The organism is Microbulbifer sp. MCCC 1A16149, assembly GCF_050368945.1.
In the GTDB taxonomy this organism is placed as follows: Bacteria; Pseudomonadota; Gammaproteobacteria; order Pseudomonadales; family Cellvibrionaceae; genus Microbulbifer.
The window spans coordinates 403,016-460,686 of record NZ_CP185959.1; the positions used below are offsets into that span (position 1 = coordinate 403,016).

The window sequence follows — 57,671 nt, forward strand, 5'->3', positions numbered from 1 at the left end:
ATCGATAGCACTAGGAATTAGCCAATCGAGAACATTCAAAAAAAGGGGATGCACATGGAAACGTTGTCTGGAGGTATGGGGTTGCTGCGACCGGAAGGGCGTCAGCAGTCTAAACAAATCATCTGGCGCAGTGCCTGCGCCGCGGCGCTCGTCATCGGAAGTACCGCTCCGCTGCCGGCGCTGGCCAAAAAGTTCGAATCCGAAGACGGGCAGACATTCAGTATCGGTGCAGGCTTCCGTTCCCAGTTCCAATCCGTGGAAGGCGACAGTGACTTCACCCTACCGGATATTCGCGTCTACGCCTCCGGTCAGCTGAACGACACGGTGAAGTTCACCTTCAATCTGCAACAGCGCGACAACGACACCGCCGACGTGCTGGATGCGATTGCACAGTTCGAATTCAGCCCGCAGTTCAACATCTGGGCCGGGCGCATGTTGACCCCGGCGGACCGGATCGAAATGAGCGGCCCCTACTATGCCCTCAGCTGGAATCAGTACCGCCAGCCCCTGTACGCATCGGATCAGGGCGGCCAGGCGGGTCTGATTGGCCGTGACGAAGGGATCACCTTCTGGGGTACCGCCGGTAAATTCCAGTACGCCGCGGGCAGCTTTTTCGGCCTCGATGGCTACAGTAACCAGGACGATAACCCCCTGTACGCGGCCCGCTTCGCCTACAACTTCCTGAACATGGAAGCCAACCCGGGGTACTACACCAGCTCCACCTACTACGGTGGCCTCGGCAATATCTTTACCCTGGCGCTGTCCCTGCAGAGCCAGGAGGACGGCGTCGGTAGCGAAATGTCTGCCGGTGACTTCTCCGGCTGGACCATCGACATGCTGTCGGAAACCGTGCTCGACGCCGGTGGCGTGGTCACCATCGAGGGGGAGTACAAGAGTTTCAATGCGGATTACACCCTCGCTTCCCAGCCGGTAGCCGGCGACTGCTTCTGCCTGTTTGACGGCGAGTCGGTATTCGCCACCGCAGCCTACCTGTTCCCGGCCAATGTGGGCCCGGGCAAGTTCCAGCCTTATTTACGCCTTGTGGAGAACAGCCCTTCCGATGCGGGCAGCAGCAGTTCCACCGAGCTTGGTCTCAATTATGTGGTCAACGGCCACAACACCCGCCTGAATCTCAGCTTCGTCTCCGGTGATGCCAATGCATCCGGTTATGCCGGCGCCGACGTGGACGTGCTGAGTCTCGGTATGCAAGTACAGCTGTAAATCCAGTGTGAGTGCCCCGCGGCACTCGCCTGACGCGACTTCCAAAATAGTGAAAAGGAGCAATTCCATGCAACTGAAGAAATTTGTCGCCGGCCTGGCTTTCGCCGCCGGTACCAGCGTAATCAGCACCGTGGCCCTGGCCGCGGAAACCATCAAGGTGGGGGTGTTGCACTCCCTCTCCGGCACCATGGCCATCAGTGAAACCACCCTCAAAGACACCGTGCTGATGATGGTGGATGAGCAGAACCGCAAGGGCGGCCTGCTGGGCAAGAAACTTGAGGCCGTGGTGGTGGATCCGGCTTCCGACTGGCCGCTGTTTGCGGAAAAGGCCCGCGAACTGCTCACCAAGGAAAAAGTGGATGTGATTTTTGGCTGCTGGACTTCCGTATCCCGCAAGTCCGTGCTGCCGGTCGTGGAAGAGCTCAATGGCCTGATGTTCTATCCGGTGCAGTACGAGGGTGAAGAGTCCTCGAAAAATGTGTTCTACACCGGCGCTTCGCCCAACCAGCAGGCCATTCCCGCAGTGGATTACCTGATGTCCGATCTGGAAGTGGATCGCTGGGTCCTCGCTGGTACCGACTACGTTTACCCGCGCACCACCAACAAGATTCTGGAAGCCTATCTCGAATCCAAGGGCGTGGCGAAAGAAGACATCATGATCAACTACACGCCGTTCGGCCATTCCGACTGGCAGAGCATTGTGTCCGACATCAAGAAGTTTGGCAGTACCGGCAAGAAAACCGCAGTGGTCTCCACCATCAACGGCGATGCCAACGTGCCGTTCTACAAGGAACTCGCCAATCAGGGCATTAGCTCCGAGGATATCCCGGTGGTGGCTTTCTCCGTGGGTGAGGAAGAACTCTCCGGTATCGATACCGGTCCACTGGTCGGACACCTGGCCGCGTGGAATTACTTCCAGGGTATCGACAGTGAATCCAATGATTACTTTGTCCAGCAGTGGAAAAAATTCATTGGCGATGAAAAGCGCGTGACCAATGACCCGATGGAGGCGACCTATATCGGCTTCAACATGTGGGCCAAGGCGGTAGAGAAGGCTGGCACTACGGAAGTAGACGCCGTGGAGCAGGCAATGATCGGTATCGAGTTCCCGAACCTCACCGGCGGTATCGCCAAGATGAACAAAAACCACCATCTGTCGAAGCCGGTATTTATTGGTGAAATCCAGGACGATGGCCAGTTCGAAGTGGTCTGGGCAACCGACGATGTCGTCGCCGGTGATGCCTGGTCCGATTTTCTGCCCGGTTCCAAAGACCTGATCGCGGACTGGACTGCGCCGATCAAGTGCGGCAACTACAACACCAAATCCAAGGCGTGTAGCGGACAGACGGACTAAGTCACAGTCAGTGACCGGCTGAACACACCCCGGACCAGACAAACACCCTCACAATACGCTCCGCTAACCGCGGGCGTATTGCTTGTTTGGGGGCGTTTTTCATTTTCCGATAAAGCATATAACTATGAGCGCGGAGTTACCGGTGAAGCAATTTTTACGATGCGTCGGCCTGATGCTGACCAGTTTGCTTGTCGTACTTTCGGCCGGCAGCGCACTGGCGCAGTCACAGCCTCTTCCACCGGCGGTGGAACAAGTACTGCAACAATTACCGGATGCCAGCCTGCGGGAAACCGGCGAGCTGGTGAAGCAACTGGAGCAGGTTGGTGGTGAGGAGATGCGCCCGCTGTTTGAAACCATGCTCGCGGGAGACCTCTACTTTCACAAGGCCAGTGGCAAAGTGATGGCGGTGCAAAAAAATCCCGCCGGCGAGCGTATCGGTCTGGACGTTTTTACCGGTGCGGAACTGGGCGTGCAGGGGACGCGCGATATTAAAAAGATCCGCGTCAACAACCGCCTGCGCGGACAGTTGCGCGAGGCCATTGGACGTATCGATCTGCTGCATGGCAGTGAAGCGGAAAAGCGCACCGCGGTACTCGCGATACTGGATGACCTCAGCACAAACAACCTGAGTCTGCTGCAAAGTGCGGCGGATGCCGGTGTGAGCGAAGGGGTGCGTGACCTGATCGAACTCGCCAATGCCATGGTGCGTTTGCGTGACGGCAGCGCGACCGATGATCGCCTCGCAGCCATCGAACGGATGAATGATCGCCTGGAAGCGCCGGTGCGCAATCAGCTGCGGCGGCTGCTGGAGGATGAGAACGAACAGGATGCCGCGGTAAAAGCCGCGGCGCAGAAAGCGCTGGAAAATATTACCGAACGCATCGAATTTTACGGGCAGATGGAACAGCTGTTCTTCGGTCTCAGCCTTGGGTCGGTATTGCTGCTTGCCGCTATCGGTCTCGCCATCACCTTCGGTGTGATGGGGGTGATCAATATGGCCCACGGCGAAATGATCATGCTCGGCGCCTACACTACCTATGTGATCCAGCAATTAATGCCGGCGTCCATCGAGTATTCCCTGCTGCTGGCGGTGCCGGCGGCTTTTCTGGTTTCCGGTAGCGTGGGGGTACTGATCGAGCGCGGGGTAATCCGTCATCTACAGGGACGGCCGCTGGAAACATTGTTGGCCACCTTCGGTATCAGCCTGATCCTGCAGCAGGCAGTGCGCAGTATTTTCTCCCCCCTGAACATGCAGGTAGTGACGCCGGAATGGATGAGCGGCTCCCTGGCCATCAACCCGGTTTTCTCTGTCACCTATAACCGTCTGTATATCCTGCTGTTTGCGCTGGCGGTGTTCATCACGCTGCTGGCAATCCTCAAGAAATCGTCCCTCGGTCTGAATGTGCGCGCGGTATCCCAGAACCGGGATATGGCCAAGGCTATGGGCGTGCGCACAGAAATGGTCGATGCAATGACGTTTGGCCTCGGTTCCGGCATTGCCGGTGTTGCCGGGGTGGCATTGTCCCAGCTCACCAACGTGGGGCCGAACCTGGGCCAATCCTACATTATCGATTCCTTTATGGTGGTGGTATTTGGCGGTGTGGGTAATCTGCTCGGCACACTGGTGGGCGGTTTTTCACTGGGCGTGGCGAACAAATTCCTCGAGCCCACGACCGGCGCGGTACTGGCCAACATCATTGTGCTGGTGTGCCTGATCCTGTTTATCCAGAAACGGCCCAAAGGCCTGTTCCCGCAGCGCGGGAGGGCAGCCGAATGAGTGCAATGAACAATCTGGTGGAAAAAATAACGCGGGTGCTTACCGAGTTGCGCCAGCCGGGTAAGGGTTCCTCCGTGCTGGTGGGGGTACTGCTGGTAACAACCCTGGCCATGTCGGCGGCCAACCTGTTACTACCGGCGGACTCGCCGCTTTATGTGAGTACCTACACCATTACCCTGATGGGCAAATACCTGTGTTTTGCCATGCTCGCCATGGCGGTGGATATCATCTGGGGGTATTGCGGCATTCTCAGTCTCGGGCACGGCGCCTTCTTTGCCCTCGGCGGTTATGGTATGGGCATGTACCTGATGCGCCAGATCGGTGATCGCGGCGTTTACGGCAATCCCGGGCTGCCGGACTTTATGGTGTTTCTCAACTGGCAGGAGCTGCCCTGGTACTGGTTTGGCATGGATCAGTTCTGGTTTGCGGTACTGATGGCGCTGGCGATTCCCGGCTTGCTCGCATTTGTGTTTGGCTGGCTCGCGTTTCGCTCGCGAGTGACCGGTGTTTACCTGTCGATCATGACCCAGGCGCTCACTTATGCCCTGATGTTGGCCTTTTTCCGCAATGAGATGGGTTTCGGCGGCAACAACGGGCTCACCGATTTCAAGGATATTCTCGGTTTTGACCTGCAGGCAGACGCGACCCGCGTAGCCCTGTTACTTGTGACGACGCTGCTGCTGGTGCTTGCGTTTATTACCAGTCGCGCCATTGTGCAATCGCGTCTCGGTCGGGTGATTGTTGCGGTAAGGGATGCCGAGGCGCGAGCGCGCTTTCTCGGTTATCGCACCGAGCGCTATAAAGTCTGGCTGTTTGTCTACTCCGCGCTGATCGCTGCGGTGGCGGGCATGCTGTATGTGCCGCAGGTGGGCATCATCAATCCCGGTGAGTTTTCTCCCCTCAATTCCATCGAAGTGGTGGTATGGGTTGCGGTGGGTGGTCGCGGCACGCTATACGGGGCAATCGTCGGTGCGCTGCTGGTCAATTACGCCAAGACCCGCTTTACCGCCATCATGCCTGACGGCTGGTTGTTTGCCCTCGGGGCATTGTTTGTGATCGTCACCGTGTACCTGCCGCAGGGGCTGGCAGGCCTCTTGCAGCGTTTTGGTCGTAGTGATGAAACCGCGCAAGCAACGCGCCACAAAGAGGACGCCGGCACAGACCGCAGTGTGGGTAACCGGGAGGTCAATGCATGAGTAACCTGAATCAATTTGCCGGACAGGCACGAGAGCTGTTGCGCCGGGATACCACCTGGCCGTTTCTGGTGCCGCGCAAGCGTTCACCGGATGTATCCAAGCAGGTGATTCTGTACTTGGAGGGTTTGAATGTCAGTTTCGATGGCTTCAAGGCGCTGAACGATCTCAATTTATACGTGAATGACGGCGAGCTGCGTTGCCTGATCGGCGCCAATGGCGCCGGTAAAACCACGCTGATGGATGTGATTACCGGCAAGACCCAGTGCGACAGTGGCAGTGCCTGGTTTGGCCAGAATATCGATCTGCTGGCCCACGATGAGGCGGAAATCGCGCAGCTGGGTATCGGGCGCAAGTTCCAGAAACCAACGGTGTTCGAAGCGCATACGGTGTTTCACAACCTGGAGCTGTCGCTTCAGGGCAGCAAGGGCGTGTGGAGTGCGCTGACCGCAAACCTGACGAGTAGTGAGAGCGACCGGATTGATGAGGTGCTGAAAATCATCGGCCTGCAAAACGCGCGCTTTCAGCTGGCCGGAGCGCTTTCCCACGGACAGAAGCAGTGGCTGGAGATCGGCATGTTGCTGGCCGCCGAGCCGCGCCTGTTGTTGATCGACGAGCCGGTTGCCGGGATGACCGCGGAGGAAGCAGAGCGCACCGCGGAGCTGCTGACCTCTCTCGCCGGCAAGCACACGGTGATTGTGGTGGAGCACGATATGGAGTTTGTTCGCAGTATTGCGCGCACGGTGACGGTGCTGCACCAGGGATCGGTCCTGGCGGAGGGGACCATGGATCAGGTGCAGAGTAATCCGGATGTGATCGAGGTATATCTGGGGGAGGAAGCATGATCCGGATCGAGAAGTTGAACCAGAAATACGGCGGCACCCAGATTCTGTGGGATCTGGATCTGGAGGTGGCACAAGGGTCCTGTACCTGCATCATGGGGCGTAACGGTGCGGGCAAGACCACGTTGCTCAAATGCCTGATGGGATTACTGCCGTCCAGTGATGGACGTATTCTTTATCAGGGCAAACCCATTGAGGGAAGCCCGGCCCAGGCGCGGGCGAAAATGGGGATTGGTTATGTCCCCCAGGGGCGGGATATTTTTCCGTTGCTGACGGTGGAGGAAAACCTGCAGATCGGGCTGCCAGCACGGGGCGACGGGCTGAAGAAAATCCCCGAGCGGATTTTCGAGTTGTTTCCGGTGTTGAAGGACATGTTGCATCGTCGCGGCGGGGACCTGTCCGGGGGGCAGCAACAGCAGCTGGCCATCGGGCGCGCACTGGTGATCGATCCGAAGGTACTGATTCTGGATGAGCCCAATGAAGGTATTCAGCCGAATATCGTGCGCCAGATCGGCGATGTGGTAACACAGCTCAATGAGGAAGACGGGCTGACGGTTATTCTGGTGGAGCAGAAACTCGGATTTGCGCGCAGGGTAGGCAAGGAGTTTCGGCTGATGCAGAAAGGATCCGTAGTGGCCGCGGATAAAATGGCGAACCTGGATGACGGGCTGATCCGACAGTATCTGGCGGTTTAACTGAAAACTTCCAGGTAATCCTTGTTGCCGTAATAGTGAAATTCTTCCAGCGCGCTGTAGGCAAGCTTGATCACATGATCGTCGTCGCTATGCAGCGCCTTTTGCATGATTTCCGTCTGGCGCTGCGGAATATCTTCCAACTCTTCCGCTTCGAATGGCCGGATAACCTTGGGCCCGGTACTCAGGTAGGCAATCACCAGCCCCTGCCAGAAATAGCGCAGGGCGGCTTCCCTGTCCGTGCAATACGGCAGGATCAGTCGCAGGGCGTGACAGCCGGTGACGCCGTGTAGCAGGGTGAAATCGCGGGTTCCCAGATAGGCGTGGATCGCCACTTCCGCAATATTTTCCAGTCCCAGTAGCTCCGGCTGGATCGGGGTATCCATCCAGCCCGGTTGGCCGGTCACCGAGTGCATGTGGTCGGCGATATTGCCGGGCGCGAGGGGGATATCCGGGTATTTCTCCGCGACCAGGGAAATAATCTCTGTGGCGGACCGGGGAATCTGTTTGTTGCTACTGGCCAGCTCGTGGTAATCGAGGTTCCAGTAGGCGAGGCCCATGGCTATTTCTTCCAGGTGGCGGGCGTCAATACCGTAAGCCGTGCGAATCAAGCCGTGGAAAGCGGCGGTGGCGATGGAGGGGAGAAGCCTGGGTAATTCCTGTTGCAGACACCGGGCGATGCCCAGTTGCCTTAGCTGTTGCTCATAGTAGTGCAGGGCGCTGGCAAACAGGTCCTCGCGATTGCGGCAGTGTGTGATGTCTTCCACTTCTTGCACCGGGCTTCCGGGGCGCGGTTGCAGGTGTGGTGTACTTCGGTCGGAGGCGTGCGCCAGTTGCGCTGGTGTAGCGCGCATGCTGTCGAGGGCAATCAGTACCATGGGCAGATGGTTGGCAAGCCGGTCACCGTAGTGCACGTGATAAATGCTGCCTGCTTCCAGCAACTGTGCGCAGTCGCGGGTAATGCTCATGGTAGTTTCCTTCCGTCGATTCAGCTGATTTCTACCCGATCTCCCAAGTGTATGGTGACCGGATTGTTGTCTCCAATGGTGCCAGCAGTGGCCGGGGCCAGATTCATGCCAAAGTAGATCTGGCCGTCTTCCCAGCGACGGTAGCTGGCGAGGGTGCGCAGCGGCTCTTTTTGCGCGCGCCCGGTAAACGGGTGCAGTCCGGGAATTCCGCAGCGTGCACAGGGGTGAGTGCAGTCGAAGACCACGGAGCCATCGTGGGTGTGGATGGTCAGGGTTTTCCAGCGATCTTCCGCAAAGGGCTCGCAGCCGCTCACCACCAGGTTGGGGCGAAAGCGCAGCATGGATACGGGCTCGGCAAGGCGACTGTTAAGGTCATCGAGGGAGGCCTGGCTGATGACCAGCAGCGGCGCCGCATCGGCAAAGCCCACCTGGCGATCGGCGCGCGGTGCTTCCAATGGTCGGCTGAATTCCTCGCCCATGGCCACAAGGCGCAACGGGGTCTGCAATTGCTCACTCAGCCAGTGCGCGGCGCTGTCGCCGGCGTCGCGGGCGCTGACATCATCGTGCCACACGCGCACTATCCTGAGTGCAGCTTCCGGGCCGGGCTGGTGGATTTCGATGCGCTCTCCCTCGGCATTTTCCAGGCGCACCCCTTGCGGGATTGCGGTGGCTTTGAGTTGCGCCATTGCGCGCAGGCGGCGCTGGGTCACGAACTGGTTGTCATCATCCACCAGCATCCAGCGACGATCATTGGACGCGCCGAAACGGTCCAGGGGGAGGGATTTACACTTGTGTCCCTGCAGGGATTTGACCGGAAAATGGTAGAGCGCGGAGATTTCCACTGACAGCTCCTGGGCTGGGATGTGAAGGCAAATTCAAAGTCAAAGCCTACTGCTATCGGCAATCGTAAAACAAGGCTTGCGAAATAGCGGTTGCCGGGGAAGTGAGAGCAGGGATGTGGTTTTTGCTGCCGGGGCCACGGGAATGACTCTGCCGGTAAACCTGCCAAAGTTTTCACCCAGAAAAAAGGCGGCCCGAAGGCCGCCAATCATCATGCTGTGAGACGATAATGCGGGCAAACTGTTTTCAGGGCTCGGACGATTTGCCGAATTCCGGGAAGCCTTCTTCATTCCAGCGAATGACTTTCACGAAGGTGTGACGGTTGGGGTCCCACAGGGGGTCGCCAACGATCTCGGTGTAAGTGCGCGCGTGGAAAACCAGGATATCTTCACTGCCGTCCTCGGACACGGTGAAGCTGTTGTGTCCCGGACCGTAGATACCGCGCTCGTAGCAGCTTTCCAGTACCGGCTTGGGAGATTTTTCCCAGCTCGCCGGATCCAGTACATCGGCGTTTTCGTCTGCCCACAACAGACCCATGCAGTAGTTGTGGTTGGTGGCGCTGGCGGAGTAGCCGATAAAGATTCGGCCGTTTTTCTTGATTACGGCTGGGCCTTCGTTCACCAGAAAGCCGATCACTTCCCAGTCGTATTCCGGCTTGGTCAGCAGCACCGGCTCGCCGACGATGGACGTCGGGGTGTCCATTTCTGCGATGTACAGGTTGGAGTTGCCGGCAATGCCCGGGCCCTTTTGTGCCCACAGGTAGTAGTGCTTGCCCTTGTGCTCGAATACGGTGGCGTCGAGGCAGAAGGTGTCGATGCCGGAATCCACCTGTGACAGTGTCCACTCTGCCTGCATTGGGTCGCTGTCGGTGGTGGTCAGGGCGTACATGCGGTGCTGGAACAGGTCGTGTTTGATTTCACGGGACGGCGCTGCGGCAAAATAAATTGCCCAGGTCGGTTCCTGACCTTCGATATGTACGTGGTGAATCTCGGGGGCCCAGATCAGGTCCGAGTAAGCGCCGGTATCCGGCTTGGTCCACACGGTGACTTTTTCCGCATCTTTGAGGCCGGCGATGGTCTCTGCGCGACGCAGTTCGAGACGGTCGTACTCGGGGACCGAAGCGATAAAGTAGTAAAAGCCATCGCTGTGCTTGTAGATAAACGGGTCGGCACGCTGTTCGATCAGCGGCTTTACCAGGGGTTCTGCGGTTTTTTCTGGAATCACGGTTAACTCCGGTTACAGCTCGAGTTTAAAAGTGGCAATCAGGTGGCGGACGGATTCAGGGCGGTGCCCTCGGTCTCGTCGGGATCCTGAGAAACGTCGCCGCGCTTCAGCTGGTGATAATAGTCATCGGTGATGATGTACTTTTTCATCAGCAGGCCCAGCAGGAAGTGGAACAGGCCCGGGATCACGGTCAGCATCAGTGCGATACCGGTGAGGGTGAATTCGCTCTGGGTTTCACCCGCCTGGTAGTTGAAGTAGGTCAGCAGCAGGCCAGTGAGGAAGCCGGCGATACCGGAACCCGCCTTCTGGCAAAAGGAGATGCCGCCGAATGCCAGGCCGGAAACGCGCTTGCCGGTCTTGGTGTGGCCGTAGTCCACCGCCTCGGCGATGGCGGACCAGAATACCGGCGCGTGCAGGTCGACGACGAACGAGAGAATGATATAGAGCACAAAGGCGACGGCGATATCCCCGGGGGAGACCGCAAAGAACATGAGCACGCTGATGACACCCACCAGCATCTGCGACCAGCTGAACAGCTTGATTTTACAGAAGCGCTTGGTGATCCAGGTGGACGCCACCATGGAGACGATGGAAGCGGCGATGCCGGCACTGGTGAACTGGGCCGCCAGCGCTTCGTTGCCGCCGAGGTAGTAGATCGCGTAGTAGAAGGCCACACCGCCGCGCAGTGCGTAGCCGATGGTACCGAGCATGCAGGCACCGGCCAGTACCAGCCACTGGTCGTTCTTCATCAGCAGTTTGAACTGATCACCCAGGGGCTTGCGGTCCACTACGTGCTCGACGCGCTCGCGGGTGGTGAAGAAGCACAGCATCAGCAGGCCGACACCCACCAGGGACATAAAGCCCATGGCCAGCTGGTAGCCCTTGGCCGAGCTGCCATCGCCCCACCACTGTGCCAGCACCGGTACCGAAGCGACGATCACCACATTGGCAATCTTGGCGAAGAACATGCGATAGCCGTTCGCCGACAGGCGCTCCTGCGGGTCATTGGTGAGCACGCCGATGTAGGAGATATACGGAATGGCGACGCCGGTGAACATCAGGGTGGCAAACAGGTAGGTAACGTATGCCCACACCAGCTTGGCGTTGTAGCTGAAATCCGGGGTGGTAAACAGCAGAAAGACCGCGAAACCGTAGGGGATCGACAGGTACAGGAAATAGGGGCGGAAGCGACCGTAGCGGCCTTTGAATTTGTCGGTGAGCAATCCCATCAGCGGGTCACTGAAGGCGTCGACAAAACGCGCTGCGAGAAACAGTGTACCTACATGGACCGGTTTCAGGCCGAAAATATCCGTGTAGAAGTACTGCATGAAGTAAAACATGGCTGCGATCATTACGTTGACCGCCATGTCGCCGGCACCAAAGCCGACTTTCTCGAATACCGACAGCTTGTTCGAGTTCTGCATTTTATTTCTCTCTTATCGCTTTTATAACCGCACCGCTTATTATTGTTTGGTGCAGAAGCGATATATATATTATTGTAGTATCAATGTCAAAGCGGCCTATGTGCACGGATCGCTTTTATCTGTGGCGAATTAGGCGTAAATTGCACGGGTTGAGCGTCGATTTCTGTACAGTGTGTTCAGCACCCGATCGCAGGGGCTCAAGACCGGTACCGACGTCCCTTCACAGTATTTGTGGCATTTTTAGCACTTTTGTACAGGGAAGTGTATAAAAAAACATCACCGCTGCCGTATTGCGGGTGTTTCCCGGCGGTAGTGAAGCCGCAGCCGCTATTTGTCATAATGTAAGTCAAATTGTGCGATAGACGCGGGATACCGCCGTCCTGCCCCTATATTTCGGATGCGTTCCGTTTATTTGGGGGAAAGCGGGCGTGCAGGTCATATAACAGGTGCTGAAGGCAGCTGAAGCTAGGTAGTCAATTATGGTTAAACAAGTCAGGGAGAACAGGCCGCGCAGTGTGCACGCCTGGGTCGCCTACGAGCTGGGTACCCGCATTGTCAGCGGTTACTACGAGCCGGGTGAGTATATTCCCAATGAGGCCACTATCGGCGAAGAGCTGAATGTGTCCCGGACCGCCCTGCGTGAGGCGTTCAAGATCCTGAGTGCCAAGGGCCTGATCGAGTCGCGCCCGAAACTCGGCACCCGTGTGCGTCCCCGTGAATTCTGGAACATGTTCGACTCCGATGTGCTGCGCTGGTGCTTTGATTCCACGCCGTCTGCGGAGTTCCTGCGCGCGCTGTTCGAAGTGCGCGAGATGATTGAGCCTACCTCTGCGGCATTGGCGGCCAAACGTGCCAGCGATGAGCAGATTGCGGCGATCGAAGAGGCCTACCGCGGCATGGAGGGCGCTGAGCCCGGTACCGAGCAGGTGATTCTCACCGATATCGAGTTCCATATGGCGATCCTGCGCGGCACCAACAATGAGTTCATGGTGTCCCTGGGTGAATCCATCAAGACCGCGCTGATGGGCCTGTTCCGTATCAGTAGTTCCAAGGAGTCTGCGTATCAGGCATCCCTGCCTGGACACTACGCGGTATATCTGGGCATTCGCGATCGCGATCCGGAGCGCGCGCGCTTCGAGATGAAGTCCCTGCTTTCCAAGTCTTCCCGCAAGGCGATTGATCACCTGGCGGAAGGTGAGGGCATTAATGTGGATATGGCGATCTGAGTACTCTCCCGATCCCGGTGTGCGTCTCCCTGTTGTGTCTCGTTGAATCGGGGCGCCAATAAAAAAGGCAGTCATTTGACTGCCTTTTTTATTGGCTGGCGCTCCGTATCGATGGGGCGCCGTGCGCTGTGCGCAATTACAGCACTTTTACCGCGGGAATCTTGCGCTCAACGATTTTCAGTGGATTGCGCAGGGCCCGGCCGAAGGTGGCGGATTCGATTTCAAAGCGGTCTCCGGCTTCCGGCTTGATGCCGTCGCCAAAACTCAGGGTGGCGGTGCCGAAGAAGTGTACCTGCAGGGTGCCTGGACGGCAGAAATTGCTGTACTTGAAGTGGTGGTCTTCCAGGTTCTTGATGGTGTGGGACATGTTGTCTTCGCCGCTCAGGAAGCTTTTTTCCCAGATCACTTCGCCATTGCGCACGATGCGGGAGGTGCCCTCAATGTTTGCCGGCAGTTCGCCCAGCAGCAGTTCGGGGCCAAAGGAGCAGTGGCGCAGCTTGGAGTGGGCCAGGTACAGGTAGTTCTGGCGCTCGGTTACGTGGTCGGACAGCTCGTTACCGATGGAGAAACCGATACGGCAGGGATTGCCCTCGGCGTCATTGATATAGATGCCGGCAATTTCCGGTTCCTCGCCGGCGTCCAGGGCGAACGAGGGGCTGGGAATGGCCTGTTCCGGGGCGACAACGCAGTTGCCGTCACCCTTGTAGAACCACTCGGGCTGTACGCCGATCTTGTCTCCGCTGGGCTTGCCGCCCTCGACGCCCATTTTGAACATCTTCATGGTGTCGGTCATCTGTTCTTCTTTGCCCGCAGAGTTCTGTGCGTGCATCGCGGCGCGGGTGTCAGCACTGCCCAGGTGGGTCAGGCCTGTGCCTGCCACCATCAGCTGGGAGGCTTCGGGATGGTCGATCGGCGCCAACAGGCGGCCTTCGTCGACGATTTTCTGGTAATCCAGCTGCTGGTCGGAAAGCAGTGAGCTGGCCAGGGCTTCGAGCGCCGTGCCGGATTCCAGGGCGCGCTGTGCCAGCTGGTAAACGGTCTCCACGTCTTTCAGTTGTTCGATGGTGTTGCTGTCAGCCACTGCGCCCACTGCGCGTTGGCCGGATTCGGTGGTGAACTGGATCAGTCTCATCGCTTTTTCTTCTCTATATAGCCTGCTGTTCGAAATCACCGATTCGCCTGTTTATAGGGCTCGGTGGCACGTGTATATTTTCTGAGCAGCGTCGAGCGAAAAATGTTCTCTCAGGCGCTGGCCATTATTAATATCATACAATATGATGTATCTCAATGAGTGCACACGGACGGTGCCCTCTCGGGAACCGCTGCCAGATTATGGGGCGAAAACCCTCGCTGAGGTTGTCCCGAAAAATAAAAAGTCATACAATAATAGTTATGAGAGAATAAATAGGTAGGTTGTATCAAAATGGCCAGTGATAAAAAGAAAACTGCTCTTCGGTCCGCCAATTGGTTCGGCACTCGCGATAAAAACGGCTTCATGTACCGCAGCTGGATGAAGAACCAGGGGATCCCCGAGCATCATTTCGAAGGCAAGCCGGTTATTGGTATCTGTAATACCTGGTCCGAATTGACCCCGTGTAACGCCCACTTCCGCAAGATTGCCGAGCACGTCAAGAAAGGCGTGATTGAGGCGGGCGGCGTACCTGTAGAATTTCCCGTATTTTCCAACGGTGAGTCCAATCTGCGTCCCACCGCGATGTTCACCCGCAACCTCGCAGCGATGGATACCGAAGAGGCCATCCGCGGCAACCCACTCGACGCCGTTGTGCTGCTGGTAGGCTGCGACAAAACTACTCCGGCCCTGCTGATGGGCGCCGCCAGCTGTAACCTGCCCACCATCGTGGTTACCGGTGGCCCGATGCTGAACGGCAAACACAAAGGTAAAGATGTTGGTTCCGGCACCCTCGTGTGGCAAGCCCACGAGGAGTACAAGGCCGGCAATATCTCCCTGCACGAATTCCTCAGTGCGGAGGCAAGCATGTCCCGCTCTGCCGGTACCTGTAACACCATGGGTACCGCTTCCACCATGGCGTGTATGGCGGAGTCCCTGGGTACCAGCCTGCCGCACAATGCTGCGATCCCGGCAGTGGATTCCCGCCGCTACGTGCTGGCGCACCTGTCCGGTATGCGCATCGTCGATATGGTGCACGAAGACCTGACCCTGTCCAAGGTGCTGACCAAAGAAGCCTTTATCAATGCGATCCGCACCAATGCGGCGATCGGTGGCTCCACCAATGCAGTTATTCACCTCAAGGCCATCGCCGGCCGTATGGGAGTGGACCTGGACCTGGACGACTGGAAAGAAGGGCGTGAAGTTCCCACCCTGGTCAACCTGCAGCCGTCCGGCAAATACCTGATGGAAGAGTTCTACTATGCCGGTGGCCTGCCCGCGGTATTGCGCCGCCTGGGTGAATCCGGTGCGCTGAATAAAGACTGCCTCACCGTTAACGGTAAGAGCATCGGCGAGAACGTCGAAGACGCGCCATGCTACGACGATGATGTGATCCGTCCGCTGGACAACCCGCTGGTGGAAAACGGTGGCATTTGCGTGCTGCGCGGCAACCTGGCTCCGCGCGGTGCGGTGCTTAAACCGTCCGCCGCCAGCCCCGAGCTGATGAACCACCGCGGCCGCGCTGTGGTGTTCGAAAACTTCGAGCACTACAAGTCCCGCGTGGTAGATCCGGATCTGGATATTGATGAAACCTGTGTGATGGTTCTCAAGAATTGTGGTCCAAAGGGTTACCCTGGGATGGCGGAAGTGGGCAACATGGGGCTGCCACCGAAAGTGCTCAAGAAAGGTATCAAGGACATGGTGCGTATTTCCGATGCGCGCATGAGCGGCACCGCGTTCGGTACCGTGGTGCTGCACACCGCACCGGAAGCGATGGAGTTCGGTCCGCTGGCCGCGGTTCAGGATGGCGACATGATTCACCTGGATGCGCACAACGGCGTACTGCACCTGGAAGTGTCCGATGAGGAAATCACAGCGCGGCTTGAGAAACTGAAGGCCAACCAGATTATCGCCAGCACCAGCGGTTACGAAGCCATGTACCGCAATCATGTGATGCAGGCGGACGAGGGTTGTGACTTTGATTTTCTGGTGGGCTGCCGTGGCGCGGAAGTGCCGCCGCATTCGCACTGATTCGCATCGATTTAATATCGGGCAGCAAGTTTTTTACAGGCGACTATCCGGTTTTGCACGTTTGACTCCCAAGCGCCCCTCGGGGCGCCTTTTTTCCGCAAAATTTTCCGGCTGACCTGTAGACTGGATTCCTGGCGGATCCATGCAATTCCCCGCAGAGGGTGAATGTAATAACGAATAAAGTGAGCGAATGATGACGCTGACCAATCAATATCCGAGCCTCAAGGGCAAAACAGTATTTATTTCCGGCGGTGGCTCCGGTATCGGCGCCAGCCTGGTGGAATCCTTTTTCCAGCAGGGGGCAAAGGTCGCCTTTGTCGATATCCAGGAAGACGTATCCAGCGCCCTGGTCGATCGCCTGGGGAGTGACGATGTGCGCTTCTATCCCTGTGACCTCACCGATGTGGCGCGTCTGCAGGCTGTGATCGCACAGGGGGCGGAAGATCTCGGCCCTATTTCCGTGCTGGTCAACAACGCCGCCAACGATACCCGCCACGATTTCCGTGAAGTAACGCCCGAGCAATGGGACAAGTGCCTGGCGGTCAATATGCGTCACCACTTCTTCGCCGCCCAGGCGGTGTACCCGTACATGAAACAACTGGGTGCCGGCTCCATTATTAACCTCGGTTCCATGAGCTGGCACGCGGGCCAGGGCGGTATGCCTGGCTACACCAGCTCCAAAGCCTCCATCGAAGGCCTGACCCGCGGTCTGGCCCGCGATATGGGGCCGGATCGCATCCGCGTGAACTGCCTGGTGCCCGGCTGGGTGATGACCGAGAAGCAGTTGAACGAGCGCGTGGATGAAGCGGCGCGCGAGGCCATCGACAAGGGCCAGAGCGTGAAAGATCCGCTGATGCCCGAGAGCATCAGTGCCATGGCGCTGTTCCTGGCATCCGACGACGCGGCAATGTGCACCTCGCAGAACTTTATCGTCGACGGCGGCTGGATCTGATCCACGATGGTAGGAGTCTGCCCTGCAGGCGAACCTTCCGGGCCTGGTGCCAGCGGTTTTTCGCCTGCAGGGCAGGCTCCTACAGAATGTTCAGCATAAAAGCAGCACGCCCGAAAATTTGAGAAAAATTCAGGAGAAATTGAATGACCATTTCCGGAAAGCAATTGATCGCAGGTAACTGGACCGACGGCCGCGCTGGGTCTTTTCACGGCGTAAACCCCGCCACCGGTGAGAACCTCGAGCCCGCCATTACCGCCGCCGATGAATTTCAGGTAACTGAAGCGGTCAATGCGGCGAGCGCCTGTGCCACCGAATTTGCCAACCTGGCCCCGGCCAAGCGCGCAGAATTCCTCAACGCCTGCGCCGACGAAATCATGAACCTGGGCGACGAACTGCTGGAGCGCGTATCCGCTGAGACCGGCTACCCGCTGGCGCGCGCCCAGGGCGAACGCGGCCGCACCTGCGGCCAGCTGCGCCTGTTCGCAGACTGGATCGTACAGGGCGAATATCTGGATGCGCGTATCGATACCGCCATGCCGGACCGCGAGCCGCTGCCGCGTCCGGACCTGCGTTCATTCAATCAGGCGCTGGGACCGGTCGCGGTCTTCGGCGCGAGCAATTTCCCGCTGGCGTTCTCCGTCGCTGGTGGGGACACCGCGGCGGCGTTTGCCGCCGGTTGTCCGGTGATTGTAAAGGGACATAACTCCCACCCCGGTACCAGCGAGCTGGTGGCCCAGGCCATCGACAAGGCTGTTAAAAGTACCGGCATGCCCGCCGGCGTATTCTCCCTGATTCTGGGCTCCGGCCGCCGTGTCGGCGCCGAGCTGGTGAAAGCGCCGGGCGTTAAAGCCGTGGGCTTTACCGGCTCCCTGCAGGGCGGCATGGCACTGTTCAACCTGGCCAATGCGCGTCCGGAGCCGATTCCGGTATTCGCGGAAATGGGCAGCATCAACCCGGTGGTTCTGTTGCCGGAAGCGCTGAAAGAAAAGGCCGAGACTATCGCCGAAGGTTTTGTCGGCTCCCTGACACTGGGCACCGGTCAGTTCTGTGTAAACCCCGGCCTGGTGCTGGCGGTTGAAGGTGAAGGCCTGGATCGTTTCATCAGCGCCACCTGTGAAGCGCTGTCGAAAGTCGGCGCCGGCGTTATGCTGAACGAAAATACCCTGGCCGGTTACCAGAGTGGCGTTGCCCGCCTGCGCGATCAGCAAGGTGTGGAGCAAGTTGGCTGCGGCGAGCCCGCTGGCGACGACGCCGGCTTTACCTGTCAGGCTGGCCTGTTGACTGTCGATGGCAAGAGCTTCCTGGCGAATAAAGAGCTGCAGGAAGAGGTCTTCGGCCCCATGTCCCTGGTAGTGAAGTGCCGCGACCACGCCGAGCTGCTGCAAGCGGTTTCTGCACTGCAGGGCCAACTGACCGGAACCTTGCAGTGCACCGAATCCGAGCTGGCAAATTACGGCGACCTGGTAGAAGTCTTGCGCCAGAAAGTGGGCCGTGTTGTGTGCAACAACTTCCCCACCGGTGTGGAAGTTTGCCACTCCATGATGCACGGCGGTCCTTTCCCGGCGGCTACCGACGCACGTTTTACCTCTGTAGGCACCATGTCCATCGCGCGTTTCGTACGTCCGATCTGCTTCCAGAATTACCCGGAAGCACTGCTGCCTGACGCTCTTAAAAACAGCAACCCGCTGAACATTGCGCGTCTCGTTAACGGTGAAAAGACCAGTGATGCAATCTGAATTGATCATGCCCAGCGGGATTGAAACATCCGAGCTGGCGGTCGGTGGACCAGAAGGCAGCGGCAGCCAGCCGCTGCAGCTGGTCACCCTGGAAAACAGTCGCGGCACCCGCGTTACCCTGTGTGATCTGGGTGCCAGCCTGTATGCAATTCACACCAAGGATCGCTACGGGCACAGTGACAATATTCTGCTGACCTACGCGGATCCCCAGCACTGGCTGGATAACGAGTACTACCTGGGCGTAACTGCCGGGCGCGTCGCCAACCGTATTGGCGGCGCCAGCTTCCAGCTGGGTGATAAGGTCTATCAGCTTCCGGCAAACGATGGTGCAAACCATCTGCATGGCGGTCCGCAGGGATTGCACACGAAGCGCTGGCAGATTGTGCAGAGCGAATCCAGTGCGCGCTTTCAATCGGTCACTTTCCGCTGTGTCAGTGAAGACGGCGATGCGGGGTATCCCGGTAACCTGGATATTGAACTGACGTACTGTCTGGACGAAGACGATGCGTTGACCCTGGAATACCGCGCGGTGACCGATGCGGATACACCGGTTGCGTTGACCAATCACTGTTACTGGAACCTGGCGGGTCGCGATGGAATTCTCGAGCACGAGCTGGAGATCTACGCGGACCAGCTGCTGCGCCTGAACGAACAGCTGATCCCGACCGGTGAGTTGCTCAAGGTTGCGGATACGCCGGTGGATTTCCGCAAGCGCAAGCAGATTGGCCGCGATATCGAGTGGTGGCCGGGTGGTTACGATAACTTCTGGGTTGTCGACGAGACCGCGGACAAGGCACTGAAGCCAATCGCATCTCTGGTGCATCCTGCCTCCGGGCGTTCGGTCAAAATTGTTTCCAGTGAGGCTGGCGTCCAGTTTTACAGCGGAAACTTCCTGGATGGCAGCCGCAATCGCGATGGCGGCTCCCCCATGAATCAGTATGCGGGGCTGTGTTTGGAAACCCACGGTTTCCCGGATGCGCCCAATCATAGCAATTTCCCTTCTGTAATTTTGAAGGAGGGTGAGCAGTACAGGCAGACAACGGTTTACCAGTTTTCTGCGGAATAATTTAACGAATCGTTCGCAGTGCAAAATTTACTGCGAAGGCTCTGCTCCGGGACAGGTTCCCAGGACTGTCGAAAAGAGGGACCTTTTCGACAAGCCCCCAGGGATGGGTTATCGGGGGGGCGCCTAGCCCGTGTCCTGGGAACCTGTCCCGGAGCAGAGCCGCCACTCAACTGGATTCGTGCCAGCAAATAGCTACGGGGTGCGTACTCTCAAAGTTGTGTGGCGCCCCCGCTACCGGTAAGCGGTTCACGAGACACGCCGTGAACCCATCCGTGGGGGCTCGGATGCGGCCATCCGGGCCGCATACGGTCTCGTGAACCGCTTCCCGGTATCGGGGGCTTCGCGTCGAAGTATTTAGTGTCCGTTCTGGAAATAACAACGGACCTTAAAAAGGGAGCAAAGCTCCCAACAATAAATATAAACAATCCAAAGTGATGAGGAGTCCGATAATGAAGATCTCTCGAATCCTGTCCGGCGCTTTTGCCCTGGCCCTGTGTGCCAGCCAAAGTGTTCTCGCAACAACCATTGGTTTCTCCCAGGTCGGCTCGGAAAGTGGCTGGCGTACCAGCTTTAGTGAGTCTGTCAAAGCCGAAGCCGAAAAACGCGGTATCAACCTCAAGTTTTCCGATGCGCAGCAAAAGCAGGAAAACCAGATCAAGGCCGTGCGCAGCTTTATCGCCCAGGGCGTCGACGCCATCATGATCGCACCGGTCGTGGAAACCGGATGGAAGCCTGTACTGCGTGAAGCCAAGCGCGCACGTATTCCTGTGGTCATTCTCGACCGCAACATTGACGTGAAAAACAAATCCCTCTTCCTTACCCGTATCGCCTCCGACTTTGTAGAAGAAGGTCGTCGCGCGGCGCAGTGGCTGATGGACGAGACCGAGGGCAACTGCAAAATCCTCGAGCTGCAGGGCACAGTCGGCGCGACAGCTGCCATCGATCGCATGAAAGGCTTCAATGAAGTCATCGCCAACTACCCCAATGCAGAAATCGTGCGCAGCCAGACCGGCGAATTTACCCGCACCAAGGGTAAAGAAGTCATGGAAGCCATGCTCAAGGCCGAGAACAGCGGCAAGGAAATCTGTGCGCTCTGGTCTCACAACGACGAAATGGCCATTGGTGCTATCCAGGCCATCAAGGAAGCCGGCCTGAAGCCCGGTGAGGACATGCTGGTGGTTTCCGTAGACGGTGTGCCGGACTACTTCAAGGCCATGGCCGACGGCGAAGCCAATGCAACCGTTGAACTCAATCCGCACCTGGGCGCACCGGCGTTTGACGTGATCGAAGCGTACCTGAAGGGCGACCGCAAGGTGGAGAAACTGATCACCACCACCGGTGACCTGTTCACTCAAGAAACTGCCGCCGAAGAATACGCCAAGCGCGCCGGCAGCTAAGTCGCGGTCAAGAGAATAAACGGGTTTGAGCCATGACGTTGTTAAGTCTGAGCAAAGTCGAAAAGCGCTATCCGGGTGTGAAGGCCCTGGACGGCGTCGACTTCCAGCTGCGCGAGGGCGAAGTCCACGCGCTGCTGGGTGAAAACGGAGCGGGCAAGTCCACCCTGGTAAAAGTCATGACCGGTGCGCTGGAAGGCGACGGCGGCAGTATGACCTACCTGGGTGAGCCGCTGAAACTGAAAAGCACCACCCACGCACAAACCGTGGGTATCAGTACCGTCTATCAGGAAGTGAATCTGCTGCCCAACCTTACCGTGGCGCAGAATCTTTACCTGGGCCGCGAGCCGAAAAAATTCGGGCTGATTGACTGGAAGCGAATCAATCGCGAGTCCAGGGACGTGCTGAAACGCTTCGACCTCTATATCGACGTGACTCGCCCCCTGTCCTCCTTTTCTGTTGCCGTGCAGCAGTTGATCGCCATTGCTCGCGGTGTGGATATGTCCGCGAAGGTGCTGGTGCTGGACGAGCCCACTGCGAGTCTTGATGCCGACGAGTGCGAGCAGCTGTTCGGCGTGATGCGTGAGCTGAAAGCCAAGGGTATCGGCATCGTGTTTATCACCCACTTCCTCGACCAGGTATACGCGGTTTGCGATCGCATTACGATTCTTCGCAACGGTCAGCTGGTTGGTGAATTCGAAGCGGCGAAGTTGCCGCGCAGTGAACTGGTCGGGCATATGCTCGGCAAGGAACTGCAGGCCGAAACCAAGGCGCAGGAAGGCGAAGCGCGGAATGAAAAAGTGCTGAGCGAAACCCTGCTGGAAATGGATGATGTGGCGGTGCGCGGCTCCCTGCATCCCACTTCGCTCACCGTGCGTCGCGGCGAAGCCGTGGGGCTGGCGGGGCTGCTGGGCTCCGGCCGCAGTGAGGTCTGCCGAGCGGTCTTCGGTGTGGATAAGAAGACCGACGGCACGCTCACGTTTAAAAACAGTGAACGAAACTTCCGGCAGCCGGCCGAGGCCATTGCCGAAGGGCTGGCGCTGTGTCCGGAAGATCGCAAGACCAGCGGTATCGTCGGGCCGCTGTCTATTCGCGAAAACATCGCGCTGGCGCTGCAGGCCCGTCGCGGCTGGTGGCGTCCCATGAGCCGCGCGGAGCAGCAACAACTGGCCGACAAGTTTATTGCCGAGCTGCAGATTGCCACGCCGGATGCGGAAAAGCCGATCGAGCAGTTGAGCGGCGGCAACCAGCAGAAAGTGATTCTCGCCCGCTGGCTGGCTACCAACCCGCAACTGCTGGTGCTGGATGAACCCACCCGCGGTGTGGATATCGGCGCGCACGCCGAAATCCTGAAGCTGATCAAAAAATTCTGCAGTGAAGGTATGTCCCTGCTGGTGACCTCCTCTGAACTGGATGAGCTGGTGGCTTTTTCCGATCGTGTCGCCGTGATGCGCGACCGCCGCAAGGTGGCGGAGATCGAAGGTGACGATATTACCGAAGGCAACATCATGCAGGCGATTGCGGAGGCGTAACGTGAGTAATCTTCAATCCGCTGCGGTAGGGCAGCCTGTCCCGGCAGAAAAAGCGAAAAAATTCCCCCAGATTTCCGGGCGTTACCTGTGGCCGCTGCTGGGCTTCTTCAGCCTGCTGGCGATCAATCTGGTCATGGCCCCGGAGTTTTTCCATATCGAAATCCAGGACGGCCGTCTTTACGGCAGCCTGATTGACGTGCTGAACCGCAGCGCCCCGGTGGCATTGCTGGCCATAGGCATGACCCTGGTGATTGCCACCGGCGGTATCGACCTGTCCGTGGGGGCCACCATGGCCATCGCCGGTGCGGTCTGCGCCAACCTGATCGTGGGCGGTGTGGATAACATTTTCCTGCTGATCGCCGCGGGCCTCGCTGCCGGCCTGGTGGCCGGGGCGGTCAACGGCGGGCTGGTAAGCTACATGGGCATTCAGCCGATTGTGGCGACGCTGATCCTGATGGTGGCGGGCCGCGGAATCGCGCAGCTGATCAACTCCGGACAGATCGTTACCTTCCAGAACGATGCGTTCGCGTTTCTCGGTACCGGTTCTTTCCTCGGCCTGCCGTTCCCCATCGTGCTTGTGCTGATCATGTTTGCGGTTGTGCAGCTGCTGATGCGCAAAACCGCGCTGGGCCTGTTTGTGGAAAGTGTCGGCTGTAACGCGGGTGCCAGCTATTACCTGGGGATCAACCAGCGTGCGGTGAAAATGATGGTCTACTGCATTGCCGGCGTTTGCGCGGCACTGGCGGGCATGATCGCCGCGGCGGATATCCAGGGTGCCGATGCCAACAACGCCGGTCTGTGGCTGGAGCTGGATGCCATTCTGGCGGTGGTCATCGGCGGTGCCTCGTTGATGGGTGGGCGTTTCTCCATACTGTTGTCGATCATCGGTGTGCTGGTAATCCAGTGCCTGAGCACCACCATCATCATGAGTGGCCTGCCGGCGAAATTTAACCTGCTGATCAAAGCGGTGGTGGTGATCTTTGTGCTGTTGTTGCAATCCCCACTGTTCCAGAAGCAGATGTCTGCCCTGTTTGCAGCGTTCAACAAGAAAGACAATGAAGGAGCGCAGGCGTGATGCATTCCTTGGCAAATTCCCGGTTCACCTCCCTGTATGTGACGAGCGCGCTGTTTGTGCTGCTATTCCTGGTAGGCGCATTGCAGTTTGACGGCTTTGGCAGCACCCGTGTGGTGGCCAATCTGTTCTCCGATAATGCCTTCCTGGTGATTACTGCAATTGGCATGACCTTTGTGATCATTTCCGGTGGTATCGATCTTTCCGTAGGCGCTGTGATTGCGCTGACCGGCGTGGTCTGTGGTTTGCTGATCGGTGAGATGCAGATGCACCCGCTGATCGTGTTCCCGCTGGTGCTGATCGGCGGTGGCCTGTTTGGTGCCTCCATGGGTGCCCTGATTCACTTCTACAAGCTGCAGCCGTTTATCGTCACCCTTGCGGGCATGTTTCTCGCCCGCGGTCTGGCAACCACACTGAGTGAAGAGTCGATTCCCATCGATCACCCGTTTTACGATGCGGTTGCCGATTTTGGTGTATTACTCCCTGGCGGTGCCTGGGTGGGCGCTTCCACGCTGATCCTGTTCGCGGTGCTGATCGGTGCAATCCTGCTGGCGCATTTCAGCCGTCTCGGTGGTTTTATCTATGCCCTCGGTGGCAGTGCCCAGTCCGCGCAGCTGATGGGGGTTCCGGTCGCCCGCACCACTATCAGTATTTACGCAATCAGTGGATTCCTGTCTGCGCTTGGTGGAATCGTCTACTCCTTCTATACATTCTCAGGATATTCTCTGGCAGCGGTGGGAATGGAACTGGATGCCATTGCAGCCGTGGTGATCGGTGGTACCCTGTTGACTGGCGGTTCTGGCTATGTGGTGGGCACCCTCATTGGTGTGCTGATCATGGGCGTCATCCAGACTTACATCTCCTTTGATGGCACCCTCAACAGCTGGTGGACCAAAATCGTGATCGGCCTGCTGCTGTTTGTGTTTATCGGTATGCAGCGATTGCTGACCCGGCGCCAGGCCAGCGCCACAGCACACTAATTAAGAAATACGATAATAAAAGAGGGCACTCATGCTCGAAGTACAGCGCATAGATGCAATCGAAGTGGGCAATACCCTTGGCGAGGGGGTGTTGTGGAACCACAAGGACCAGAGTGTCTGGTGGACTGATATCCACGAGTGCAAGCTATACCGGCTCACCTGGCCAGGGCGCGAACTGGAAGTGTTCGACACGCCTGAGCGACTGTGCGCATTTGGCTTTACCGATCGCGACGATTGTATTGTGGCCGCGTTTGAAACCGGCTTTGCGCTGTTTGATTACCGACGCGGCAAGGTCCTGTGGCAGAAAACCCTGCTGGAGAAAGGCTCAGGCCTGCGTTTTAACGATGGCAAGATCGATCGCCAGGGCCGCTTCTGGGCGGGTACCATGGCGGAAGACGGCCGCGAAGACGCCGCCGGTATCCTCTACTGTTTGGAACCCAACGGCGTGGTCAGTGAGCAGCAGAAGGATGTGTTCATCTCCAATGGTTGCTGCTGGGATGTGAACTCCAGCCACTTCTACTTTGCCGACTCCCCCCGTCGCAGTATCTACCGCTACAAATTCGACGCGCGCCGCGGAGATATCGGTGAACGTGAACTCTTCGCACGTACCATGTTCGGTATCTACCCGGACGGTGCCACCGTCGATGCCGACGGCTACCTGTGGTCCGCGCAATGGCGCGGCGCCCGGGTTCAGCGTTACGCACCGGATGGTAAACTCGCCGGTGCGGTGCCGGTGCCTGTCAGCCAGCCTACTTGCGTGACTTTCGGCGGCCCGAATATGGATATGATGTTTGTTACCACCGCCAAGGAATCCCTAAATGAGTGGACCCTGGATCGGGAGTGGCAGGCGGGTAACATGTTCGTATTCCAGACACCGTTCAAGGGCATAATGGGCTTCCGCTTCAGCACCACCCAGCTGCTGGACAAGATCGCAGAGCCGGCCTGAAAGTAATTGGCAATAGCTGGCTGTAGTTGCTTGTAGTTGGAAGGCACCATATTAAAAAAATCCCCGCCCGGCCTGGCCGCGCGGGGATTTTTTATGTCTTTTAACCGCTCCGCCAGTATGCGAAAAAGTGCCAAAAAAAGCCCGGCGACGAACGGGGTTCGCGCCGGGCAACAAGGGTGTTCTTGTTGATGTCTACAGGTGTGGCCGTCAGCCGCCGCTTGCGCTGCTGTCGTCGCGCAGCAGGCGCACGCCGTAGATACCGCCAGCCACGGAGTTTTCCGCCGCTTCAAAACGCAGTTCGATCACGCCGTCTGCCGCTTTTTGCTGCACGCTGGCGGGAATCGGGTAATCCACACTGAAGAATTGATCACCGCGGCTGCCGTCCAGCATGACCTGGGCCAGTTCGACTTCGTTGGCGAGGATGCGGAAACTGCGCCCGTTATCCAGGCCGAAGTAGGTGATGCGCAGGGTTTGCGCTTCCTGCTCCGGATCCTTCAGCTGATAGCTGAACCAGTCGCTGGCGTGGCGCCAGTGACGACCGCGGTGAACCCCAGCCTCGGTGCCGGCGCCGGCAAAGAAATGGTCCGCTTCCGGCTGCTGCTCCCCGGGAGCCACCTTGTCGATGGTCTGACGGACCAGTGCCAGCCGTGCACGATCCTCGGCTTCCCGCTGCTGTTGCTTGGCCGCCAGGCCTTGCGGTGTACTGTAGGGCCAGTAAATGCTGTAGCGCGACTCATGGACGCGGAAAAATGGAATCAACACCAGCTCGCTGCCGGCCTTGGGGTTCAGCGCGGGCAACCCCGAGGCCGCGGTATCCACCTTCAGGGTCTGGATATCGGCGCTCTGCAGACTGTCCGGCGCCGCGAAGCGCAGTTCCTCTCCGGGCAGGCGTTTCAGGCCGCTGACAAAGTCCCGATCCCCGCTGACAAACATCGGCGTCAACTCCTGGGGACACATGGGGCCCTGGGCGATATGCCCCATACGACTGTCATCGGCGAGGAAGTTAAGCTTTTCCTCTGCAAACGGCTGCGTCTTGGCCGCCAGTACCACCGGCCCGTAGGTGAGGGCGTAATAGTCCGATTTGTCCGGCAGCTGTTCCGCCTCCGGATGCATGGGCAGGTTGACCTCTATGCGGTCGCCGTTTTTCCAATTGCGCTCAATGGTGATGTAACTGCCGGGCTTTTCCGCGACGGCGATATTTTCGCCGTTGATAGCAAGGCTGAGGGCGCCGTCGTTGACCCAGGCGGGGTAGCGCAGTTTTAGTTGGAACTGACCGCTGCCGCTGATCGTCAGCGCGGTGCTCTCGGTATCCGGAATATGATTTTCCTGCTTGATCTGAATGCCTTTCGCTTCCCAGTCCAGGGTGGAGGGGATAAACAGGTTCACAAACAGCTCGTCGCCGCGGTGGGCGTAAATCATCTCGCCGTACTTACTGTGGTTTTCGATCCCCGAGCCCGCACAGCACCACATGGCATCTTCCGGCTGCGAGTACATGCGGTAGTGGTTGGGGCGCATCGGGGTGAAGTACACCAGGCCGCCGTTGTCCGGGTTCTGTGACGAGAGAATGTGGTTGTAGAGCGCCCGCTCGTAGTAGCGGATATAGCGGGTTTCCGGCTCGGTCAGGTACAACATCCGGGTGAGTTTCAGCATGTTGTAGGTATTGCAGGTCTCCGGCCCTTCGACATCCTCGACCATGGGTGCAAAGTCATCGGTGGGGTGGAAGTGTTCGCGCACGCTGTTGCCGCCGATGGCGACGGTGCGATGCTCCACTACCTCATTCCAGAAATATTCTGCCGCGTCCTGCCACTGTTCATCCCCCGCCAGGTCGCCCACGCGCTTGTAGCCGATCACCTTGGGGATCTGGGTGTTGGCGTGCAGGCCGGTCAGTTTGTCCTGGTGTTGTTCCAGTGGCTCGAGGATTTCCCGGTGGGAGAGGCGCTTGGCGATCTCGAGGTATTTCTGCTCGCCGGTGATCTCGGCAACGTCTGCGTAGACTTCGTTCAGGCCGCCGTGTTCGCTTTTCAGGATCAGCTGCACCTGCGCATCTGACAGGTTGCCAATCAGTTGTGCGCCCCAGTCTGACAGGGCGACCAGCATATCCAGCGCCTGCTGGCTGTCTGCATAGACATAGGCATCGCGCAGGCCGGCATAGACTTTGTGAATATTGTAGAGCGGGACCCATTTGTCGTTGAGGGTGAACAGGTCCGAGCGGATATTGCCCTCGGCCAGTTCATTCCACATGGCCTTGCCGCCGGGCACGCCGCTCAGATAGCCATCGCCGCTTTTGTCCTGCGCGCGCTTTAGCTCGTTGAGCATGTAGTCGAGGCGTTGTTTGACTTCCTTGTTGCCGGTGGCAGCCCAGGCGAGGCTGAGGGCAGTGAGGTAGTGTCCACCGATATGTCCGTCGAGCCCGGTGTTTTCCCAGTTGCCGTAGTTATCCGCCTTGGGTTCGAGGCCCGCTTCTTTTAAATAGGGCGCGAGCAGGCGATCCGGATCCATGGCCAGTACGTACTGGATATTGGTGTCCTGAGCATGTTTGAACGGGCTCTCTAACAGGCGCACCTGGTCGAGAGGGAAAGTCTCCATCTCGTATGGCGGGATGGGTTCTTTCTGTGAGCAGCCGGAAAATATGATGGAGCTAAGGGTTAGGCTCAGGATTGTTTGTTTCATCGCCTTCTCGTTGTTTGAATTTATTGTTTTGGTGCGTCTGGTTTTGTGGCCTTTGGTGCTTTGTAGGGGATCTTGTGGCGGTGCTACTGCCGGTAACTGTTTGCGAGACACGCCGTAAACCCATCCCTGGGGGCTCGGATGCGGCCGTCCAGGCCGCATACGGTCTCGCAAACAGTTACCGGCAGTAGCTCCTTCGATTCGGGGTTCAGTACTCTGAAAGCAACGCGGCCAACGAAGTAAGAAAACTAAAAGTTAAGGTCGAGTGCTGGGTATTCGTTTTCGGAAGCGTCGGCGACGGGGACGTCGCCGACGCAGCGTACAGGGATGTATTCCCAGGGGGGCGCCTAGCCCGGTATCAAAAACTTCCACCCAGTGCTTTTCCGCCCCAAGGTCAAATAGAATGGTCCTGATAACCTTCCGGCACTACTTAACCTTGAATCCTTGGTAAGCATCCAGCTCAGCCGGATCAACGACGGGCCACAAATCTTTATCCCACCCGATATTCATGATCTTCAATTTTTGTAGTCCGTTATCCGCAGACTCGTAAGCGTGAAGAACCAGATAATCTTTGCCGTCAAAGCTATAAGCGCTGTTGTGCCCAAGCCCCGGCCAGGCGTCGTTACCGGAAATCAGCGGTGTACCGCCGCCATTGGCCATATCCACACCGTCTTTATCGAGATACGGGCCGGTGACAGACTTGGAGCGACCCACCGCCAGTCGGTAAGTACTGTCATCGCCCTTGCAGCAGAGTCCGCGGGAGATGAACAGATAGTAGTAACCGTTCTTTTCGAAAATAAACGGTGCTTCCAGCTCCTCAGAGCCCGCCTTATCCACAGGCTGATATTTCTGGCGATCACCGCGCGCGATGGTGTGCCACTCCTGCGGCTCCGCCAGCCTGGTCAGGGAAGGATCCAGCTTCACCAGCTTCAGCCCCTCCCAGAAAGAACCGAAACTCATCCACGGCGTCCCGTCCTTATCGAAAATCACCGCCGGATCAATCGCATTCCAGTGATCCCGGTGCGGGATTGAACGCACCACGATGCCCTGATCCTCCCAGTCGTAGTCCGGAGCGTTCGGGTCCAGGGTAGGGGATACGGTTACGCCAATCGCCGAAGTGTTCTTGCCGAACGCGGAAACCGAGTAGTACAGGTAGAAACGGCCATCGTGCTCAACGATGTCCGGCGCCCACAAATGACCATTGAAGCTCGGAGAGACAGACTTGGCCCAGTCCGGCTGGCCGTCAAAGCCACGACCGGAATAGGTCCAGTGCTTCATGTCCGGGGAACTGTAAATGGTGATACCGGGGCCAGTACTGAACAGGTAGTAGGTATCCCCCTCCTTGGCCATTACCGGATCGTGTACATCGATCTGGCGCTGTGGCTTGGCATCACTGTCCGCACAAGCGACAAGGGGCAGGGCGAGGCAGGCGGCGAGAACGGCGGCCATAGGGCGGAAGCCCGGCCTCAGTGCAGCGGGAAGTCGGAACATATCGGCTTCTCTATTTATAAGTGTTGTATTGCTCTCATCAGACCAACCCCGACCGGACCCAATGGGTTGATGCGGGGTTGTTCAGTTATTAGTAGTATAATAATATTGTTCGTGACGCAGCAACTGCCACGGGAAGTTACCCCGGCAGCCGCGCATAAAAACAAGATTACAACGATAACGATATTAGCGATGAAACTCCGAAGCCTGCTTTCCCGGGCGCTCGGCTGTGCCTGCATCTGGCTCTCCGCCTGTGCGCTAGCCGCGCCGACCGCGCAACCCACTTCAGATACCCTTAATGGAGTAATAGACGAAGTTGGGGCTTACCCCTCGCCACTGGTGGCGCAACGGGCGGATCCCTGGGTGCTGCGCCACGACGGTTTCTATTACTTCATTGCTACCGTCCCGGAATATGACCGTATCGAGCTGCGCCGTTCAGCCACCATCGCCGGGCTCCCTCAGGCCGACGCGGAAGTAGTGTGGCGCAAGCATGCCTCCGGTCCCATGAGTGCCCACATCTGGGCCCCGGAACTCCACCGTATCGACGGTGCCTGGTATATCTACTTTGCCGCCGGTGAGGCGGAAAACCCCTGGAACATCCGCATGTATGTGCTGCGCAATGGCGCGGACAACCCGTTGCAGGGCGAATGGCAGGAGCTGGGCCGGATCGCCACCCCGGTGGACAGTTTCTCCCTCGACGCTACCACCTTTACCCACAAGGGCAAACGCTACCTGGCCTGGGCGCAGTACGACGTCGAGGATGATCTGGGGTCGCTGCTGCTGATGGCAGAAATGAAATCACCCACCGAGATCCGTTTGCCGGTAATCACCCTCTCTCAGCCGGACCTTGCTTGGGAGACGCGCGGCCACAAGGTCAATGAAGGGCCGGCGGTACTGAAAAGGAACGGACGCATCTTCATCAGTTATTCAGCCAGCGCCACCGATGCTAACTATGCGATGGGATTGTTGTGGGCCGACGCGGACGCAGATCTGATGGATCCGCAGAGCTGGCACAAAGCTCAGCAGCCTGTGTTCCATACCAATGCCGAGACAAAGCGCTTTGGCCCGGGGCACAACAGCTTCACCGTGGCGGAAGATGGTGAGACCGATCTGCTGATTTACCACGCCCGGGACTATCGCGAAATCAAGGGCAACCCTTTGTCTGATGGCAACCGCGCAACGCGCGTGCGCCCGCTGTACTGGGATGAAAACGGGATGCCGGACTTTCGCCAGCACGCCGGTGACTGACGGCTGGCCCGTGAATAACGAATAAAAACCGATTACAAAGAAGTGAGTGAGAGTATGAAGAATAAAATTTTGACTGCGATTGCCGCTGTGGGAATGGCAGCCACTGCTGCCACCAGTCACGCTGCCAACCCGGCCATTACCGAAGTGCTCACTGCGGATCCTGCGGCCATGGTGTACGACGATACCGTCTACCTGTACACCGGCCATGATGAAGCCAAGGACAACAAGGGCTTCTACGAAATGCACAAGTGGCTGGTGTTTTCCTCCACAGATATGGTCAATTGGAAAAACGAAGGCTCGCCGCTGGCGGTAAAAGATTTCAAATGGGCCAGGGGCGACGCCTGGGCCAGCCATGTGGTGGAGAAGGACGGCAAGTTCTATTTCTACACCACAGTGCGCCACGATGAGACCAAGCCCGGTTTTGCCATCGGCGTTGCCGTATCCGATAGCCCCACTGGCCCGTTCAAGGATGCCCTGGGCAAGGCACTGATCAGCAACGACATGACCACGGATACCGAAATCGACTGGGATGACCTGGATCCGGCCGCCTTTATCGATGACGACGGTCAGGCGTATCTCTTCTGGGGCAACACCAAACCGCGCTGGGCCAAACTGAAAGACAACATGATCGAGCTGGATGGCCCGATTCACAGTCTGGACCTGCCGAATTTCACGGAAGCCCTGTACGCGCACAAGCACGGGGATTACTACTACCTGACCTATGCCATGGGTTTCCCGGAGAAAATCGGCTACGCCATGAGCAAGTCCATCGAGGGCCCCTGGGAATACAAGGGGATTCTCAACGAGCTGGCGGGTAACTCGAACACCAACCACCAGTCCATCATCGATTACAAAGACCGTTCATTCTTTATTTATCACAATGGCGGCACCGAGAAGGGCGGCAGCTTCCGCCGCTCTGTGTGTATCGACGACCTGCACTACAACGAAGACGGCACCATCAAGCGGGTGGTGATGACGTCCGAGGGCGTGGCGCCCGTTAAATAACTGGCGCTACTTTTCAGGAGCCTGCTTGCCGCGGGCTCCTGAACGAAAAAACTGTGGTACTAGAAAATAAACGATAAATCGATATTACCGCGATGAAAAAGATCCTGATCCCGGCGCTGATGCTGACCTACTTGCTGGTCATCACCGCCTGTGAGCACAACACGCGTTATACGCTGCAGAGCCCCGATGGCACTCTGTCGGTTGTGTTTTCCCTGACCGAAACCGGGGAGGCCCGCTATGCGCTAAGTCGCAATCAGGTCACGGTGCTGAATACTTCCGAACTCGGCATCGTACTGGATGACCGTGACCTGAGTACGGATCTGGAACTGCTTTCTGCAAGCAACCCGACACTGGTGCACACGGAGTACGAATTGCGCCAGGGCAAGCGTCGTCGCAATACCTACACCGCTGTGGAACAGGTTTTCCATCTGCAAAATAATGCGGGTAACAAACTGGATATCGCCTTCCGCGTTTCCAACGACGGCGTCGCGTTTCAGTACCGCCTGCCAGAACAGACTACTGTGGCCAGGGCCTTCCAGGCAGAAACCACAAGTTTCTCTTTCACCCACGGTGCGCGCGCCTGGCTGCAGCCGGTTGCTGTGGCCCAGACCGGCTGGATGAATACCAACCCATCTTATGAAGAGCACTATCATATGGATGTTCCGGTCACCGATATTCCGGGCAGTGAAGCGGGTTGGGTTTTCCCCGCGCTGTTCAACACCGAGGGTGGCTGGGCGCTGATTACCGAAGCGGGGATGGATGGTCGCTATCACGCATCGCGCCTGCAGGGTAAAGCGACTTCCGGTGAATTCCGCATCGGTTATCCAATGGATGCTGAGCGCTATATCGACGGCGCGTTGCTGGCCGAATCACCGCTACCGCTGAAGTCTCCCTGGCGGATTATCGCGGTGGGTGGATTGGATACCATTGTGGAATCCACGCTGGGTACTGACCTGGCCGAGCCCGCCATCGCGCCGATGGACTGGGTCAAGCCGGGAATCGCCAGCTGGAGCTGGGCACTGCTGAAAGATGACTCGGTCAATTACGCGACCCAGGTGCGCTTTATCGATTACGCATCCAGTATGGGTTGGCCGTACGTGCTTGTAGACGTGAACTGGGATCAGAATATCGGCTACGAAAAAATGTCCGCGCTGGCCGACTACGCCGCGCAGAAAAATGTGGGCCTGCTGCTGTGGTACAACTCGTCCGGCTCCTGGAATAAAACCGAATATACGCCCAAGGGAAAACTGCTGACCCGCGCCCAGCGCTGCGCAGAATTCGCCCGCCTGCAGGAGATGGGCATTGCCGGTATCAAGGTGGATTTCTTTGCAGGCGACGGGGTCTCGGTAATCGACTACTACCGCCAGATCCTCAGTGATGCTGCGGACTACCAGCTGCTGGTGAATTTCCACGGGGCTACCTTGCCGCGCGGCCTGCATCGCACTTTCCCCAACTTTATGACGGCGGAAGCGGTGCACGGTTTCGAGATGATCACCTTTATGCAGGACTCCGCGGATAAGGCTGCCGCACATATGGCGATGCTGCCGTTTATCCGCAACGCCTTTGACCCGATGGATTTTACCCCCACGGTATTTTCTGAAATCCCCAATATAAATCGGCACACCAGTAACGGATTCGAACTGGCCCTGCCGGTGCTGTTCCTCTCCGGCCTGCAGCATATAGCCGAAACCGATCAGGGCATGGCAGGTGTCCCACAGTTTGTGCGCGACTACCTGCAGGATATTCCCGCAGTGTGGGATGAGAGCCGTCTGCTGAGTGGCTACCCGGGAAAATACGCGGTTATCGCCCGTCGCAGTGGAGGTGACTGGTATGTGTCCGGTATCAATGCAACATCGGAGCAAAGAAATATACAGCTGGACCTTTCCTTTATCGGTGCCCGTCTGGGCAGCGTGATTAGCGATAGTGACGACGCCCGCACACTGGTGCGCAACGAGCTCGAAAGCGGTGCCAGTGTCAAAGTTTCCATGAATGCCAATGGTGGATTTGCGATGGTCTTCCCCGCGGATTCCCTGGTCAAAAATTGATAACGAGGTAGAACAATGCCCAGTAAGTTACTTTTCAGCCTGACCCGTTTTACCCCCGATGGCCTTATCCCAAAAAGTATTGCTGCCGGTGTAGCCCTGGCAGCGCTCACCGCCTGTCAGCCATCTGTAGATGACTCGGACAAATCTGCAGCAAAGACTGAAGGCAAATCCGCCAGTACCGCGCCGGTCACCCAGCCTGCCCAGGTCGATACCCAGGCGGGTGCCCCGGAAGGTATGTTCGCCAACCCGCTGTTTGCCAATGGCGCCGATCCCTGGCTGGAGTACTGGGACGGCAATTATTACCTCACTACCACCACCTGGACCTCCCAGCTGGTCATGCGTAAATCCCCGACCCTGGATGGTCTTGCAACTGCGGCACCGGTAAATATCTGGTCCGATACCGATCCGGCGCGCTGTTGTAATTTCTGGGCGTTTGAATTTCACCGCCTGAACGGTCCCAACGGCTGGCGCTGGTACCTGATGTACACCTCCGGCCAGCACGGCACCCTGGATCACCAGCACCTGTCGGTGCTGGAAAGTGTTGGCGACGACCCCATGGGCCCCTATGTGTACAAGGGCTCGCCGATGCCGGATAGCTGGAACATCGACGGCACGTATCTCGAGCACAACGGCGAGCTCTACCTGTTGTGGTCCGAATGGGTGGGCGACGAACAGCTGAACTGGATTTCCAAGATGACCAATCCCTGGTCTATCGAGGGGCCGCGTGTGGTCATTACCCGTCCGGAAGCGGAGTGGGAGAAGAGTGGGCGCAAGGTAAACGAAGGTGCCGAAATCCTGAAGAAGGACGGTCGCACTTTCATGATCTACTCCGCGAGCTTCTGCGATACGCCGGATTACAAGCTGGCCATGAAAGAACTGACCGGTGACGATCCGATGAATCCGGATCACTGGACCAAGTATCCGGAGCCCGTATTCCAGCGCGGCAACGGGGTATTTGGCCCGGGCCACAACGGCTTCTTCAAGTCGCCGGACGGTACGGAAGACTGGATCGTTTACCACGGTAACTCCAAAGAAACCGATGGCTGCAGTGCAACCCGTTCCGTGCGCGCACAGAAATTCACCTGGAGCGACGACGGCACCCCGAACTTCGGCGTGCCCGTACCGGAAGGCGAATTCCAGAAGTTGCCCTCCGGCGAAAATGGTCCTATCACCACCAAGGTGCAGGGCGCCCGCTGGAAGCTGGCCAACGCCGCAAACAACCAGTGCCTGACCGGCGCGGGTACCGGTGCCTGTGAATCCAGCGACAGTGAGTGGGTACTGGATAACACTGCCGATGGTGCCTATCGCCTGGCCAACGCCACCAGCGGCAACTTCCTCAACGCCAGCAGCGAGCTGGCACCCTGGACCAATACCGAAGCCGAGCGCTGGAGCCTGGACCAGGACGAAAACGGATGGGTGCAGCTGCGCAACCGCGAAACCGGCGAGCCCCTGGTTGCGAAAGATTGCAGTGGCGATGGCTGTGCACAGTGGTCCCTGCAGCCTGCGGAACAGGTGGCGATTGCCAGCGTACAGAGCGGTCGAGTTTTGCAGACCAGTGGCTGCGCCAGCGGTGCCGAGATTAGCCAGGGAGCCTGGCAGGGCGAGTCCTGCCAGCGCTGGAGCATTGCGCCGGCGGACGAAGGTTTTGTGCAAATCCAGACTGGTGACCAGTGCATGACCATTGCCGACAACGCTGTGGTACCCGGCGCGCCGGCAGTACTCGGCAACTGTGAAGGTACCAGCAGTCAGTGGCGCTTGCAGCCGCTGGCGGACGGCAACCTGCAGATCCAGAACCGCGAGAGCAAACACAACCTGGACCTGGCCCACTGCGGCCTGGCTGAGGGCAATACCTTTGCCCAGGCGCCCGCGGCGGATAACGACTGCCAGAAGTTCCAGCTGCGTGAGGTACCCGCGCAAGGCTGAGCTCCGCCCCAGCAAAGTTAGTAATTCGTTAGTGAGTGTGTGACCGGTTTTTATCGGGCTTGGGTGGCTGCAGCAATGTAGACCACCCCTTTTTTTATGTGATGTTTGATTGATAACAATAATGGAGAGAAAAGCATGAAGCCGAAGCGCAGAAATTTGAAAAAATACTTCGCCGTTCTGGCGACCAGCCTGTCGGTGTCGGTGTCGGTGTCGGTGTCGGTGCTTGCTGCGGAGGATAATCCCCGTATCACCATCGATACTACCCAACCGGGCGCCACCATCCACCGCGATATCTACGGACAGTTTGCCGAGCATCTGGGGCGCGGTATCTACGAGGGAATCTGGGTCGGCAAGGATTCGGATATCGAAAATATTAACGGCTTCCGCACCGATGTGATCGAGGCGCTGCGGGAAATCAATGTGCCTCTGGTGCGCTGGCCGGGAGGCTGTTTTGCCGATGAGTACCGCTGGCGCGATGGTATCGGCCCGCGTGACCAGCGCCCTGTGCGAGTCAACACCCACTGGGGCGGGGTTGAGGAAGACAATGCCTTCGGCACCCACGAATTTTTCGAGCTGGTGGAGCTGCTCGGAGCGGAAGCCTATGTAAACGGCAACCTGGGCACCGGTAACCCGCGCGAGATGGCCGAGTGGCTGGAGTACATGACCGGCACCAGCAACTCCGCGGTGGTGGAAGAGCGCCGTAAAAACGGCCGCGATGAGCCGTGGAAGATTGCTTACTTTGGTGTGGGCAACGAGGCCTGGGGCTGCGGCGGCCATATGCGACCGGCTTACTATGCGGACCTGTACAACCACTTTGCCACCTTCCTGAAAACACCGCGCGGTAGCGAGCCCAAGTTTGTTGCCAGTGGCGGCCACACCACCGATACCTCCTGGACCGACACCCTGAGCAAGAATGTCCAGCGCCAGATGGACGGTATCAGCTTTCACTTTTACACCCTGCCTACCGGTGAATGGGAGGACAAGGGGGAGTCCACAGGCTTCGAGGAAGACCAGTGGTTCTCTACCCTGTGGCAGACCCTGCGCATGGATGAATTTATCCGCCTGAATAAAAAAGTGCTGGATAAAAACGATCCGGAGAAAAAGCTCGGCTTCTACGTGGATGAGTGGGGCACCTGGTATAACCCGGAAGAAGGGCGCGAACCCGGTTTCCTGTACCAGCAGAACACTCTGCGGGATGCGGTAGTAGCCGCGTTGAATTTCAACGTCTTCCACGAACATGCGGACCGGGTACACATGACCAATATCGCGCAGATGGTGAATGTACTGCAGGCGATGATCCTTACCGACAAGGATGAGATGGTACTGACCCCCACCTACCATGTGTACGACCTGTACCAGGTGTTCCAGGATGCCACCGCGTTGCCTCTGGAGATTGAAAATCCGCGCAGTTATCGCGTGGGCGACCAGTCCCTGCCGGGTATCAGCGCGTCTGCCGCGCGCGGCAAGGATGGTGAGGTTTACCTGTCGCTGGTGAATCTGGACCCGAACCAGGCACAGACCGTTTCGGTGGATGTCAAAGGCCTGGAGGTGACCGCCGCCAGCGGCCGCCTGATCACCGCCAGTGCCATGGATGCGCGCAATACGTTTGATGCACCGCGCCAGGTGGAACCGGCGAAGTACCGCGCCGAAGGCGAAGCGTCCGGGGAGCTGCAACTACAGGTGCCGGCGAAATCTGTGCTGGTGGTAGCTTTGAACGATTAAGCGAGCAATCCCTAAATCAATCCCAATAAAAAGGGTTGCAGTTCTGCAGCCCCTTTTTATTTTTAAACGTTTTTATTATTTCACCATCGCTTGTGGAAGCCGATCCGCGCTTCAAAGGATTCGAGATCCCCGGTGTCGATATCCTGGGTGTAGTCGATAATCCCGAACAGGCTGGTGGTGCCGCTGAAATCTGCGGTTAGCCCGATACCCGTTTCGAGCATTGCCTGTCCCCGGTCTACCAGGATGGGGGTGGTGTTGAAGTAGACCTTGTCGGAGCCGGCGTCTTCATACCAGATATTCGCTTTGAAGTAGGGCCGCCAAACGCTGGAACCGCGCACGATATCTGCCACAAAGCGACCGCCAATGCGCGCGGTCAGCGAATCAATGTTGTCAAACTCGATTGATGAAAACAGATCGCGGGTGTTATCCATTCTCTGGTGCTGCCAGATTAACTGGGCCTGGGGTTCCAGGTTCCAGGTCCCGTCTAGGGGAATCGGTAAACCGGCCTCCATGGATGCCAGATATTCGTCACCGTCGATATCGGTGGATATACCGAGGCTAGAGCGACTCTCGCCGTCAAAACTGGAATACATCAGTACGCCATCAAAATAGGCACCGCCAGCCCAGTGGTGTGTCCAGTAGCCTCCCAGGTTGTACTGATCCAGTTCCACCTTGCCGGTGGATAGGTTGCGTTCGCCCAGCGCGAAGCCGCGCGTATCACCATTGGCGCCTCCGGTACCGAGCATCACCCCGAATATATCCCGTTGTCCGTGCGCGCTTCCCCGGCCGTATACGGGTACGCCGACCTGCAGCCCCCACAGGTTGCCATCGAATTCAGGGTCTACTGAGCCTCCATGGGACAGCTTGAGTTGATTGCCGAATGCTCGCACCCACAGGGCACTGAGTCCGTCATTGCGTTTCGACCACGCCTGCTCGCCCTCCCGTTCGTGGAAGGTGCCGAGTGTTTCACGCCCAAGCGCACGACTCACTGACGGCAGGGCAACATTTACCGAGACCTCGGGGCGGTACAGCGGGATCGGTTTTGCTTCGGTCAAGGTGCCGCCGGAGCTGCTACCGCCTGAACTGGAGCTGCTAGAGCTACTGCTGCCGGAGCTGCTCGATGAGGAGCTACTTCCGGATCCGGATGAACTACTGGAGGTGCTGCCGCCAGAGCTTGAGGAACTGCTAGACGTACTGCCGCCGGAACTTGAGGAACTGCTCGAAGTAGTCCCTCCTGAGCTGGATGAGCTACTGGATGTGGTTCCGCCGGAGCTGGATGAGCTGCTCGAAGTGGTGCCCCCGGAACTGGATGAACTGCTGGAAGTAGTTCCGCCGGAGCTGGATGAACTGCTGGAAGTGGTCCCGCCGGAACTGGAGGAGCTGCTGGAAGTAGTTCCGCCGGAGCTGGATGAACTGCTGGAAGTGGTTCCGCCGGAGCTGGATGAGCTGCTCGAAGTGGTTCCGCCGGAGCTGGATGAACTGCTGGAAGTAGTTCCGCCGGAGCTGGATGAACTGCTGGAAGTAGTTCCGCCGGAACTGGAGGAGCTGCTCGAAGTGGTTCCGCCGGAGCTGGATGAACTGCTCGAGGCGGTTCCTCCGGAGCTGGATGAACTACTTGAGGTGGACCCCCCAGAACTGGAAGAGCTGCTGGAAGTCATTCCACCCGAGCTGGATGAGCTACTCGAGGTGCTGCCCCCGGAGCTGGAAGAGCTGCTTGAGCTGCCAGTGTTGGGAGGACTTATTACCGGTGCCAAGTGCGAGCGCAGGTACCAGTTATTCTCGGTGCCCGCGGAGACCCCACCGCGAAACAGGAAGTACTCATAGGGACCCGCAGCTACCCTGCTACCCAGGGTAAAGGCTCTGGGGGTGCTGATGCCATTGACGACCTGATTGACGAGAATACCGTCCCTGCTGGTCAATGCACCGGGACCGTTGGTATTGCTGATAAGCAGTGTGGTGGTTCCAAGCTCATTCCCGTCGGTACTTAGGTAATCCGACGGCGATCCATCCCGACCCAAAAACGTATCCAGCGCCATACGTCCATTTTGACCGATGTAATTACCGGTAAGTGACAGGACATCGTTGGGATTACCATTGCCAGTCATATCAATCAGGCCGGCGTTGCGCAGACTGGCGGAGTTTCCCGTAATCGCTGGCTGGATACTGCGTGATCCCTGATTGGCAAACAGTGTGGCACTGCGGTCGATAAAAAGGCTACCTGCCCCAGTGCCGCTATCACCCAGGATCAGGTTGCCATTCATGGTCAGTTCCGAACCGTTCAGCAGGCGGATCTGTTCCCAGTTGGTCAATCGGTCGGGGCGACCGCCGATGGTATTTTCCCAATCCAGCTGGTCAGAACCCAGTCCCCCATTAATCGGGTAACCCCTGAGGTTGTTGTCATCCAATCCGATAAGCCGGGCATAATCATCGCCATCCTGCATATCCAGATTGCGGATCTCACCGCCGCTCCAGGTGAGCTGGTCGTCACCTGCACCGGCCATATAGGTGGGCAACTCGCCGTCGAGCACCGTCGCCTGATCGTTGCCTTCACCCTGCTGCATGGAATTGACGAAGCCGCCCTCCATCAGAAAGGTATCGGTGCCGGCACCCTGATTTACCTGTGAATTAATTCTCGCCCCAGCGCGGTTGATGACGACATCATCACCCGCATCCAGTGAGAACGGATCTCCCTGAATCGTGCCGTAGTTATCGACCAGGGTATCTGCGCTACCGGTAACCTGAATGCCCGAGTTGATGGTCGCCGTTGCCTCGTTGAGGATTCGCATGGAACCGTTGCCGTTGGCCTTGATGCCCTGGTTCAGGATGCCTTCATTCACGACGGAGTTGTCGCCGTCGCCACTGAAGGTAAAAAACTGATTGATATTGCCCGTGGCGCGATTGATCACGTTGTGATCACCATCGCCGGCCATTTCCAATCCCTGGTTAATAGTTCCGGCGTTGTCGAAGTTCAGCAGCCCGATATTGAGCAGACTCACACTCTGGAGAATGCCTTCGTTATTGATGGTGAGAGTATCTATATCGACCGCATTGATCGGTCCATTCAGGCTGGCGCCGGGAAGGATATCGATGGTCAGGTCGCTGAGGTTACTGGCAGCAAACCCCGGGTCGCTGCCAGAACAGGTTACCGTAGCCCCGGAGGTGGGAGGTTTGGGCTGGCAATCGGCTTGTACCCGGCCTGGAAAATTGATGGTGGTCAAAAGCAGAATCAGTAGCGGCAACGAGACCAGCTTTGTGCTTTTCCCGTAATCCTGATGCGTAAAATCCATTCCCTGTTCTCAACTTACTGCTGTCTGTGTTATTGCCAGTAGCCATCCTGGCTCCGGCACTCAATCCTGTAGTATGAAAAACGACCATATAGTGCAGGCCGTGCAGACTGATCCAGTTTAGGCCGGTGTGGTGAACTGGCCGGGCTTCCCCGACCATTGTGGTAAGATTTCGCGACAGTTATCAGAAAAATAAACATGGGGAAGCGACGGCGATGCATATCGCAAGGTGGATTTGCGGGCTGGTGCTGATTTGCCTGTCAGTGAGTGCCTTGGCCGGGCCGTTTGTCGTGGCGGAGGAGCAGCGGCCGCAAAGCCTTGCGCCCTATCTGCGCATTCTGGTGGATGAACAGGGTAGCCTTGGCCTGCAGGACGTAACCGCAGCGGACTCGCAGCGGCGATGGCGGGCCAGTGAAATTCAGGGCACCAACTTTGGTTTCAGCAGCGCAACCTACTGGGTGGCGGTCACCCTGCAAAACCCAACCGCAGACCCTGTTGGACTGATTCTCCGCCAGGATTACCCGTTGATTGATCAGCTGGATTTCTGGCAGCCGGCGGCCGATGGCAGCTGGTCGCTGACAGCAACCGGCGACCGACGCAATTTCCACTCCCGGCCCCTGAACCTGCGCGATTTCGTATTCCCCATCACCCTGCCGGCCCACACAACACAAACCTACTATCTGCGCTACCAGACTGCAGGCTCGATGAATATCGGTCTTACCGTCAGTAGCGAAACCGCCTTTCTACCGCAATTGGGCAAAGAACAGATATTGCTGGGAATCTACTACGGTGGCTTCCTGGTTCTGGTAATTTACAACCTGTTCCTGTTTATGGCGGTGCGCGACCGGGCCTACGCCTACTACATGGGATACGCCATCAGCTATGGGCTCTACTTTGGCGTGCACAACGGGGTTTCATTCCAGTATCTGTGGCCCGGCAATCCGTGGTTGGCCAACCAGAGCCTGCTGATTCTTCTCGGCTTCACGCTGATTTTCGGTATCCAGTTTGTGCGCACCGTCTGCTCCGGCCCGCAACTGGCGCCGCGTACTGACAGGGTTGCACGCTGGTTGCTCTATCTGTTGTTCCCGCTGACCGCCATCTCGCCGTTTGTCAGCTATGGCCCGATGATCCTGAGCCTCGCGATTTTGACCCTGGTACTTTCCATGCTGTTTATGGTGATGGGGGTGATCAGCCTGTTGCGGGGATCGGTGCCCGCCCGCTACTTTCTGGTGGGGTGGGGCGCGCTGTTGATCAGTGTCGTGATCTACATGCTGAAGACCTTTGGTCTGGTGCCCCACAACAGTTTTACCCATAACGCGTTCCAGGTGGGGGCGCTGGTGGAAATGGTTCTGCTTTCCCTGGCGTTGGGTGCCAGAGTCGGGGAGATTCAGCGCCACGGTATTACGGATCAATTAACCGGGCTGTTTAACCGCCGCTACTTTGATGAACAGCTACCGCGGGAATTTACCCTCGCTACCCGCAATAACACGCCCCTCGCCCTGCTGGTTCTCGACCTGGATCATTTCAAGGCCATCAATGATCGATTGGGGCATGCCCGCGGGGATGCTGCGCTGTGTGCGGTAGGCCAGCTTGTGAGAAAGCAGGTGCGAAAACCGGTGTTGGCGTGTCGCTACGGGGGAGAAGAATTCGCCATCCTGTTGCCGCGCACAACGCCGGGACAGGCCGTCATTGTTGCGGAGCGCCTGGTCAAACTGGTGGCAGAACTGAAACTGGACAAAATGCCGCTCACCGTGAGTATCGGCGTCGCAACGTTCCAGCACGGTAACTACGCATCGGCGATTCAATTGTTTGAAGCCGCAGATGCCGCTCTGTATCGCGCGAAGCAGGCCGGTCGTAACCGACTGGAGCTCGCGCCCTCCAGTCCTGATCCGGTTGTATCCGCGCCCTCTGTCGAATCGGCAGGTTAACCAATAGCTTATTAAACGGTGATATTTAACGCATGAAAATCACACTCACTCTATTTGTTGTATCTCTGTTTTCTTCCCTTGCCTCGGCAGCGGAATTTTCCAAGGGACCGGTCATCAAAAACTATGGCGCTGTAGCCAAAGTGGAGCAGAGTACACCGCTGACGGGACAGGAACGGTTTAAAATCGCTTTTGACGTCGCCGAGCAGGGCGGAGAGGATAAAGTGAATCGCCGTTTCGAGAGCCTGGCCCGTTTTCTGAATATGCAGGCCCGCGCAGGTGTACCCCCGGAGCAAATCGAGCTTGCACTGGTGGTACATGGCAAAGGCGGTTTTGATTTGCTCGACAACAAGGTCTACAGGCAAAAGTTTGGCAGTGACAATACCAATGCGCCACTGCTCTCAGAGCTGCAAAAACAGGGCGTGCGCGTAATTTTATGTGGCCAATCAGCCGCCTATCACGGTATCCAAAACGCCCAGCTGCTGCCGGGTGTTGAAATGTCGCTTTCGGCCATGACCGCCCACGCACTGTTGCAGCAACAGGGGTACACGCTGAACCCGTTCTAAAGTTGAGTGAGACGATTTTTCTCAGCGATTCTTATCCTTTGACACTGCTTGTTATGCCTTGCCATAGCTGATCATTCTGGTTTCCGGTTTTATGAAGAAGTTTTTGAGCGCCCTGTGGGCCATTCCCTGTATCTGCTTATCATTCACTGTCGCTGCACAGCCCTTCGAAGTGGCTCCCGAGTTATTCGACCTTTCCCAGCCACAAAATCTGGGGCTTGAGGTGCCCGAAGGCGTAGAGACAGCGACCGTCTATCAGGCCGAACAGGGCAAGAGCCAGTACAACCACGGCGCCGTGCTATTTGCGCACAACGGAACTCTTTACGCGCAGTGGCAGAGTTCGTCGCGGGATGAAGACGCCGCGGATACCCGCGTGCTCTACGCCACCAGCCGCGATGGCCTGCAGTGGAGCGCCCCCGAGGTGCTGGCGCCGGCACGGGAGGAGGCCGTAGTAACCAGCGGTGGCTGGTGGGCAGCGGGCGACGACCTGTATGCCTTCATCAATGTATGGCCGCATCAGCTATCGCCCCGGGGCGGTTATCCGGAAGTGTTTACCAGCCACAAAGACGGAGACTGGAGTGGGCCGGTGCGGCCGCAATTTGCTTCCGGTGAGCTGCTCGACGGTGTGATCGAACAGGATTTTCATGCTTATTGCGGCAGGCTGGTAACCGCTCTGCACCGCCAGCCCGGTTTGTTGGTCACTCCGATCTTTACCGAAGACCTGTCGGGATTGCGCGGCTGGACGCTGGGCCAGTTTGAAAATTCATCGGTCAAAAAGCATGTCAGCCGGGAACTGGAGCCGAGTAATTATCGCCGCAAGGACGGTTCTCTGGTAATGGTTTTCCGGGATCAACAGAGCAGCTTCCGGGTACTGGCTGCGGAAAGTAAAGACTGTGGTGAGACCTGGTCCCAAGTACAGAAAACCAATATGCCGGATTCCCGGGCCAAGCAGAGTGCGGGTAATTTACCCGGCGGCACCGCCTATATTGTCAACAACCCCAGTGGTTCAAAAACGCGCGAGCCGCTCACCATCACCCTGAGCGATGACGGAGCCCTCTTTGACCGCGCCTATTTGCTGCGTGCGGGAGGTGACAAACTCGAAGGCCCGCGTTACACGGGCCTGTATAAAAGGAAGGGTTTCAGTTACCCCAAGTCCTATGTGTGGAAAGACCACCTGTATGTGGCTTATGGGGAAAATAAAGAAGATATTGTCATCACCCGTATTCCGCTGGCTAGTCTGAGTGCAGATTGATGGTATTTCGCTCGATGAATTGCAGCTCGCTATCAGGCTGATATTGTCCGGCTATAAATGGTTTCTATCAGATTGCGGATATTAATAAGGTCGATAATAACGTCTAATTTCAAGGTGATTGCGTGACCCTATAGGATTGTCTCGTCCGATTGATGAGACTATAAGGAACGCAATCCAATGCTCAAGAAATCTCTCTCCCTGGCGGTGGCCATGGCAACTGCCATCTCCGTCAACGTCAATGCCGCTCAGGCCGATGAACCCATGTCCAATCAGGACTGGTGGCCGAACCGTATCGACCTGCAACCACTGCGTATGAACGCGGAAAAATCCAACCCGATGGGTGAAGACTTCGACTACGCCGAAGCCTTCAGCAAACTGGACCTGGAAGCGGTCAAGAAAGACCTCAGGGAAGTCCTCACCACTTCCCAGGACTGGTGGCCGGCTGACTACGGTCACTACGGTCCCTTCTTTATCCGTATGGCCTGGCACAGTGCCGGTACCTACCGTGTCTACGACGGTCGTGGTGGCGCCGGCGGCGGTCAGCAGCGTTTCGAACCGCTGAACAGCTGGCCGGACAACGTCAGCCTGGACAAGGCCCGCCGCCTGGTATGGCCGGTAAAACAGAAGTACGGCAACAGCATTTCCTGGGCAGACCTTATGGTACTGGCCGGTAACGTCTCCCTGGAATCCATGGGCTTTGAAACCTTCGGCTTTGCCGGCGGCCGTGAAGATGATTGGGAAGCGGACGTGGTTTACTGGGGCTCCGAGCGCGAGTGGGTCGGCAACGACAAGCGCTTCGATGGCAAAAAGCTGGAAAAACCGTTGGCCGCGGACCACATGGGCCTGATTTACGTAAACCCGGAAGGCCCCAACGGTAATCCGGATCCGGTTGCTGCCGGCCATCGTATCCGTGACACCTTCGGCCGCATGGCCATGAGCGATGAAGAAACCGTTGCACTGATCGCCGGTGGTCACACCTTCGGTAAAGCCCACGGTGCCCACAAGCCGAGCGAATGTGTCGGCGCAGCACCGGGTGGTGCCCCGATCGAGCAGCAGGGCTTCGGCTGGGAAAACAAGTGTGGCAAGGGCCACTCTGAAGACACCATCACTTCCGGCCTGGAAGGCGCCTGGTCTGCGAACCCGATTGCCTGGAGCTCCCAGTTCCTGGACAACCTGTTCGGTTTCGAGTGGGTGAAAACCAAGAGCCCGGCCGGCCACACCCAGTGGGAACCGGAAAATGCCGAGCAGGCGAAGTTTGTTCCGGATGCGCACGTTGAAGGCAAGCGTCACGCGCCGATGATGTTCACCACCGACCTGTCCATGCGCTTCGATCCGAAGTACAAGGCAATCGCCGAGCGCTTCCACAAGAACCCGGAAGAGTTCCAGAAAGCCTTCTCCAAGGCCTGGTTCAAACTGACTCACCGCGACCTGGGGCCGCGCGCGCGCTACCTGGGTGATGAAGTTCCGGCAGAAGTGCTGAGCTGGCAGGATCCGATCCCCGAAGTGGACTACAAGCTGATCAGCGAGCGCGACGTCAAGAAACTGAAGGCTGAAATACTCGAAAGCGGCTTGACCGTGCCTGAACTGGTACGTACTGCGTGGGCATCCGCGTCTTCCTTCCGCATTACCGATATGCGCGGTGGTGCCAACGGTGCTCGCGTGCGTCTCGCACCGCAGAAAGACTGGGCAGTGAACAACCCGCAGGAACTGGACAAGGTTGTTAGCCAGCTGGAGAGCATCCAGAAGGAATTTAATGACAAGGCGTGGGGTGACAAGAAAGTCTCCATGGCGGACCTGATCGTTCTCGGCGGTGCAGCGGCAATCGAGCAGGCGGCCAAACAAGCCGGCTACGAGGTTACCGTTCCGTTCAAGCCGGGTCGTAACGATGCCACCCAGGAAATGACTGACGTCCAGTCTTTCTCCTTCCTGGAGCGCAAGGCTGACGGTTTCCGCAACTACTACAGCAGCGACGCGCACCTGATGCCGGTGGATATGTTGATCGACAGTGCCAACCTGCTGGACCTGAGCGTGCCGGAAATGACTGTGCTGGTCGGTGGTATGCGTACCCTGGGTGCGAACTACGACGACTCCAAGCACGGTGTATTCACCGACAAGCCGGGTACCCTGAGCAACGACTTCTTCGTCAACCTGCTGGATATGGACACCAAGTGGTCCAAATCCTTTAAGGAAGATGGTCTGTACGAAGGCAAGGATCGCAAAACGGGCGAAGTGAAGTGGACCGCTACTCCGGTAGACCTGATCTTCGGTTCCAACTCCGAGCTGCGCGCGCTGTCTGAGCTGTACGCCACCAACGACAACGACGAGAAGTTCGTGAATGACTTTGTCGATGCCTGGACCAAGGTGATGACCCTGGACCGCTTTGACCTGAAGTAATCCAACTTTCACAGGATGGATAAAACCACAGCAGGATCGTGGTAATGAAAAGGGCAGCCAAATGGCTGCCCTTTTTTATTTTTAACTTATGCTGAAGCCTGCTGCCGGAGGTGCTTCTTCATGGTGGAGACCAGCTGAGGGAAAGCAACCGGTTTTGTAAGGTAGTCGTTCATTCCCGCACGCAGTGCGGCGTTTCTCTGCTCGCTGAAAGCCGCCGCCGACAGGCCGATAATAGGGGTGTCGAAAATCTCCCGGGATTGCCGAATCTTCTCGGTGGCTTCGATACCATTAAGCCCGGGTAATTGTATGTCCATAAAGATCATATCCGGACGCGACGCCAGCGCGATATCAACGCCCCTGAGGCCGTCAGCGACGAAGGTGGCGGTAATCGCCAGGTCATCACAGAATGCTTGCATCAGAGTCTGGTTGACCGGGTTGTCCTCGAAAATCAGTACTCTTTTCCCTCGCAATAGATCAATAGACTCACAATCCTCCGCGGAAAGCTTTTCGTCTGAATGGCCTTCTCTTAGCGGCAGCACAATCTGGAAGCGAGCGCCGGCACTTTCTTTACTTTCCAGTGTTATTCCGCCTCCGAGCAGCTCCACCAGGCTGCGGGTAATTGGTAGGCCCAGCCCGGTTCCCCGGGATTGTCCTTCTGCAGATTTATCCACCTGTTCGAAGGGTTCAAAAATGAGCGATTGCTGTTCGGGTGAAATACCTATGCCGCGGTCTACTACTTCGAACAATAGCTTGTCGTCCTGCTGCTGTTTCAGGTTCAGGTCGATGACAGAATTTTCAGGAGAGAACTTGATCGCATTGCTGAGCAGGTTGATCAGGATTTGTGAAAGCTTGCCCCGGTCCATGCGAATATACCGGGGAAGGGCAGGATCGATATCGCTGTGAAAACGCAGCCCCTTGCGAATGGCCTGGGGTTCACAGGAAACCAGGATGCATTTGATCAGGCTCTGCAAATTGAAATCTTCATCCGCCGCTTCTATCTTACCGGCCTCGATACGGGAAATATCCAGCACGTCGTTTACGAGTTCCGCCAGGCAGCGGCCACTGATGGCGATTTTCTCCAGGAACTGCTGGAAGTCCTCCGGCAGCGCATAATCCTGGCCGCGATTTAACAGCACCTGGCTGAAGCCGACGATCGCATTGAGCGGTGTACGGATCTCATGACTCATACTCGTCAGGAACTGGGTTTTGGAGCGACTGAAAAACTCCGCTTTGTCCCTCTCCTGAATCAGTTCCCGCTCCAGTGTCTTGCGTTCGGTGATATCCAGAATTACGCCTATCAGCCCGCCGAGGCGCCCATCCTCCAGTTCGTAGGCGGCCTTGTTGAAAATGACATCGTGCAGAGAGCCATCCGCATAAACCACCTGTGATTCGTATACCTGTTGGCCCCGCTGGCGCATCAGCTCGATATCTTTTTCGTGATAAACCCGCGCCTGGGGGCCGGGGGATACCCCGTACACCGAGCGGCCGACGATTTCTACCCGCGATTTACCCAGAAAGGCCTCGAAGGCGCGATTGCAGCCGGTGTATATGCCTTCGGCATTCTTGTAGAAAATCGGTGCGGGAATGGCGTCCACCAGAATCTGCAGGAATTGCAGCTGGTCGGACAGGGCCTGCTCGGTTGCTGCCCGTTCGCGAAGCTCCTGCTGGTACTGCTCGTTGAGCTTTTCCCGGTGCACCAGCAGAGAGGCCAACCGGTTGGTGAGTCGCTGGTGCCTGCGGTAAAGGAGGTAACAGGCCGCTCCCAGTAGAACGGTCACGAGTAGCATCCTGGCCAGTGACGCGAATACCTCCGCGTCCTGGGGCAACTGCGTTGCCAGCAGCCATTCAGTGATACCCATCAATGTAAGCACAACCAGGCTGCTCGGGATCAAGTAGCGCTTGAGCGGGAACTGCGTGCCGGTTGGGTGGTTCATGGCGTGGTCTTTATGACTATCGGAAGAGTATCACCCTACTCAAAGCTGTAGATTGGGGCAATATTTGGGCGTATGCAGTGCATTTTCGCTGGCTTGGGGCTCAAGGTCGATCTACTCGCAAGGTCGCAATCAAACGGCATATTTTCTGGAGCTACTAGGCTGAGTAGTCGGGTTTCCTAATCATTGACCGGGTGTAAATCATATAGGTGATTTTGGCGCCAAGTCTGGCTTCGAACTTTCCTGAATACCAGACCAAATAAAAAGGGCAGCCATTGGCTGCCCTTTTTATTTATCTAATTGCTGCTTTCAGAGTGAGTACATCACTCTTCAGCGAGCAACTCCGCTTCATACAGCTTCTGCATGTCCGCGGCGGGAACGGCATCTGCGTAAACTTTCAGCTCGTCCATCATGCCGGCGTAGGGGGTATCCCAGTAGTTCACGCCGAGGGCAAAATGACGCTCCGCTGCCGGACCGAATACATCCGGGAAGTTGCTGCCGGTGAAGGCTTGCTCACCGTTGATGAATACGCTTACTTCACCACCGTTGACCGTTACGGCCAGTTGACTCCAGGTATCCTGCGGAATCTGGATGCCGGTGTTGGCGTCGTACCAGGCAGTGCCTGACCACAGCATGGTGTCGTCACCGAAACCGTTGGGAAGCAGGCTGATCCAGCTGCTATCCGTGGCCCAGCCGAAGAAGCTGGTGGTGTAGGCACTCAGTGCGGAAGGGCTCAACCACAGGCTGAAGCTGTAATTGTGGTCTTCGATCAGACTGTCCGGTAGAACCACACCGGAAGCACCGTCAAATACGGCAGCCTGGCCGATAACGCCATCCGCGTAAGTGATGGCTCCGCCCGCTTCATTGATCAATGCACCGACCACCGCGCCGGCAGCAAAATTACCAGTGGAGTCATCCAGTGTTTGCTCGAAGCCGAAGTGGGCGATTGGCTCCGGCAGTCCGGTGGATTTCACCGTGGCGCTGAAGGTTTTCACCTCCTGCGCACCGTTCAGGCTCAGGGTCGCGGTCAGGGTTACCTCAGCATCTGCACCCTCCGGGCGGGTGACCACTGCGGTGTCTCCAGCCACCTCGATGACGGCGGAATTCGAAGAGCTCCAGCTGATTGCAGCGGCGTAGGGACCGGTGCGGGGTAACTGCAGGTTCTCCGCGACCGCAGACAGGTCCCCGAGGTCGAGTAGTGCTGCGGCAGAGGCCAACAGCTCGGCGTCGGTTTTCTTGTCTATATCCAGGAACTGTACTTCTTCAGCGGTCAGCGCGGCTTCGTAGACTTTCAGCTCGTCAATCATGCCGTTGAACGGGACATCCCAGTAGTTGACGCCCAGGGCGAACTTGCCGGTACTGTCGGAGAAGAAGTCACTGAGATTCCCCGCAGAGAACTTCTGTTCGCCGTTCAGGTACACGCTAACCAGACCTTTTTTGACGGAGAATGCCATGTGAGTCCAGGCTGCTTCCGGAATACGTTCACCGGCGGAACCGTCGAACCAGGCTTCGCTGCCACTCCACAACATGGTGTTGCCATCCCAGCTCTGGGGCAGGAAGCTGATCCAGTTGCTGGAGTTGGGGTTGCCGTTTTCGTCTTGGGTTTCAATGGCACCAAAGAAGGCGGTAGAGAATCCAGTCACAACCGTGGGGTTGGCCCAGAAGGAAACTGTGTACTCATAGTTATTGATCAGTCCGTTTGGCAGCAGGACACCGTTGGTGCCGTCGAGTTGCAACGCCTGACCTTCCTGACCTGTACCAAAGGCCACGCTACCGGTGTTGAAAATGCGGTCGCCGGTGGCAGTGGCTGGATCGAAGCGCCCAGTTGATTCCGTGAGATCACTTTCGAACGGGAACCAAGCGGTGCGGTTGTATGGCTGGCGCTCGGGAATGGTGATATCAAAGGCTTTGCTGCTGGTGACACCGTTCAACTCGATGTCGGCAGTGATTGTGACCGTCTGATCACCTTCGCCCACGTTCGGACGGCTAATCTCTCCCGAGGCCTTGATGAGCTTCTCATTGCTGCTGCTCCAGGAGATGGTAGCCGCGCGGGTTCCACGGGTGGGGAGCTCCAGGCTGTTATCAGTGGAGTTACTCGGCAGTGTGAGCGCATTGCTGATATTTGTAAGTGCGTCGGTGTCACTCAGGTTGTCCATCTTGGTACCCCAGATGGATTCGCCGCTGCCGGAAACTGCAGTGAACACCGGTACCAGCTTGTCGGAAGCTTCGTTCCATTGCCACTGGGTAACGCCCTGGTAGGTCACGCTTTCATCGCCGATATTCAGGGTGAAGCTGATCTGGGCCGGGTTTTCCACATCGTGGACATATTCCCCGGTAACCTCACCACTCACGGTGCCGTCGTCGTTCAGGGTGACATACAGAGTCGGCTTGGCGGTACGGTTGATGTCTTTGCCGTGGTTGATGAACTTGTAGGTGCCGTTCAGGTCGTTGCTGTCGACAATATTGTCACCCTCGATAGGGGCGTAGCGCTGGGGCGAAGCCACCAGCCAGCCATCGGCATTTACGTACAACTCGTGAACTCGAACGGAGTGCTGTTCTCCGCGATTGGGGAAGCGAGTGTGGGTGATCAGCAGGTGCTTGCCAGTTTCCTCGTCGTAATAAGCCGAATTGTGGCCCGGTGCCAGGTAGCCGCGGCTGTCTACGCTATCGCCGACATCAGAGGCGAACTCGAAACCGCCCATCATTTTCACGCCATAGGGCGCGATGCTGTCCCAGTTACCGCGGGCATTGACCATATCGTTGCCTTCCGCATCCAGGAAGGGGCCGTCAGGTGCTTTGGAGCGGGCGATGCGGATGTTGTAGCCATCGGTGGAGACAAAACCGCCGAATGACATAAACAGGTAGTAGTAGTCACTCTCTGGGCTGTACAGCATGTAGGTGCCTTCAATGGCACTGTGGTCACCGCCGGTGAGGTGCTTGCCGAAGCCCTGGCCGGGTTTCGGCTTGCCGGTGGTCTCATCCATTTCCAGGATAAAGATGCCGCCGGAGTAGGAGCCGTAGGTCATCCACAGCTTGCCTTCCTTATCGTAGAAGACGTCGGGATCGATCGCGTTGGGATGGATCCAGGGGTTGTACTCGGTACCGGTAAAACCATCGGGGCCGTACCCCGCGGCCAGCTCTTCCGGCGTCATGCCGGAGCGCATAAAAATCCCCAGGTCGGTGTAGGGGCCTTCAATGGTGTCAGCTACAGCGACCCCAAGATAAGAGCGGGGCGCATTGCAGTGGCCTTCTGCGCTTTCCGGATTGGCACAGTGGTTGTAATAGAAGTAGTACTTGCCATCGTTCAGCTTGATGACGTCAGAGGCCCAGCTGCCCTGATGGCCTCCGACCCATTCCAGGCCTTCCGAAATTTCGCTCGCATAGGTGTTGAATAGCGGGTTGGCATCGTTCACGCCCCCTCCGGCTACCCGTTCCCAGGTCATGAGGTCGGTCGACTTCGCCGCGTCCAGATGGGAGCCAAATACATAGAAAGTCCCGTCGTCATCGCGGATCACAGATGGATCGTGCACCGCCATATCGTTGTACGCAATTGCACTGGCGTCGGCGTTGGGATCAGTTGCGTCGGGAACCTTGTCGCGCTCTGGTTCTGGCTCTGGTTGTGGTTCAGGGGTGACGATCGGTCCACCATTATCGTTGTCATCGTCTGAGCCGGAGTCCAGGCAACCGGTGGTCGAAACAATGGTGGACAGCACTAAGGCCAGGTAGCTGACCCGTTGAATGGTCTTCATGGGTGAATCCCTCTTTGTATTTATTATCTGGAGTTTTCTCTCCGCTATTACCCGTCCCACCGGCACCCAAATACCGCAGTGCCAAAAGAGGATGCTGCTATGGGGACCAAGTAGTCCGCCCCAATTTCAGCTCCGGGCTGCCGTAATCTTGCCAACAGGATTATCGTATTACAATAATATATGTAATCTGTTTGTGCGTTTGCCAGAGGTTGGCACCCTTTTGGCGCACCACTATTGGCCATCGGCCTTTATTTGTTGATTTATTGCACAGCCTGTGGAGAATTTGACGCCAAATTGGTATGTGAGTACTTGCTCCGTTTTGGCTGCAAATTGGCTGCTGGAGAGGGAATCAGCGTTTCGTGTGACCAGCAACACGCTCTTTTCCACGGCTAATCGTCATTTTGTATAATAAAAAGGGCTTAAACCCCGTTGACGAGTACCAAATAAGGGGCTAGCATGCTCAAAAGTAATACAAATAAGGTGTAAATACTGAAGTTCCTCTGGCGCTGTCTGATATTTCAACAAGACACGTGCCCAGAAATGGGGCTTACAGACACCGGATAAAAGAGAGTGCGAGCCGGCATAGCCGAGACGAGCACCGAATAATAAGAGAGTCGAGGACCAGCGATGAGCGAGAGACGACTTCCCAGCTACCCTTCTGCGGTCAGCACCTTCAGTCGTATCTTTTGCCTACCCAGCCAGACCATCTGGCTCTCTCATATGCCCGAAAGCGAACTGGGGTTTGTGTTCCCGTAACACAGCCGACCCCGTGACGGCTGCCGTCTGTCGGCGGCGCGCACCAGGCCACCCCGTGGCCAGAGGCGTTGCCCAGGCAGATTGCAGGCACAAACCCGCGTAGAGGTTTTGCGTGGAGAAGCCGGGAGTGGGGAACGACCCCTCCTGATTTCGGCAACACAATAAAAAACACTCCAGATGGGAGAGATAAAATGTTCAAGCGACACCTACTGAGTTCGTCTATCGCCATGGTGACTGCATTTGGCGGCATGAGCGCGGCAGCACTGGCTCAAGAATCCAGCAAATACGATGCGGAAATTGATGAGTCTGCGGCACTTGAAGAGGTAGTTGTAACTGGCGTTCGGGCTAGTTTGACGAAAGCGATTGATATCAAGCGTGATAGCTTCCAGATCGTAGATTCCATCGTTGCCGAAGATATCGGTAAATTCCCTGATAACAACGTGGTTGAAGCTCTGCAGCGCGTTACCGGTGTTCAGGTCACTGACCGTGGTGCGGGTGAAGTTTCCACCGTGGCTATTCGCGGATTGAGCGATGTGACCACTACGGTTAACGGTCGCCAGATTTTTACTGCTTCCGGCCGTTCTGTAGCGCTTGCCGACGTTCCCGCTAGTCTGCTCGCAGGAGTGGAAGTCTACAAAACGCGCAATGCTTCCCAGATTTCCAGTGGTATCGCCGGACAAATCGATATCCGTACCAACCGTCCGTTTGATTTCGATGGCAGCAAAGTTGTGCTGGCGGGCCGAGGCATTCATCAAGAACAGGCGGAATCTACTGACCCGAACTTTAGTGGCTTGTTTGCCAATTCTTGGGAAGGCGATTTCGGTAAATTTGGCGCGCTGGTAAACGTGTCTTATGCAGAGACGAACTATCGGGACCAAAGCATTACTCCTGGCGCCGCGGTGCCTTTTGTTACTGGTGACGCGCCGGAAGGCTGGGTTCCTTATGAACGAATCCAGACCACCGACGGACGTGTAACAGAAAGCCCGGTCTGGGAGCCTGGTCTGGAAGCCGGTATGCCGTATGGAGCCGGATCCACGCTTACTATGAATGGTGAAGACGTCGAGTACATTCTGGGCCGTGATGCGGTATTTGCTTCGGATTTTACCGGTAAGCGTGAACGTCCCGCGGCGAATATCTCTCTGCAGTGGGCGCCGAACGACTCATCTGAATACCTGTTCGAAGCTTTCTATAATGGCTATCGCAACGAATCCTTTAACTCCCTGAATTTCACTTTTGTAGACTGGTGGGGTGATAACTCACACCTGCCGATGGGCGGTGAAATAGAGCTTTACCCCGGAACCAATGTAGTTAAGAGCCGCGATGTAGCTTTCCCGTATGGTTTTACCAGCGGTGATATTCTGAGTGGTGAAACCGACAGCTTTGTTTACGCTCTGGGTGGTAACTGGGATATTAGCGACAACTTCCGCCTTTCTTCTGAGGTGATCTATCAGGACAGCACCTACGAAGAAAGCTTCGTGGCCATGCGTTTTGATCGTGTTGCCTACGGATTGGGGGTGGACTTTAATACCGGTAACGGTGAGCCTCGCCTGGAGTTCTACGATAACCCGGAGACTCCGGATGTCGATGAAAGTGACCTGACGGATGCTGCCCAGTGGAATGTCGCTCAGCTATACGACAATGGCGGCAGCCGCGAGGGCGATGCAGTTACATTCAAGCTGGATGGTGAGCTGGACGTAGATTTGGGGGCGATCAACCAGATCAGCTTTGGTCTGCGTCACGAAGCGCGTTTCGCGTCTGAAGCAACCCGTGGTCAAGAAGGGTTCCTGGGGCGCAATGCTGCGGAGCTCAATGAAAACCTGGTAAGTATCAACAAAGATTTCTACGATGGTCGTGCTGATATCCCGATGTCTTGGGCCGCTCCGAACGGGCACTACATCAACGATAACATTGCTGAATTCCGCGAACTTTACGGCTTGCCTACCGAACAGCTAGAAACAACTTTCGAGCTGGATGAAAACACTACCTCCGTTTATGCGCAAGCGAACTATGAGCTGGAGCTGGCGGGTCATATCGTTGATGGCCAGATAGGTCTGCGCTATGTAAATACCAAGCGCGATATGGAATTTTTTGACCTCGCGATTCTGGATGCCAATGGCAACCCGACGAGCGAAACTGGCTCGGGTAGTAATGGCAAGTTGCTGCCGACCCTAACCGTGCGCTATGGCATTACTGATGATCTTGTTGCGCGATTTGCTTACACCAGTACTTTGCAGCGTCCAGGTTTTACTCAGTTGAACCCCTGGATTACCTATGCCCCAAGCGTCACCGATACCGATGGTCAGGCGTTCGCCGGCAACCCGGATCTAGAGCCGGTGGAGTCTCAAAACTACGATCTCTCGCTGGAGTACTACTTTGGCGATGCCAGTGCCATTTACGGAACTTTATTCCGTCGTGATATTGAAGGCTTCTTTTACGATGCCAAGAGCTATACCACTTATCAGGCTGAGACCGAGAGTGAGCCTTCTCGCTATATCCTGACCCGTCCGGGCAATACTTCGAATGGTGTTCTGCAGGGTCTTGAACTTGGTGCAACTTACTTCCCTGAAAATCTGCCTGGCCTACTGGATGGCTTTGGTGTTCAGGCAAGTTACACCATGTTGGATTCCGAACAGGAAGTGCCGGTATATGATGATGAAACTGGTGCACTGCTGACTATGGCAGATACCCCAATCTTCGGTGTTTCCGACTCTTCTTACAGCGTTGTGCTGGCATACGATAAGAACGACCTGGATATGCGTCTTTCCTATGTATGGCGTGATGACTTCCTGGCGAACTATGAAGCGCGTCTCTTCGCTAACCCGCTGGGTGTATATCGTCAGGCAGAAACCAGTATGGATTTTCAGGCGAGCTACGATGTTAGCGAAAATCTTATGGTTACCTTCGATGCGACTAATCTGACCAACGAAGAGTATCGCAGCTACTACGAAAACCCGAGTGTATACAACTTGGGCAATGCGATCTTCAGCCGCACCTTCGCACTGGGTGCTCGCTACTCTTTCTAATCTCCGTGGTTTAGTACCGCGACCTTCCTTACAGGCAGCCTTCGGGCTGCCTTTTTTATCCGTGAGAGGAAGAGGTCGCGGCTTGACGTTATTTTTCTAAAAAACGGAATATCTATGTTCAAAAAAATTACCACTTTCTTAGCCATCATAATGGTTGCCGTACCGGCAATGGCAAGTGAAAAACTGATAGTCAATACAGGTAGCAGGGATGCAATTTCCTTGAATGGTACCTGGTAGTACATCGTGGCCCCCTACGATACGGGCTTTTACACCTACCGCTTTACCGAGCGAAGCGAGGGGGATCCGGAAGCCTACTGGAACAATCCCGTCACTCGGCATCGCTCAGAGCGACGGGAACATGGCTACCATCCGTCCAATTCACTGAAGGTTCCCGGTGACTGGAACTCACAAAAAAAAAGAATTGACCTATTACGAGGGCAGCGTTGATCTCAACCGGGATACCGGTGCAGGCACTGTGACGGTTAAAGTGCCTGAGTTGGATTTTACGCGTGATTATCAGGTTACTGGCGGACGGTTGGAGTTTGACCTCGAATTGGCAGATCTCGAACTCTGGTCGCCGGAAAATCCAAAACTGTACGACGTGGAGTTGGCCTACAACGGCGAAACCCTTTCAGACCGTATCGGCTTCCGCAAGATCGAGGCGGTAGGCAATGAGATCCACCTGAATGGCGAGAAAGTTTTCCTGCGTGGTGCGACCATTCACGAAGAGATTCCCCAGGATGTGCTTCGTGCGCACACCAAGGAAGATGCAGCGCAGTTGCTGGGGTGGGCCAAAGAGCTGAACGCCAATATGTTGCGCCTGGCGCATTATCCACATAACGAGGAAATCACTCGACTGGCCGATGCCATGGGTTTCCTGGTGTGGTCAGAAATCCCGGTGTACTGGACCATCGATTTCAGCAGCGATGAAGTACTGGAAAAGGCCAAGGTTCAGCTGGAAGAAATGATCACCCGCGACCGCAACCGGGCATCCATCATCATCTGGTCCGTCGGCAACGAGACCCCGGTCAGTCCCGTGCGTACCGCATTTATGAAGTCGCTGATCGACAAGGCCAAATCCCTGGATGACAGTCGCC

The 57,671-nt window shown here is 57.1% G+C and carries 38 protein-coding genes (1 of these 38 cut by a window edge); 28 read left to right on the forward strand and 10 right to left on the reverse strand.

What is annotated here, in order from left to right:
- Nucleotides 1-54 precede the first annotated feature (54 nt).
- From ACONT6_RS01740 to urtE, 6 genes are all read left to right on the forward strand, one after another.
- On the forward strand, nt 55-1,221 hold the full coding sequence (locus ACONT6_RS01740; RefSeq protein ID WP_428820170.1) for a hypothetical protein: 1,167 nt from the start codon (nt 55-57) through the stop codon (nt 1,219-1,221).
- Between the two features lie 67 nt (nt 1,222-1,288).
- A complete protein-coding gene (gene urtA / locus ACONT6_RS01745; protein ID WP_428820171.1) occupies nt 1,289-2,575 on the forward strand; it encodes an urea ABC transporter substrate-binding protein in 1,287 nt (428 codons plus the stop codon).
- Between the two features lie 142 nt (nt 2,576-2,717).
- A complete protein-coding gene (gene urtB, locus ACONT6_RS01750; RefSeq protein ID WP_428820172.1) occupies nt 2,718-4,352 on the forward strand; it encodes an urea ABC transporter permease subunit UrtB in 1,635 nt (544 codons plus the stop codon).
- A 5-nt stretch (nt 4,353-4,357) separates the two neighbouring features.
- Nucleotides 4,358-5,548, forward strand: coding sequence for an urea ABC transporter permease subunit UrtC (gene urtC / locus ACONT6_RS01755; RefSeq protein ID WP_428821470.1), 1,191 nt, complete (start codon nt 4,358-4,360; stop codon nt 5,546-5,548).
- A gap of 5 nt (nt 5,549-5,553) precedes the next feature.
- A complete protein-coding gene (urtD, locus tag ACONT6_RS01760; protein ID WP_370464614.1) occupies nt 5,554-6,390 on the forward strand; it encodes an urea ABC transporter ATP-binding protein UrtD in 837 nt (278 codons plus the stop codon).
- Nucleotides 6,387-7,082, forward strand: coding sequence for an urea ABC transporter ATP-binding subunit UrtE (gene urtE / locus ACONT6_RS01765; RefSeq protein ID WP_428820173.1), 696 nt, complete (start codon nt 6,387-6,389; stop codon nt 7,080-7,082). The genes urtD and urtE overlap by 4 nt, the downstream gene beginning before the upstream one ends.
- Here the strand turns inward: urtE and ACONT6_RS01770 are convergent.
- The 4 genes from ACONT6_RS01770 to ACONT6_RS01785 form a co-directional block, all read right to left on the reverse strand.
- Nucleotides 7,079-8,047, reverse strand: coding sequence for a questin oxidase family protein (locus ACONT6_RS01770; protein ID WP_428820174.1), 969 nt, complete (start codon nt 8,045-8,047; stop codon nt 7,079-7,081). The genes urtE and ACONT6_RS01770 overlap by 4 nt on opposite strands.
- A 20-nt stretch (nt 8,048-8,067) precedes the next feature.
- The gene (locus tag ACONT6_RS01775; protein WP_428820175.1) at nt 8,068-8,889 is read right to left on the reverse strand and encodes an MOSC domain-containing protein; all 822 of its coding nucleotides are present in this window, start codon (nt 8,887-8,889) and stop codon (nt 8,068-8,070) included.
- 244 nt (nt 8,890-9,133) lie between these two features.
- Entirely contained in the window at nt 9,134-10,111 is a 978-nt protein-coding gene (locus tag ACONT6_RS01780; protein ID WP_428820176.1) for a glycoside hydrolase family 43 protein, read from the reverse strand.
- 38 nt (nt 10,112-10,149) lie between these two features.
- Nucleotides 10,150-11,535 carry an MFS transporter gene (locus ACONT6_RS01785; protein WP_181254260.1) on the reverse strand — a complete coding sequence of 462 codons (1,386 nt, stop codon included), beginning with the start codon at nt 11,533-11,535 and terminating at the stop codon, nt 10,150-10,152.
- 479 nt (nt 11,536-12,014) lie between these two features.
- Between ACONT6_RS01785 and ACONT6_RS01790 the strand changes: the two genes are divergently transcribed.
- The gene (locus ACONT6_RS01790; RefSeq protein ID WP_181254259.1) at nt 12,015-12,761 is read left to right on the forward strand and encodes a FadR/GntR family transcriptional regulator; all 747 of its coding nucleotides are present in this window, start codon (nt 12,015-12,017) and stop codon (nt 12,759-12,761) included.
- 136 nt (nt 12,762-12,897) lie between these two features.
- Here the strand turns inward: ACONT6_RS01790 and araD1 are convergent, their stop codons facing one another.
- Nucleotides 12,898-13,893: an AraD1 family protein gene (araD1, locus tag ACONT6_RS01795; RefSeq protein WP_428820177.1), complete on the reverse strand. Its 996-nt coding sequence runs from the start codon at nt 13,891-13,893 to the stop codon at nt 12,898-12,900.
- Nucleotides 13,894-14,184: 291 nt separating this feature from the next.
- Here araD1 and ACONT6_RS01800 point away from each other — a divergent pair, with 291 nt between their 5' ends.
- From ACONT6_RS01800 to ACONT6_RS01840, 9 genes are all read left to right on the forward strand, one after another.
- Nucleotides 14,185-15,921, forward strand: coding sequence for an IlvD/Edd family dehydratase (locus ACONT6_RS01800; protein WP_181254257.1), 1,737 nt, complete (start codon nt 14,185-14,187; stop codon nt 15,919-15,921).
- 190 nt (nt 15,922-16,111) lie between these two features.
- Nucleotides 16,112-16,873, forward strand: a complete 762-nt coding sequence (locus tag ACONT6_RS01805) for an SDR family NAD(P)-dependent oxidoreductase (RefSeq protein ID WP_428820178.1) — start codon at nt 16,112-16,114, stop codon at nt 16,871-16,873.
- Nucleotides 16,874-17,016: 143 nt separating this feature from the next.
- Complete coding sequence (locus ACONT6_RS01810) at nt 17,017-18,609, forward strand: aldehyde dehydrogenase (NADP(+)) (protein WP_428820179.1); 1,593 nt, start codon at nt 17,017-17,019, stop codon at nt 18,607-18,609.
- Nucleotides 18,599-19,675: an aldose epimerase family protein gene (locus ACONT6_RS01815; RefSeq protein WP_428820180.1), complete on the forward strand. Its 1,077-nt coding sequence runs from the start codon at nt 18,599-18,601 to the stop codon at nt 19,673-19,675. The genes ACONT6_RS01810 and ACONT6_RS01815 overlap by 11 nt, the downstream gene beginning before the upstream one ends.
- A gap of 449 nt (nt 19,676-20,124) precedes the next feature.
- Nucleotides 20,125-21,072 carry an ABC transporter substrate-binding protein gene (locus tag ACONT6_RS01820; protein ID WP_428820181.1) on the forward strand — a complete coding sequence of 316 codons (948 nt, stop codon included), beginning with the start codon at nt 20,125-20,127 and terminating at the stop codon, nt 21,070-21,072.
- Between the two features lie 32 nt (nt 21,073-21,104).
- A complete protein-coding gene (locus ACONT6_RS01825) occupies nt 21,105-22,601 on the forward strand; it encodes a sugar ABC transporter ATP-binding protein (protein ID WP_428820182.1) in 1,497 nt (498 codons plus the stop codon).
- A gap of 1 nt (nt 22,602) precedes the next feature.
- Entirely contained in the window at nt 22,603-23,676 is a 1,074-nt protein-coding gene (locus ACONT6_RS01830) for an ABC transporter permease (protein ID WP_428820183.1), read from the forward strand.
- Nucleotides 23,676-24,653 carry a galactofuranose ABC transporter, permease protein YjfF gene (yjfF, locus tag ACONT6_RS01835; RefSeq protein ID WP_428820184.1) on the forward strand — a complete coding sequence of 326 codons (978 nt, stop codon included), beginning with the start codon at nt 23,676-23,678 and terminating at the stop codon, nt 24,651-24,653. Before ACONT6_RS01830 ends, yjfF begins: the two co-directional genes overlap by 1 nt.
- Nucleotides 24,654-24,684: 31 nt before the next feature.
- Nucleotides 24,685-25,599: an SMP-30/gluconolactonase/LRE family protein gene (locus ACONT6_RS01840; RefSeq protein WP_428820185.1), complete on the forward strand. Its 915-nt coding sequence runs from the start codon at nt 24,685-24,687 to the stop codon at nt 25,597-25,599.
- A gap of 207 nt (nt 25,600-25,806) precedes the next feature.
- Here the strand turns inward: ACONT6_RS01840 and ACONT6_RS01845 are convergent, their stop codons facing one another.
- Together ACONT6_RS01845 and ACONT6_RS01850 are read right to left on the reverse strand one after the other, a co-directional pair.
- Entirely contained in the window at nt 25,807-28,269 is a 2,463-nt protein-coding gene (locus ACONT6_RS01845; protein WP_428820186.1) for a beta-L-arabinofuranosidase domain-containing protein, read from the reverse strand.
- 423 nt (nt 28,270-28,692) lie between these two features.
- On the reverse strand, nt 28,693-29,757 hold the full coding sequence (locus ACONT6_RS01850) for an arabinan endo-1,5-alpha-L-arabinosidase (RefSeq protein WP_428820187.1): 1,065 nt from the start codon (nt 29,755-29,757) through the stop codon (nt 28,693-28,695).
- 189 nt (nt 29,758-29,946) lie between these two features.
- On the opposite strand from ACONT6_RS01850, the gene ACONT6_RS01855 reads away from it, so the two are divergent.
- The 5 genes from ACONT6_RS01855 (at nt 29,947) to ACONT6_RS01875 (ending at nt 37,697) form a co-directional block, all read left to right on the forward strand.
- Entirely contained in the window at nt 29,947-31,002 is a 1,056-nt protein-coding gene (locus tag ACONT6_RS01855; protein WP_428820188.1) for a glycoside hydrolase family 43 protein, read from the forward strand.
- A 54-nt stretch (nt 31,003-31,056) separates the two neighbouring features.
- Complete coding sequence (locus tag ACONT6_RS01860; protein WP_428820189.1) at nt 31,057-32,007, forward strand: glycoside hydrolase family 43 protein; 951 nt, start codon at nt 31,057-31,059, stop codon at nt 32,005-32,007.
- 92 nt (nt 32,008-32,099) lie between these two features.
- Nucleotides 32,100-34,052: a glycoside hydrolase family 97 catalytic domain-containing protein gene (locus ACONT6_RS01865; RefSeq protein ID WP_428820190.1), complete on the forward strand. Its 1,953-nt coding sequence runs from the start codon at nt 32,100-32,102 to the stop codon at nt 34,050-34,052.
- A gap of 15 nt (nt 34,053-34,067) precedes the next feature.
- Entirely contained in the window at nt 34,068-35,975 is a 1,908-nt protein-coding gene (locus ACONT6_RS01870; protein ID WP_428820191.1) for a family 43 glycosylhydrolase, read from the forward strand.
- A 135-nt stretch (nt 35,976-36,110) separates the two neighbouring features.
- Nucleotides 36,111-37,697, forward strand: coding sequence for an alpha-N-arabinofuranosidase (locus tag ACONT6_RS01875; protein WP_428820192.1), 1,587 nt, complete (start codon nt 36,111-36,113; stop codon nt 37,695-37,697).
- A gap of 80 nt (nt 37,698-37,777) precedes the next feature.
- Here the strand turns inward: ACONT6_RS01875 and ACONT6_RS01880 are convergent, their stop codons facing one another.
- Nucleotides 37,778-40,984, reverse strand: a complete 3,207-nt coding sequence (locus ACONT6_RS01880) for an autotransporter domain-containing protein (protein WP_428820193.1) — start codon at nt 40,982-40,984, stop codon at nt 37,778-37,780.
- A 212-nt stretch (nt 40,985-41,196) separates the two neighbouring features.
- On the opposite strand from ACONT6_RS01880, the gene ACONT6_RS01885 reads away from it, so the two are divergent.
- The 4 genes from ACONT6_RS01885 to katG all read left to right on the forward strand — a co-directional run bounded on the left by ACONT6_RS01885 (nt 41,197) and on the right by katG (nt 47,115).
- Nucleotides 41,197-42,909 carry a diguanylate cyclase gene (locus ACONT6_RS01885; RefSeq protein WP_428820194.1) on the forward strand — a complete coding sequence of 571 codons (1,713 nt, stop codon included), beginning with the start codon at nt 41,197-41,199 and terminating at the stop codon, nt 42,907-42,909.
- A gap of 32 nt (nt 42,910-42,941) precedes the next feature.
- Complete coding sequence (locus ACONT6_RS01890) at nt 42,942-43,472, forward strand: DsrE family protein (RefSeq protein WP_428820195.1); 531 nt, start codon at nt 42,942-42,944, stop codon at nt 43,470-43,472.
- A 91-nt stretch (nt 43,473-43,563) separates the two neighbouring features.
- Nucleotides 43,564-44,721: a sialidase family protein gene (locus ACONT6_RS01895; protein ID WP_428820196.1), complete on the forward strand. Its 1,158-nt coding sequence runs from the start codon at nt 43,564-43,566 to the stop codon at nt 44,719-44,721.
- Nucleotides 44,722-44,898: 177 nt separating this feature from the next.
- Nucleotides 44,899-47,115 carry a catalase/peroxidase HPI gene (gene katG / locus ACONT6_RS01900; RefSeq protein ID WP_428820197.1) on the forward strand — a complete coding sequence of 739 codons (2,217 nt, stop codon included), beginning with the start codon at nt 44,899-44,901 and terminating at the stop codon, nt 47,113-47,115.
- An 86-nt stretch (nt 47,116-47,201) separates the two neighbouring features.
- Here the strand turns inward: katG and ACONT6_RS01905 are convergent, their stop codons facing one another.
- Both ACONT6_RS01905 and ACONT6_RS01910 read right to left on the reverse strand, forming a co-directional pair.
- Complete coding sequence (locus ACONT6_RS01905; RefSeq protein ID WP_428820198.1) at nt 47,202-49,049, reverse strand: ATP-binding protein; 1,848 nt, start codon at nt 49,047-49,049, stop codon at nt 47,202-47,204.
- A gap of 320 nt (nt 49,050-49,369) precedes the next feature.
- Entirely contained in the window at nt 49,370-52,795 is a 3,426-nt protein-coding gene (locus ACONT6_RS01910) for a LamG-like jellyroll fold domain-containing protein (RefSeq protein ID WP_428820199.1), read from the reverse strand.
- Between the two features lie 627 nt (nt 52,796-53,422).
- On the opposite strand from ACONT6_RS01910, the gene ACONT6_RS01915 reads away from it, so the two are divergent.
- The 3 genes from ACONT6_RS01915 to ACONT6_RS01925 all read left to right on the forward strand — a co-directional run.
- Entirely contained in the window at nt 53,423-53,551 is a 129-nt protein-coding gene (locus ACONT6_RS01915) for a hypothetical protein (RefSeq protein WP_428820200.1), read from the forward strand.
- 191 nt (nt 53,552-53,742) lie between these two features.
- On the forward strand, nt 53,743-56,574 hold the full coding sequence (locus ACONT6_RS01920) for a TonB-dependent receptor (protein ID WP_428820201.1): 2,832 nt from the start codon (nt 53,743-53,745) through the stop codon (nt 56,572-56,574).
- A gap of 496 nt (nt 56,575-57,070) precedes the next feature.
- Nucleotides 57,071-57,671, forward strand: partial view of a glycoside hydrolase family 2 protein gene (locus tag ACONT6_RS01925; protein ID WP_428820202.1) — the 5' portion only. Its footprint extends 476 nt past the window's final position; only the first 601 of its 1,077 coding nucleotides appear in the window; its start codon is at nt 57,071-57,073; the stop codon falls past the right edge of the window.

Bases quoted from the DNA above. Each gene is read 5' to 3' on its own strand.
- ACONT6_RS01785 (WP_181254260.1), bottom strand. From the start codon at position 11,535: ATGCAGAACTCGAACAAGCTGTCGGTATTCGAGAAAGTCGGCTTTGGT.
- araD1 (WP_428820177.1), bottom strand. From the start codon at position 13,893: ATGAGACTGATCCAGTTCACCACCGAATCCGGCCAACGCGCAGTGGGC.
- ACONT6_RS01895 (WP_428820196.1), top strand. From the start codon at position 43,564: ATGAAGAAGTTTTTGAGCGCCCTGTGGGCCATTCCCTGTATCTGCTTA.
- ACONT6_RS01875 (WP_428820192.1), top strand. From the start codon at position 36,111: ATGAAGCCGAAGCGCAGAAATTTGAAAAAATACTTCGCCGTTCTGGCG.
- ACONT6_RS01810 (WP_428820179.1), top strand. From the start codon at position 17,017: ATGACCATTTCCGGAAAGCAATTGATCGCAGGTAACTGGACCGACGGC.
- ACONT6_RS01880 (WP_428820193.1), bottom strand. From the start codon at position 40,984: ATGGATTTTACGCATCAGGATTACGGGAAAAGCACAAAGCTGGTCTCG.
- yjfF (WP_428820184.1), top strand. From the start codon at position 23,676: ATGCATTCCTTGGCAAATTCCCGGTTCACCTCCCTGTATGTGACGAGC.
- ACONT6_RS01840 (WP_428820185.1), top strand. From the start codon at position 24,685: ATGCTCGAAGTACAGCGCATAGATGCAATCGAAGTGGGCAATACCCTT.
- urtA (WP_428820171.1), top strand. From the start codon at position 1,289: ATGCAACTGAAGAAATTTGTCGCCGGCCTGGCTTTCGCCGCCGGTACC.
- urtE (WP_428820173.1), top strand. From the start codon at position 6,387: ATGATCCGGATCGAGAAGTTGAACCAGAAATACGGCGGCACCCAGATT.
- ACONT6_RS01790 (WP_181254259.1), top strand. From the start codon at position 12,015: ATGGTTAAACAAGTCAGGGAGAACAGGCCGCGCAGTGTGCACGCCTGG.
- ACONT6_RS01920 (WP_428820201.1), top strand. From the start codon at position 53,743: ATGTTCAAGCGACACCTACTGAGTTCGTCTATCGCCATGGTGACTGCA.
- ACONT6_RS01805 (WP_428820178.1), top strand. From the start codon at position 16,112: ATGATGACGCTGACCAATCAATATCCGAGCCTCAAGGGCAAAACAGTA.
- ACONT6_RS01845 (WP_428820186.1), bottom strand. From the start codon at position 28,269: ATGAAACAAACAATCCTGAGCCTAACCCTTAGCTCCATCATATTTTCC.
- urtC (WP_428821470.1), top strand. From the start codon at position 4,358: ATGAACAATCTGGTGGAAAAAATAACGCGGGTGCTTACCGAGTTGCGC.
- ACONT6_RS01825 (WP_428820182.1), top strand. From the start codon at position 21,105: ATGACGTTGTTAAGTCTGAGCAAAGTCGAAAAGCGCTATCCGGGTGTG.
- ACONT6_RS01770 (WP_428820174.1), bottom strand. From the start codon at position 8,047: ATGAGCATTACCCGCGACTGCGCACAGTTGCTGGAAGCAGGCAGCATT.
- ACONT6_RS01800 (WP_181254257.1), top strand. From the start codon at position 14,185: ATGGCCAGTGATAAAAAGAAAACTGCTCTTCGGTCCGCCAATTGGTTC.
- ACONT6_RS01860 (WP_428820189.1), top strand. From the start codon at position 31,057: ATGAAGAATAAAATTTTGACTGCGATTGCCGCTGTGGGAATGGCAGCC.
- ACONT6_RS01915 (WP_428820200.1), top strand. From the start codon at position 53,423: ATGAGCGAGAGACGACTTCCCAGCTACCCTTCTGCGGTCAGCACCTTC.
- ACONT6_RS01885 (WP_428820194.1), top strand. From the start codon at position 41,197: ATGCATATCGCAAGGTGGATTTGCGGGCTGGTGCTGATTTGCCTGTCA.
- ACONT6_RS01820 (WP_428820181.1), top strand. From the start codon at position 20,125: ATGAAGATCTCTCGAATCCTGTCCGGCGCTTTTGCCCTGGCCCTGTGT.
- ACONT6_RS01855 (WP_428820188.1), top strand. From the start codon at position 29,947: ATGAAACTCCGAAGCCTGCTTTCCCGGGCGCTCGGCTGTGCCTGCATC.
- ACONT6_RS01870 (WP_428820191.1), top strand. From the start codon at position 34,068: ATGCCCAGTAAGTTACTTTTCAGCCTGACCCGTTTTACCCCCGATGGC.
- ACONT6_RS01905 (WP_428820198.1), bottom strand. From the start codon at position 49,049: ATGAACCACCCAACCGGCACGCAGTTCCCGCTCAAGCGCTACTTGATC.
- ACONT6_RS01865 (WP_428820190.1), top strand. From the start codon at position 32,100: ATGAAAAAGATCCTGATCCCGGCGCTGATGCTGACCTACTTGCTGGTC.
- ACONT6_RS01910 (WP_428820199.1), bottom strand. From the start codon at position 52,795: ATGAAGACCATTCAACGGGTCAGCTACCTGGCCTTAGTGCTGTCCACC.
- katG (WP_428820197.1), top strand. From the start codon at position 44,899: ATGCTCAAGAAATCTCTCTCCCTGGCGGTGGCCATGGCAACTGCCATC.
- ACONT6_RS01815 (WP_428820180.1), top strand. From the start codon at position 18,599: ATGCAATCTGAATTGATCATGCCCAGCGGGATTGAAACATCCGAGCTG.
- ACONT6_RS01890 (WP_428820195.1), top strand. From the start codon at position 42,942: ATGAAAATCACACTCACTCTATTTGTTGTATCTCTGTTTTCTTCCCTT.
- ACONT6_RS01740 (WP_428820170.1), top strand. From the start codon at position 55: ATGGAAACGTTGTCTGGAGGTATGGGGTTGCTGCGACCGGAAGGGCGT.
- ACONT6_RS01850 (WP_428820187.1), bottom strand. From the start codon at position 29,757: ATGTTCCGACTTCCCGCTGCACTGAGGCCGGGCTTCCGCCCTATGGCC.